42 protein-coding genes (2 of these 42 only partly in view) are annotated in these 57,671 nt (G+C 67.9%); 18 read left to right on the top strand and 24 right to left on the bottom strand.

All coding sequences use genetic code 11. The features are described from left to right. Positions 1-467, bottom strand: the 5' portion of a protein-coding gene (locus tag EDC02_RS39975; RefSeq protein WP_148083800.1) for a hypothetical protein. 40 nt of this gene lie to the left of the window's left edge; only the first 467 of its 507 coding nucleotides appear in the window; the start codon lies at positions 465-467; its stop codon lies beyond the left edge, outside the window. A 362-nt stretch (positions 468-829) separates the two neighbouring features. Between EDC02_RS39975 and EDC02_RS37610 the strand changes: the two genes are divergently transcribed. The 5 genes from EDC02_RS37610 to EDC02_RS37590 all read left to right on the top strand — a co-directional run bounded on the left by EDC02_RS37610 (position 830) and on the right by EDC02_RS37590 (position 4,718). After that, positions 830-1,300 carry a hypothetical protein gene (locus EDC02_RS37610; protein ID WP_123606834.1) on the top strand — a complete coding sequence of 157 codons (471 nt, stop codon included), beginning with the start codon at positions 830-832 and terminating at the stop codon, positions 1,298-1,300. A gap of 205 nt (positions 1,301-1,505) precedes the next feature. Further along, entirely contained in the window at positions 1,506-2,225 is a 720-nt protein-coding gene (locus EDC02_RS37605) for a hypothetical protein (protein WP_123606833.1), read from the top strand. An 85-nt stretch (positions 2,226-2,310) separates the two neighbouring features. Continuing rightward, entirely contained in the window at positions 2,311-2,586 is a 276-nt protein-coding gene (locus EDC02_RS37600) for a hypothetical protein (RefSeq protein ID WP_123606832.1), read from the top strand. Between the two features lie 266 nt (positions 2,587-2,852). Beyond that, positions 2,853-3,461 (top strand): hypothetical protein, encoded by a 609-nt coding sequence (locus EDC02_RS37595; protein WP_148083799.1) that lies wholly within the window; start codon positions 2,853-2,855, stop codon positions 3,459-3,461. 171 nt (positions 3,462-3,632) lie between these two features. After that, positions 3,633-4,718: an ArdC family protein gene (locus EDC02_RS37590; protein WP_123606830.1), complete on the top strand. Its 1,086-nt coding sequence runs from the start codon at positions 3,633-3,635 to the stop codon at positions 4,716-4,718. 599 nt (positions 4,719-5,317) lie between these two features. On the opposite strand, the gene lexA is transcribed toward EDC02_RS37590, so the two are convergent. The 17 genes from lexA to EDC02_RS40620 form a co-directional block, all read right to left on the bottom strand. Next, positions 5,318-5,968: a transcriptional repressor LexA gene (gene lexA / locus EDC02_RS37585; protein WP_123606829.1), complete on the bottom strand. Its 651-nt coding sequence runs from the start codon at positions 5,966-5,968 to the stop codon at positions 5,318-5,320. Positions 5,969-6,195: 227 nt separating this feature from the next. Then, positions 6,196-8,862, bottom strand: a complete 2,667-nt coding sequence (locus EDC02_RS37580; RefSeq protein ID WP_158632446.1) for a pPIWI_RE module domain-containing protein — start codon at positions 8,860-8,862, stop codon at positions 6,196-6,198. After that, positions 8,852-12,157: a hypothetical protein gene (locus tag EDC02_RS37575; RefSeq protein ID WP_123606828.1), complete on the bottom strand. Its 3,306-nt coding sequence runs from the start codon at positions 12,155-12,157 to the stop codon at positions 8,852-8,854. Before EDC02_RS37575 ends, EDC02_RS37580 begins: the two co-directional genes overlap by 11 nt. After that, complete coding sequence (locus EDC02_RS37570; protein WP_148083798.1) at positions 12,147-13,283, bottom strand: HU-CCDC81 and SPOR domain-containing protein; 1,137 nt, start codon at positions 13,281-13,283, stop codon at positions 12,147-12,149. The genes EDC02_RS37575 and EDC02_RS37570 overlap by 11 nt, the downstream gene beginning before the upstream one ends. Before the next feature lie 230 nt (positions 13,284-13,513). Continuing rightward, positions 13,514-14,257 carry a prepilin peptidase gene (locus EDC02_RS37565; protein WP_123606826.1) on the bottom strand — a complete coding sequence of 248 codons (744 nt, stop codon included), beginning with the start codon at positions 14,255-14,257 and terminating at the stop codon, positions 13,514-13,516. Positions 14,258-14,299: 42 nt separating this feature from the next. Next, positions 14,300-17,143: a BTAD domain-containing putative transcriptional regulator gene (locus tag EDC02_RS37560; RefSeq protein ID WP_123606825.1), complete on the bottom strand. Its 2,844-nt coding sequence runs from the start codon at positions 17,141-17,143 to the stop codon at positions 14,300-14,302. Between the two features lie 16 nt (positions 17,144-17,159). Continuing rightward, positions 17,160-17,516 carry a hypothetical protein gene (locus EDC02_RS37555; protein WP_123606824.1) on the bottom strand — a complete coding sequence of 119 codons (357 nt, stop codon included), beginning with the start codon at positions 17,514-17,516 and terminating at the stop codon, positions 17,160-17,162. Between the two features lie 62 nt (positions 17,517-17,578). Next, positions 17,579-17,968: a pilus assembly protein TadE gene (locus EDC02_RS37550; protein WP_158632445.1), complete on the bottom strand. Its 390-nt coding sequence runs from the start codon at positions 17,966-17,968 to the stop codon at positions 17,579-17,581. A gap of 96 nt (positions 17,969-18,064) precedes the next feature. Continuing rightward, the gene (locus tag EDC02_RS37545; protein ID WP_123606822.1) at positions 18,065-18,412 is read right to left on the bottom strand and encodes a hypothetical protein; all 348 of its coding nucleotides are present in this window, start codon (positions 18,410-18,412) and stop codon (positions 18,065-18,067) included. A gap of 59 nt (positions 18,413-18,471) precedes the next feature. Beyond that, positions 18,472-18,669 (bottom strand): hypothetical protein, encoded by a 198-nt coding sequence (locus tag EDC02_RS37540; RefSeq protein WP_123606821.1) that lies wholly within the window; start codon positions 18,667-18,669, stop codon positions 18,472-18,474. A gap of 11 nt (positions 18,670-18,680) precedes the next feature. Continuing rightward, complete coding sequence (locus EDC02_RS37535) at positions 18,681-19,565, bottom strand: type II secretion protein F (RefSeq protein WP_123606820.1); 885 nt, start codon at positions 19,563-19,565, stop codon at positions 18,681-18,683. Further along, positions 19,562-20,413 (bottom strand): type II secretion system F family protein, encoded by an 852-nt coding sequence (locus EDC02_RS37530; protein ID WP_123606819.1) that lies wholly within the window; start codon positions 20,411-20,413, stop codon positions 19,562-19,564. Before EDC02_RS37530 ends, EDC02_RS37535 begins: the two co-directional genes overlap by 4 nt. After that, entirely contained in the window at positions 20,410-21,705 is a 1,296-nt protein-coding gene (locus EDC02_RS37525; RefSeq protein WP_123606818.1) for a CpaF family protein, read from the bottom strand. Before EDC02_RS37525 ends, EDC02_RS37530 begins: the two co-directional genes overlap by 4 nt. Beyond that, entirely contained in the window at positions 21,702-22,433 is a 732-nt protein-coding gene (locus EDC02_RS37520) for a hypothetical protein (protein WP_123606817.1), read from the bottom strand. Before EDC02_RS37520 ends, EDC02_RS37525 begins: the two co-directional genes overlap by 4 nt. 45 nt (positions 22,434-22,478) lie before the next feature. After that, positions 22,479-23,138, bottom strand: coding sequence for an SAF domain-containing protein (locus tag EDC02_RS37515; RefSeq protein WP_123606816.1), 660 nt, complete (start codon positions 23,136-23,138; stop codon positions 22,479-22,481). A gap of 13 nt (positions 23,139-23,151) precedes the next feature. Beyond that, on the bottom strand, positions 23,152-24,051 hold the full coding sequence (locus EDC02_RS37510; protein ID WP_123606815.1) for a hypothetical protein: 900 nt from the start codon (positions 24,049-24,051) through the stop codon (positions 23,152-23,154). Between the two features lie 16 nt (positions 24,052-24,067). Continuing rightward, entirely contained in the window at positions 24,068-24,430 is a 363-nt protein-coding gene (locus tag EDC02_RS40620) for a hypothetical protein (RefSeq protein ID WP_158632444.1), read from the bottom strand. 940 nt (positions 24,431-25,370) lie between these two features. Between EDC02_RS40620 and EDC02_RS37495 the strand changes: the two genes are divergently transcribed. The 4 genes from EDC02_RS37495 (at position 25,371) to EDC02_RS40615 (ending at position 28,018) form a co-directional block, all read left to right on the top strand. Further along, positions 25,371-25,706, top strand: a complete 336-nt coding sequence (locus EDC02_RS37495) for a hypothetical protein (RefSeq protein WP_123606812.1) — start codon at positions 25,371-25,373, stop codon at positions 25,704-25,706. A gap of 379 nt (positions 25,707-26,085) precedes the next feature. Beyond that, a complete protein-coding gene (locus EDC02_RS37490; RefSeq protein WP_123606811.1) occupies positions 26,086-26,739 on the top strand; it encodes a 2'-5' RNA ligase family protein in 654 nt (217 codons plus the stop codon). After that, positions 26,736-27,641, top strand: coding sequence for a hypothetical protein (locus EDC02_RS37485; RefSeq protein ID WP_123606810.1), 906 nt, complete (start codon positions 26,736-26,738; stop codon positions 27,639-27,641). The genes EDC02_RS37490 and EDC02_RS37485 overlap by 4 nt, the downstream gene beginning before the upstream one ends. A 146-nt stretch (positions 27,642-27,787) precedes the next feature. Next, positions 27,788-28,018, top strand: a complete 231-nt coding sequence (locus EDC02_RS40615) for a transposase family protein (protein WP_370461605.1) — start codon at positions 27,788-27,790, stop codon at positions 28,016-28,018. Positions 28,019-28,356: 338 nt separating this feature from the next. Here the strand turns inward: EDC02_RS40615 and EDC02_RS37475 are convergent, their stop codons facing one another. The 4 genes from EDC02_RS37475 to EDC02_RS37460 all read right to left on the bottom strand — a co-directional run bounded on the left by EDC02_RS37475 (position 28,357) and on the right by EDC02_RS37460 (position 36,219). Further along, a complete protein-coding gene (locus EDC02_RS37475; protein WP_148083795.1) occupies positions 28,357-29,409 on the bottom strand; it encodes a hypothetical protein in 1,053 nt (350 codons plus the stop codon). Continuing rightward, a complete protein-coding gene (locus EDC02_RS37470) occupies positions 29,406-33,731 on the bottom strand; it encodes a hypothetical protein (protein WP_148083794.1) in 4,326 nt (1,441 codons plus the stop codon). Before EDC02_RS37470 ends, EDC02_RS37475 begins: the two co-directional genes overlap by 4 nt. A 119-nt stretch (positions 33,732-33,850) precedes the next feature. Next, positions 33,851-34,624 (bottom strand): hypothetical protein, encoded by a 774-nt coding sequence (locus EDC02_RS37465; protein ID WP_123606806.1) that lies wholly within the window; start codon positions 34,622-34,624, stop codon positions 33,851-33,853. Continuing rightward, positions 34,621-36,219, bottom strand: a complete 1,599-nt coding sequence (locus tag EDC02_RS37460) for a hypothetical protein (RefSeq protein ID WP_148083793.1) — start codon at positions 36,217-36,219, stop codon at positions 34,621-34,623. Before EDC02_RS37460 ends, EDC02_RS37465 begins: the two co-directional genes overlap by 4 nt. A 229-nt stretch (positions 36,220-36,448) precedes the next feature. Between EDC02_RS37460 and EDC02_RS37455 the strand changes: the two genes are divergently transcribed. From EDC02_RS37455 to EDC02_RS37430, 6 genes are read left to right on the top strand one after another with little or no spacing between them, the layout of a single operon-like run. Then, positions 36,449-37,555 carry a serine/threonine-protein kinase gene (locus EDC02_RS37455; protein WP_123606804.1) on the top strand — a complete coding sequence of 369 codons (1,107 nt, stop codon included), beginning with the start codon at positions 36,449-36,451 and terminating at the stop codon, positions 37,553-37,555. Positions 37,556-37,587: 32 nt separating this feature from the next. After that, complete coding sequence (locus EDC02_RS37450) at positions 37,588-40,593, top strand: helicase-related protein (protein ID WP_233606636.1); 3,006 nt, start codon at positions 37,588-37,590, stop codon at positions 40,591-40,593. An 8-nt stretch (positions 40,594-40,601) separates the two neighbouring features. After that, positions 40,602-45,548 carry a type II restriction endonuclease subunit M gene (locus EDC02_RS37445; RefSeq protein WP_123607458.1) on the top strand — a complete coding sequence of 1,649 codons (4,947 nt, stop codon included), beginning with the start codon at positions 40,602-40,604 and terminating at the stop codon, positions 45,546-45,548. Continuing rightward, complete coding sequence (locus EDC02_RS37440) at positions 45,545-52,108, top strand: DEAD/DEAH box helicase (protein WP_123606803.1); 6,564 nt, start codon at positions 45,545-45,547, stop codon at positions 52,106-52,108. The genes EDC02_RS37445 and EDC02_RS37440 overlap by 4 nt, the downstream gene beginning before the upstream one ends. Beyond that, a complete protein-coding gene (locus EDC02_RS37435; protein ID WP_123606802.1) occupies positions 52,101-54,296 on the top strand; it encodes a UvrD-helicase domain-containing protein in 2,196 nt (731 codons plus the stop codon). Before EDC02_RS37440 ends, EDC02_RS37435 begins: the two co-directional genes overlap by 8 nt. After that, entirely contained in the window at positions 54,293-54,553 is a 261-nt protein-coding gene (locus tag EDC02_RS37430) for a hypothetical protein (RefSeq protein ID WP_199758059.1), read from the top strand. The genes EDC02_RS37435 and EDC02_RS37430 overlap by 4 nt, the downstream gene beginning before the upstream one ends. Positions 54,554-54,583: 30 nt before the next feature. On the opposite strand, the gene EDC02_RS37425 is transcribed toward EDC02_RS37430, so the two are convergent. Then, positions 54,584-55,213 (bottom strand): 2'-5' RNA ligase family protein, encoded by a 630-nt coding sequence (locus EDC02_RS37425; RefSeq protein WP_158632442.1) that lies wholly within the window; start codon positions 55,211-55,213, stop codon positions 54,584-54,586. Positions 55,214-55,287: 74 nt separating this feature from the next. On the opposite strand from EDC02_RS37425, the gene EDC02_RS40610 reads away from it, so the two are divergent. Both EDC02_RS40610 and EDC02_RS37420 read left to right on the top strand, forming a co-directional pair. Further along, positions 55,288-55,464, top strand: a complete 177-nt coding sequence (locus EDC02_RS40610; protein ID WP_158632441.1) for a hypothetical protein — start codon at positions 55,288-55,290, stop codon at positions 55,462-55,464. 331 nt (positions 55,465-55,795) lie between these two features. Beyond that, positions 55,796-56,530, top strand: coding sequence for a hypothetical protein (locus EDC02_RS37420; RefSeq protein ID WP_233606635.1), 735 nt, complete (start codon positions 55,796-55,798; stop codon positions 56,528-56,530). A gap of 172 nt (positions 56,531-56,702) precedes the next feature. On the opposite strand, the gene EDC02_RS37415 is transcribed toward EDC02_RS37420, so the two are convergent. After that, positions 56,703-57,179 (bottom strand): hypothetical protein, encoded by a 477-nt coding sequence (locus EDC02_RS37415; RefSeq protein WP_148083792.1) that lies wholly within the window; start codon positions 57,177-57,179, stop codon positions 56,703-56,705. Between the two features lie 477 nt (positions 57,180-57,656). Here EDC02_RS37415 and EDC02_RS37410 point away from each other — a divergent pair, with 477 nt between their 5' ends. Then, on the top strand, positions 57,657-57,671 hold the beginning of the coding sequence (locus tag EDC02_RS37410) for a DUF6244 family protein (RefSeq protein WP_123606798.1). Its footprint extends 519 nt past the window's final position; 15 of the gene's 534 nt are visible here — the first part of the coding sequence; it begins with the start codon at positions 57,657-57,659; its stop codon lies off the right edge, out of view.

The raw sequence follows: 57,671 nt of genomic DNA, 5'->3' as shown, positions 1-57,671 counted from the left end.
ACGGCGTCCTTGAGGTTGGGCTCAGGCCACGTCGGCGGCCAGTCGCCGGTCTGATCTCCGGCACCGCCCCGAGAGATCACCGCCAAGATCTTCGACCACTTGATCTCGAACTGACGACCATGAGCCGACCTCAGCCGGGCTCCGCCGACCCGCTTGATGACCAGCGAATAGTGCGCGGTTCGAATATCGGTACTCCACCAGTTTCCTGACGGACGGGACGGGACGGGACGGGTGGATTTCACAACATCGGTCGGCACCATCTTGCGACCACGGCCGATGCCGGCCACGAGTGGAAGCGGAGCAGGTGACGGTGTCCCGGCCGACCGTCCTCGATTGGACCATCCCAGGGGTTGCTGAGCATCGGTTTCGATGGCATCGCGGCCCAGCTGCGGCGCGGGTTCGGTGGCCATCTCCTGGACGGCCGCCGCGTGCCGCTGCCGAGCCTCGGGCAGGTCGTTGTGCCCCACGCTGTCACTCCTTCACCCGCCGCCGTGCCTGACCCGCCACACCCAACGGCACCCTCATCAATGTCGCGCGGCTGCCATCGTCCCACGCTCTCGCGCTGCCGGTGGCACACGACGCGTGCGCCGAGACGGGTTGCGAGCTGTCATGCCGACGAGTTGCCGCGCGGTACCCCGTCCGGAGAGCTGTAGCCGGTTCACCCGCGCGACGGCGACCTGCCGCGTCCGATCCGCGTCGGCTGACGCGCCCCGACCTTTCCAGCTACATCAATCCAACCATTCGGTCACGACCGCATTGCCGGCCGGTCCTTGATCCCTCGTCGAGCTTGGGCCGGCCGTTCACGTCCAGTCCAGAAGGAGAGATAGCGATGTCCAGAGGCCATGTCCGGCCTGCACAACAGCAACCGGAATGCCGGCCGCGTGGCGACCTGACGCCCCTGCCCGAGCAGCGGTATGTCTGCCGCTGCGGCGAGGAACTACGGCTGGTCCGAGCGAGTGCCGAGATCAACGACTGGGCCCACGAAACCCTGTCGGGGCAGCGCTACCGCGACGACCGGTCCGCGTTGCTGCGTGAGGATCCCGCCCGCTGGTGGGCACAACTGCGCCAGCGCATGGCAGCCGGTGACATGCGCGCGGCCCAGCTCTACAGCACGCTCACGGCCGCCGAGGACCTCGGTTGGGGCCCGGGGTGGCACTACCACCGCCCGGAGAAGACGCTGACCGGTCCACCCGAGCAGCCGCCGCCGGTCTGCTGCGGACGGCCGATGTGGGCCAGCCCGGACGGGTGGGCCTGCCGCGTCACCCTCCGCGTCTTCCCCTACACGCCCACCACCGGCTGACCCGCCGTGGCGCCCACCCGTGCCGTACCCCGCGCGGGTCGTTGCTCGCCGCAACCCTGTTTCCGCCCCCTGGCCCGGTGCTCTCCAGGTCCGGCTCATCCGAACCTCGGAACCTGATCGGCCGCCTGCCGCCTCGCGGGTCGATCCCGCGCGGGTTCCGCAGGTCGACAACGGGATCCCGAGATCAGATCACAGGAGGAATCCCGTGCACAACACCCCAGCGTTGACCTTCGACTCTGCCGCGGCGCGGGCCTGGTTGCACCAGCCCGTCAACGACGGTCTGACCCGCGCCGAAGCCCTCGGCGTGCAGGACGAACTGTTCGTCCGGGTCCAGGAGCAGTTCCTGTCGACCGTGAGCGATGTCCTGGCCGCCGGCCCGGACGGACTGCAGCGCCGCCCGGACGTCACCGACATCCTGCTCTGGCTCATCCCCGACGACGAGATCTTGGACCAGGGGGCGATCATCACCGTCGACCTGGCCAACGGTGTCCGGCTGGCCAGCCCGCACCAGGACCTCAAAGACTTCGCCGACCGCGACCAGCACGGCATCAACGCCGTGCTGGCCGCGCTGACCCACATCACCCACCAGGTACAACACCTGGTGGATACCTACGCCCGTTCCGAAACTCGGCAATCCGCGCACGCGGCGGGCGTCACGACGACCACCGCTGGTACGCCACCACCACCGCCGCAGGTGCCCGTGTTCAGCGAGCGGCAGGTATCCGAGGCTCTGATCGCGGCGGCCGACGACATCCTCGCCGCCGTCGAGGCCGGCCCGGAGGGCTTGCGCGACAGCATCAACCTGACCGTGAACGCCGCGATGTCCTACCTGACCGGCCAGGCCACCGACCTTCACGACGTTGTCGCAGCCAACTACAGCGAGGACTACCCGACAGTGTTGGGTTGGGTCGAGGCGGCAGCATGATGCGCCGGTGCAACGAGCCGGGCGACCAGCATCGCCCGGTAGTGACGCCTGGCGAGAGCGTCGCGGCGCTGCGGGGAGGTGCCTGATGGCCCGCCGCCCGGCCCGCCACGTTGTCGAGGTCAACGAAGCCGCAGTGTTTGCCACCGGCCGCGGCGCCGACTGGTGGGCATGGTTCCTCATCGCACACCACGGCACCGGCCGAATCCGCGAGGTAGCGGTGAGCATCGGCGGCGCCATCTGTCACGTCGCCTGCGACAGCCGCGAACACGCCACCCAGCTGGCCGAATCCATGATCACCCAGCACGGCCTTCCCCGAGCGGCGGTCAAGGCCAAGACGGTGCCGCACCGTCACGACCGCTGACACCGGCCACGAAACGACGCGGCGAGGACTGAACCCCACGCCGCAGACGCCAACCTGACCCCCCCTTCATGGGCGCTGGCACCGCTGCCGACCGGTGAGGGCCGCGCAGCCGCCGCGACGCCCATCCACAGAGGATGGAGAAACCAGTGGCCACCGCATCACAGCGGCCCCAACCCACGACCACCCAACCACCTGTACCTACGCGGCACGCCGACACCGACGCGCTGGTCGCCTCGGTCACCGCAGAGGTCGCGGAGATCTTCGACATGATGGACTGGGCCGAGGACGAAATCGCGAAGGCAACGCACCGTCACCCTGACCAGGCCGACGCCATCTATCACGCGTTCAGCCTTATCCGTCGCGGTCATTTCGGGCTGGAGATGCCCAGCGACTTCGTGTACCGGTCGCACGCCGCCGAGCTACTGGAGCGCATTGCCGCCGGCGCCGACACGACAGTCGCGACGGCGGCCGAATTGTGCCTGGTCTGCGCGGAGACGAGCCAGCTGGCACCCATGCACGGCGCCGCAGCCGGGCTCTACTTCCGCCTGTGGCGCACCGCGTTCCCCGACCATCCGTGCACCCCAGAGCTGGTCGACCAACAGGTGCCCTACGAGATGCTGCACGGCTCCCGCATCGACGAACTCGAACAGGTCCTGCGCCATAAGTTTACGGACCCGCACCGGCGGCTGATCGACATCGACTGCTCCGGCACGCACCACGGCCGGCCCGTCACCTGCCGCTTCGCCACAGCACCGGCCGAGGCTGACCGACGCCCTGCCAGGCGATCGCGCCGCCGAACCAGCACCGCGCCGTCTGCGGCAGCGGCCAGCCCGCCGGCAACACAGGACAACGTCGTGCCGGACGCCGCAGCGTAGCCGCCTGCCGTCCTGACCAGGTCGGCGTGAGCCGACCACCACTGAACCGCTTCTCACCGGTCCAAGGCCATCCGTGGCCCCGGACCGCGGTCCCACCTCGTGCCTACGGGCCGGCTGGGACTGCGGTCCCAGCCTGTCCGCCGCCACGTGGCGGAGACAGGGAGGGCCACCATGGCCATGACAGCCGAGGAACGCGAGGCGTTCCTCGAACGGACCAAGTCCGAGTTCGACGCCCGGCTGGCGCGCCTCGCTGCTGACCCCAGCGAGTGGGTCACCTTCATCGAGGAAGCGGCCGTCTTCGGCGCCCACTACAGCCTGCACAACCAGTTCCTGCTCATGCTCCAAGCCGCCGAGCGGAACATGACGCCGCGCTACTTCCTGCCCTACGGAAACAAGCAGGGCACCTCCGGATGGAAGGCCGTCAACCGGCACGTCCGCGAGGGCGAGACCGGCTTCCTCATCTGGGCACCCGTGAAACGCCGCCCTACCGAGGAGCAGGCCCGCGAGTGGGAGGCCGCCGGCCGCACAGTCCGACGCGACCTGGACGGCCGCCCCTCGATCCAGATCGTCGGATTTCGGCCCACGACCACCTTCGACATCAGCCAGACCGACGGTGAACCGTTCGAGGTGCCCACCGTGCAGCGCCGCCGCCAGATGAGAGTCGCCGGTGGGCGAACCGCGCAATTGCTCACCGGCGACGACCCTACCGGCGCCTACGACGACGTCGTCGGGCTGATCAAGCAGGCTGGGTACGACTTCGCGCTCGCACCCCCGGGCAGCCCGCACCTGGGCCGCGCGAACGGCGTCACCGTCAAGGGACCCGGCATCCAGGAGGTTCGGGTACGCGACGACGTCAGCGGCGCGCAGCGGCTCAAAACCACGGTTCATGAGCTGGCCCACATCCGGTGCGGACACCTCGACAACCTCGACCAGCAGGAACACCTACACCGCGGCCGGCGCGAGACCGAAGCTGAGAGCGTCGCTCACTTGGTGTGCCGCGCGCTCGGCCTCGATACCCAGGCGTACTCCGACACCTACGTCCTCGGCTGGGCCGACGGAGACCTCGTGCTCATCGAGAAGTGCGCCGAGACCGTGCTGCGGATCGCCAAGCAGATCCTCAGTGACCTCACCGCCGTCCCGGACGCCGCCGAACCGGCACCGGATCCGCACGCCGGTGCCACGCCGGCGCGCAGTACCCGCCGCGGGCAGAGGAGAAGGGCGACGACGGCCCGCCCCGCAGCCCGCCGCGCCTCCTGAAACAAAGGTGTTGCCGGCACCCGGCGCCGGTCTGACATCCCCGCTCATCACGCCTCCTGACCGCACCCGTGCGGGTCCGGAAGACCGCAACCACGCCCACCTACCCCCAAGACGGGGCACGCACCCACCAGGGTCTGCTGCCCGCGTCGAGGGCGGTGGACCCTGGCGTTGGGCGGCGCGTCCTTGCGTACGTGCAAGGAGACGCGGCCGAATGCCAACGGCTTTCTCACATCCATGCCCTCACGAGCGACCCAGCGAACCGTCACCAGTCTTGCAACCGCCGTCGTCGCTGACGGCGGCGGCTGGCCGCATTGGCAAACCACATGCTGCCCCGGACATGATCCATGTGGGCGGCGCCAGCCGGCGCCGGATGACAACGTCATGGACGTGCACACGGCGCGACAAGGTATCTACTTTTGTATCCACTGCAACTACTCACCGTCGCCGTCTGGTAACCCTGGCGTGGTCGGGTGGGGTCGTTGGTTTGATTCGCGAAATGCGGCAACTCGTTCCTCTTCGAGCTGTACGACATCCGGGTATCGCCACAGCTTGTCCAGCCGGCTGATGGCTCCCGGAAAGCGTTGCGTGGACTGGCGGATTCACCAGCGGTGGAGCGCACACACGACTTTGCCGAGGATGACCGCCTGATCTGCGGGAATCACTGGATAGTGCGGGTTGTGGGGGACGAGTTCGGTCCTGCCATCATGGGTTCGATACTGCTTGACAGTCGCTTCGCCGTCGATCATGGCGGCGACGATGTCGCCGTTGTCGGCTACCGCTTGCTGGCGAACCACGATGACGTCTCCATCAGCGATTCCTGCGCCGACCATCGAGTCGCCTTGCACTCGCAATGCGAATAGCGTGCCTCGGCCGACGAGGTCGACCGGCAGGGACAGAACCTCCTCGACACACTCCTCGGCATGGATCGGCGCGCCAGCGGCAATGGCTCCCAGTAGCGGAATCCTCGTTCCGTGTCGTGCCTCAAACTCGCGCGACGGATCGCGGCCAGTCATCGAGCGGGCGTCGACCGCCCGCGGTCCGCCTGGAGTCCGACGGATCAGGCGGTGCCGTTCGAGTGCCTTCAGGTGGTGGGCCACCGATGACGGTGAACCGAGACCGACGGCCGCGCCGATCTCCCGTACAGTCGGCGGATAGCCATGCTGTACGACCCATTGACGAATCATTGTGAGGATCTGTCGCTGCCGCGGCGTCAACCAGGGTGGGTCGGGTGAGGCGTCGGGGGCGGTCACACACGTACGGTAGCCTAAAGTTGGATCATATGTTCGAACCGGCGGTGTGTGGCTCTTCTGCGTTGGCCGGTGGGGGCGACGGTGGGGGCCAAGATCGCGTTGGAGCTCAGCGGCGCCGGCAGAGCTGCCGGATGTGTGGCGGTCGAAGCGAGGCCAGCCGGAGGAACGGCCGGGGTTCCGCCCGCCCCGCGTCGGCAGAAGGGTGACTGGTGTGCCTCCGGGCTGGTTCACGTCTGTTCGCTGATCGCGTCGTCGAGCATGTGGCCGGGTAGGAGGTATTCGCCCGCACGGTGACCGTGGTGCATTGGGAGTGGGAGCAGGGTTGGGTCGTCGTAGTGGGCTGCGACGTAGCGGTACTGGTGTGCGGCAGCGGCCCACGCGGCGGGCTTGTCATCCTGTTGTAGGGCGCCGACGAAGAACTCGACGAGCTGAGGGTTCCATACGTCTGAGGCGATATCGAGGACGTCGTGCTCGGTGCCGTCTTTGCGGCGGGCGCGACGCAGTTCGATCCGTGAGCCTTTCGGAGAGCTACCGGAGGCGGTGGCGGGCTTGTCGGGGGTACTGAAGAAGATGCGGCCGTGGCTGGTTGCTGGCTGCCAGAGGCCGGCGCTGAGTCCAATGATCTTGACGGTGGAGATGGTGCCGTCGTCTTCTTCGACCTTGTGTTCGGCGTAGGCGTAGTGCTGGGTCGTTTCCTGGCTGAGGTTGGTGCGGGCCCGCACGTAGCGTATGTTCGGATGCTGCGCTGCCGGGACATGCGCTTCTGTGGTGGTCGCGAGGCTGTCGATACGGATGTTGGTGTTGGCGGTTGTTTTCCACACGCCGCGGGTGTTCTGAGCGAGGTTGGTCAGGAGCGTGGGTCCGTCGAGGTGGCCGAGTTGGTCGATGACGTCGGCGATGAATTCGGCAGCGGCCTTGGCTGGGACGAGGGCGTGCTCGTTCTGTAGGGCGCTCAGCGCAAGGAGCGCCTCGCGCATTGGCAGCCAGGTACGTTCGCCGTAGAGACGCGCCTTGATGACGGGCTGGCGGGGATCGCAGCACACAGCGATCGGGAATGAACTGGTCTGTAGGCCGTTCTTGCGGATGAGCCAGATGGCGACCATGCGGGTAGTGTCGGGTAGCGGGTGGTCGTCGAGGCCGAGCCGGGTCGCGCGGGCGGGAACGCCGGCTTGACGGACGAGTAGTTCGCGGAGGGACTGTTCGATGCGGGTCGTGCGGTTGGCATCGGTTTCGCCGTCTTTGGTCGGCGTAAGGAACTGGGTGTTGCGGCCGTTGCGGCCGGCGGCGGTCCGGAGCACGAACTTGGGGTCGGTGTCGGTAGTGAATGCCTTGTCGTCATCGAGTTCTACGAGCACGAAGGTCGGCTGGCTGGTGGGGTGGGGTGCGAGCCAGTCGTTGACCTGCCGGATGCGGCGTGAGGCGGCGTCGCGGTATCGGTCCGCCTTCTTCGTGATCTCCTTGTTGATGTCAAGGTCCGTGGCGAGGGCACCGATCTCCCGGGTGTGAACGGTGACGGTCAGGTGGTCGTTGGCGGTACGCCAGGAGCCGTTTGTGCCGGTCGGTTCGAGCGCGGGCATTTGGAGGATGCGGCCGATCGCGGCGAGGGTTTCGTCGCGGATGATGCTTGTCTGCCACCACACCTCGATGGTTATCTTTCGGCCGACGGCGGCGGCAACCGCAGTGGTGGGGATACGGATACCGTCCTTCTTCGCTGGTGGGCGAGGCGACACGGTGACCCCGTGGGTACGTTTCGTGAGGCCCATTGGGGTGAGGTGCGCGCGGAGGGAGTCAGTGAGGCTTCCAAAAATCCGCCAGCGGTCTTTGGCGGATACGCCGTCACCGACAGGATGCTTGTGGGCGAAGCCGGTGCGGTAGAAGACGCCGGCCTCGAAGTCGCCGGCAACGGGAGTGGCTGGTCGGGGCAGGTGTTCGAGCGGGTCGGCGCAGAGCTTTGCTGGATCGGGCAGGGCGACGCCATGGAGCCGGGACAGGACCTCGACGATGTCGTCGGTCCAGTCCATCCGGCCTTCCTTCTTGTCCTTCGGCCCAGGGCGCCATTGCATCCGCGCGCGGGCGATCAGCGGCGGTATCGGGCCGTCGCCCCAGGAGGTAGGGGCCTTGACGGCGACAGACAGGGCGCGGTCGTTGTTGTTCAAAAACACTTTGCGGCTGGCCCAACGTCGCAGCCCGATGTGGACAAAAAGGTGCGGAGTCGGATCGGCGGGCATGGTCTGCACGCTGAGCCGGACCACGTAGGAGAACGACCAGCGGCGGGTACGGCGGGGATGATCGCGCGGGGGCCAGGACATGAGTTCAGCACCGTCGGCGGTGGCGATGCGTTGAAATTGTGAGCTGGACACGCCACCGTGGTCAACGGTCCATGCCTGCTCCGCGAGATGGGCGACGATGAGGTCGGGCAGGAGGCGGAAGGTGTGTTCGGTGAACTGTCCGTCGTCAGCGAGAAGGGGCACTTCTCGCCAGTCCAGGTCGGTGGCGGGGTTGATCCCGGCGAGTAGGTCGGGTAGTCCGTCAACCCTGATACCGCGACGTGGATAACGGCGGGCTTGGGCGTGGACGACGCTGGTGATGCCGCTGTGGATCAGCGCGGTGAGGACGTCGTCGGAGGGCCGGTGAGCTCCGCCGAGCCAGAATCGCTGACCCCCGCCGTTGCCATCGACGATGATGTCCGGCTGAAACGCGGCGAACGCGGTGGTCAAGGACCACAGCGGCACACCGCGTCGGATGTCGTCGTCGCTGCGGTCCGGGTAGAGCGTGCGAGCCAGGGCGGCCTTCCACGTGTTGGGGAAGGTGCACGCCTGGTAGGGGTGCAGGATGTCGCCCAGCTTCGCTGGGTCGATGGGGAAGGCGAGCTGCTGGATCAGGTCATAGCGCACGGTAAGGCTCCAGAAGACCCCGAAGGGCCTGATGTAGGGGGCGGTACAGGGTGGTGGCGAGGTAGGCGTCACGGGCATGCACCCCCGTGCCGGACATTGCTCGATCCAGTACCCGATACATGCCGGTGAGTAGGCTGGTGTCGCTGGCTGGGTCGAACGCGGCGTCGCAGAAGTGGACGACGGCGGATTGGCCGCCTCGGACGAGTCGGCCGATGACCTGCCAGATAGTCACGAGCTGGGTCCACATGAACGCGTCTTGCTCGGCGTCGTCCATCTGCGACACCATCAGCGGATGAGCGAGCGCGTCGCGCCATCGGTCGCTGGCGACGCCACGGAAGATCTGGGCGCGTTCGTGGATCGGACGCCCCGGTGCGCCGGCTTCGGGCAGGCCGGCGGCGATCTGGTCGACACCCCACCGGTTGATGTCCTGCACATGGTAGGAGATGTCATCCGGCCGGGGGTGCGGGCGTACCAAGAAGTAGGCCGCGCCGAGAGCGGCGACACGGTCGCTGTTGAGAATGTTGTGCCCACGTTCGACCGCGAGTAGCGGGGCGATCAGCAGCCAAGCGTTGGTGTGTCGCAGGTCGGCGACGCTGCCGCGGGCCAGCGTACGGCCAGTCCACTGATGAGTGTAGCTGGCGTCGTCGGGGACGAGCCGGATCACTTGGCCTATCCAGTCAGGTCGGGTGCGCAGCAGTTCGGCCTCGACCTGTTCGCACTCGTCGTAGCTGCCGACGAGCAGCATGATCCGTTGCCGGTTCGGCGCGAGGGCCTCGCGCTGCTGCTCCAGGCGGCTGGGCTGCGGGCCCAGACCGTCGTCACGGATACGAGCGAGTTGGTGTACGAGTGCGGCGAGCGCGGCAGCGCGTCGGTCTTGCGGTGCACCGGAAATCCGGATTCTGGTGGTGTCACCGTCGCCGTACCGCTGCGGGCTGAAGTGGAACTCGCTGTCGGCGATACCACTGGTTTCGCTGGGCGGGGCGATTAGCACGCCGGTGACGGGCACCTGTACGTCGTAGCGCGGCGACGAGCCAGCCCAACTGGTGGCTGACATCATCAGCACTCCGACAGGCGGGTTGTCGCTGTCGGCATACAGCTGGGACAGGTTGAGTAGCAGCCACCGGCCAATGCCGTTGCAGCGGAAGAACCTCAGCGATCCCATCCGGTCCGGATGCGCCTCGTCGTCGTGCTGGTACTGGAAGCCGATCAGGTTACCCATCGGCGAGTCCGGCACCATCGCGACGTATTCGACCGGTGGCCGGTGGACGAGGCTGGAACTGTGCCCCCGCATGCGTAGTGGCCCTTCCACCTCGGTCCACTGACCGGTAATGCTGCTGACCCGGTTGGCGAGCATCCCGACGAGCAGGGTGAACTGCAGCCGCATGGCCAGCACAGCGAGTTCTTCGCGGTCGTGCAGACCGTGGATGTCGTCGCGGCCGGCCAGCCACTCCCGGATCGCGTCGGTCATGTCCTTGTCGCTGTCGTAGGCGCTCTCGTTGCACAGCTGCCGCAATTCGTCCGCGCGGCCATCGTCGATCCGCTTTCTACCCGCCGGCCGCAGCGACCACTTGGCGAAGCTGGCCCGCCACGACGCCGCCAGCGTCTCATCGATCCGGTACGACGGTTCCCCCTCGACCCGGTCCGCGTCGGCGACCGGCACCCGGGAGAATCGCGCCGCCAGCCGCACCCCGAGGGTCCATTCGTTGAAGTAGCCGTCGCCGACCCAGCTGCGCAGATGTGAAGAGATGCCGAGCAGGTGGTAGATCCGGGTGCCGAGGGTGTCGGCGGTGTCGACCAGGTTGCTCCATCGGGCGACCTTCGGATCCCTGACGGGTCCGCGGCCCTTGCCGCGGATCTCGCGGTTCTTGGCCGTGTCGACGACGTCCAGCCAGGCGTCGCTGCCCTCACCGGTCAGCGTCTGGCTTGGGCTGAACATCCCGTCCAACTGGGTCTGGACCTGGTCGGCCTCGTCCACGATGATCAGGTCGCTGCGTAGCCATGCCAGTTCCAGGTAGCGCAGCTCAACATCGGTAACCGGCGCGGGCACGCGACTGTAGACGAGCCCGGCTGGGGTGCTCACCCACACCTGCGCCTGCACCAGGGCTCGCGACGCCTCGTGCCGCTGGCACCCTGCCCATAGCGGGCATACATGCTGCACGACCTTGCTTCCGCCACGCGGCCCGACCTGTTCCTGGCCCAGCCGGAAGCACGGTGCCTGGTCCAGGTGCCAGGGTCGCGGTTCGGACCGGTGCACGTTCAACGCGCACGCCGACGACGCCCAGACCAGCATCGGGTTGACCATCGAGGCCAGCCCGTCGAGGCGACGTACTCCTGGCCGGTGTAGCTGCTGGATGTGTCGGCCACGGCCGGAAGCGCCGAGGATCGGCGCCGCGGTGACCTGGTAGCTGCGATACAGTTCGACCCGGGTCAGGACGGCCACCACGTCGGCAACGATGATGGTGACCCGGTGACCCTTGCGCCCGGCCCAGATGGCCAGCAGGTCCATCAAGGTGCTCTTGCGGGCACCGACCATGCCAGCGATATGGTGCATCTGAGCGAGGTCGATCTCATCGGCCGGATGGAAACTGTTGTCCGCAGCGCGCAGGGCCAGGGTCACATCGACGATCCGGGCATGCCAGTGCTGCGGGTCCCGTCCCGCATCGGCGTCTTCGGCATCGAGGACGGCGGCGAAGTCCACCAGCTGGCGCCAGGTCAGTCGCACTGGACGGCGGCGGTGTCGGCGCGGCATGTTATGGGCCGGCACCGGCGCGAACGGCGGCAGGCTCAACGGGATGGTGATCTTTTCCTCGCCGCCGTCGGAGGTGACGATGTACTGCTGGCCGGCCTCGGCGACCGGCATGACGGTCGTTCGGTGGGCAGGCAGGGTGCGCAGCGCACCGGTGTAGTCCGCTTCGCGGTCGGCCACGAGAGGCGGCGTGCGCTGCTTCGGGACGTCCTCGGCGTTGTCGAGCAGGAAGGCGCGTAGCTGTTCCGGCATGAGTAGGTACTCATCGAGAGCTTCTCGCCAGGCTGGCTCCGACTTGAGGTCGCCGACCAGCCAACCAGCGATGCGCAGCGCCTGCTCGCTGGCCTCGTCGACGGGCAGGTAACGGTAGCCGCGGAGCAGCGCGGATCCGGCGACCGCGGGCTGTCCGGGCGCCACCATCTCCAGCAACGTCAGGACCAACTCCACAGTCACCAGTTGCTGCACGTTCACGTTCCAGCCCCGCGCCCGGACGGCCTGCTTCAGCCGCTGGGTCAGGTCGTCGCGCCACTCGCTGCGGTTACGCGCCACGACAACCCTCCGGGATCCGGTCCTTCAGCTGCTTGACGCTCACCGCTTCCAACTCCGGGTGGGTGCGCAGCGCCTCGCTATGCCGACGCAGGATGGTCAGGTAGCCGCGGCGCTGGTTGACCCGGTCGGTCGGAATCACGATGAATCCCTCATCCCAGGCGTACTCGTGCCCGCACCGGTATGTCGGCAGCGGGCGCAGTTTCCGGGCCAGTGGGTACGGGCTACGCCAGTCTTTGACGTCAATGGCCCACCGTCGGCCGTCCGGCCAAACCACCAGCAGGTCGTAGGCGTCGACATCGGGCCACCAGTACACCTTCGCCCCGGCCAATTCCAGCGTCTTCACCAGATCGGACTCCGCCCGACCTGGGAGACTCACGTAGGTCACCAGGTCACCGCGCAGCCTCACCACGCCCTTCCCCTCGCGCACGGTGACGGTGGGCGGACGGGCCAGCCGACGACACCGTGGCGTCACGCAGCGCCAGCCGCCGCTCGCCGGCCTCGTCAGCTGCCGGCATCGGCGGCACACACCCACCGACGACCCATCCAGCTCGTTGGCGGTCACCGGCACGTACGCCTCACCGAGCCACTGCGACCACGCCGGTATGTCAGAGAACTGGTTTCGGCGCTTCAACAACTCGACCCCGGACAACACCGGCTCATCGACCATCAGCCGCCGCAGCCCGACGTACACCTCCTGGCCCCGGCGCCCCATCCCCTGACAGGTGCCACGAACATCGGACATGAACCGGCTTTCCATCACCTCGCTGATCACATCCGGGTTGGTCACCGCCCAATCCCGGCAGGTCTCGCTCGCCTCCCCATCAACCACCAGCCGATCGCCGGGCCCGACCGCGCCGTCCGGCAGGTCCAACGGCCAGTTCGCCAGTGGCTCGCTGCACCATTCGCTCACCAGGTCAGCGACACCGCCCGGGGGTTCAATCCGCTCGTTCCAGCACGCCCACGTCAACCGGTCCAGCGCCAGCTGAAGTGCCGTCGGATACGGATTGCGTGGGTCCTCCGGCCCCGGCCACGCCATCAACCGCATCACCCCAGACGCAGCCAACGACAAGGTCAGCTCGCCATCCGTGACGACGCCACGCCGCGCCACGGCGGACCGACTACCCATGCCCTACCTCCACCGGACGAGCGCTCGAACGCGCAGACACTAGTGCCGACCCACGACACTCCAACCGCCGCGCTGAAGCCGATTCGCCGCATCTCCCGCATGATGACAAAGCCAGCCGATTGCCGTCACCCATGGGCCGCGTGCGCCGTTAATGGCGCACTCGAAGCCATCGAAAGGATGGGACTGGACTGCGTGTCAGGTCTCGCCAGGCGGGCGTATCAGCAGACGCCTCATTGGGGCAGCGACGCGAGCGTGAAGGCGAGGAGGGCGCCGAGCATCATGGCGGGGCCGTGCGCGAAGCCTTGGCGCAGGTGGATTCGTCGGGTGGCGAGCAGGACCAGACCGGTGGCGGTGCCGATGAGGGTGGCGGCGATCAGGCCGGCGAACGCGGTGGAGAGGCTGAACGAGCCGAGTAGGAGACCGGTCAGTGCGGCCAGTTTCGCGTCGCCGAGGCCGATCGCGGTGGGTCTGGCGAGCACCATGGCGAGGTAGGTTCCGCCGAGCAGCGCCGCGCTGGCGAGCGCGGTGAGGAGGTGGTGGTAGGTGGTCGTCGCGGCGGCGGTGACGGCCAGGATGGTGACCGTGCCGGTTATGGCGGGCAGGGTGATGCGGTCCGGCAGGCGACGCACGGTGGCGTCCACGAAGGACAGAACGATGCCGAAGGCGGCGACCCACGTGGCCACGGTGAACGTGGCGAGGTCGTGGCTGCGCCAGGCGATGAGCGCGGCCACGAGCGCGGCGGTTGCCTCGACGGCGGCGGTTGCGGGCCCGATGCGGCGGGCGCATCTGGGGCATCGGCCGGTGACGGGCATCATCGCCCATACCGATGTGGCCAGGGGCTGTCGGCATCGTGGGCAGCGACGGCGCAGGGGCCGCCGGTACGCGACGCTGTTGCTGAAGATTCGGGCCCGTAGCCATGGCCCGGCTGCGGCACCGGCTACCGCCGCGGCCGTCACCAGCGCGGTGGCGGTCACGGTTGTGGGGCCTTGCTGGGTTGGCGGGGTGGCATGGCGGGACTACTGGTCGTCTCGGCGGGGCGGGGTGGCGAGGGCGCGGAGCAGGTTGTGGGCGAGTTGTTCGGTCTCCTCGTCCATGTCCAGGCCGTTGTCCTCGACCGCTTGGCGCAGCGCGGTCAGCCGGGTGCGGATCGCGTTGGTGTCGTCGAGGGCGGCGCTGGCTTGCATGGCGCGGCGGGCCAGATCCTCGTTGAGGGGGTCGAGGTCGCATGCGGTCTCGTACAGGTGGCGGACCCGCTGCGGTTCGGCGGTGTGCAGGTGGGCGGCGTGGGCGTAGAGCTTGATGAGGCGGCGGCGTACGTGTTCGCGGTCGGTGTCGATCCAGTCGTAGTCCCGGCTGGCGGCCAGCGGGCCGCTGATCGCGGCGATCGCGGTGTCGAGGTGCCGCAGCCGTCGGGCGTCGGTGTCGGCGGTGGCGACCTGCGTGTACTCGTCTAGCACGGTCCACAGGTCGACGTGCACGAGGGCGGGGTCGAGATGGTAGTGGCTTCCGGTGTTGGGGATCGGATCGGGGCCTTTGCGGTCTGCAGCGCCGTTGTCCCGGGCGCTGTCGTCGCCGGTGCTGCCAGGGTGGGCGGTACGCAGGACGGTGCGCAGGTTGCCGACGCAGGTCGACAGCCGCTCGCCCGCTCGGCGCATCGTCGCGTCGGGCCAGAGCGCCTCCATGATCGCGGACAGCGAGGCGCCCTCGCGGTGGACCGCCAGGTATACGAGTAGCTCGACCGACTTCGCGCGCAGGCCCTTCATGGGTGCGCCGTCGGGGCCGAGAATGGCGGGTTCGCCGAGGACGCGCACCTGCACCCGTTGGTCGTTCGCGCTGGGCGATTGCGGTGCGGCCGGGGCGGTAGGCGGTGCCGGAGTCGCTGCGATTTGTTCAGTGGTGGGCGGGTCTGCCGGTGGTGCTGGCGGTGTCGGCTGCTCGGCGGTCGGGGTGGTGGGGGTGTCGGCATGGGCTTCGGCGAGCATGGTCAGCGCGGTTGTCGCGGCGTCGGTGTCCAGGACGGCGACCTGGCCGATGTCCGTTTCTCCGGTGGCGGAGCCGTCGGCGGCGACGGTCAGTGTGACGCCGAGGTCCCAGGCGCCGATCAGGGCGGCACCGATGTCGACCTTCTCGCCGAGGTGGATGGCGTTGGCCAGACGCTGCTGTTGGCGTTGTTCAGGGACGTCGGCGATGAGCAGCAGTTGGGGCACCGGCTCGGCCAGCGGATGCGCCTCGCGCAGCTCGGGGATGGCGTCAACGTCGTGGTCGGCCATGATCCGCGTTCGGCGGATGATCTCCTCTTCGACGTGGGTAATCGCGTCGCTGGCGGTGGCGGTCACCGTGAGGCGGCGCATGCGGGGGAGGTCGATGACGGACACCCCGAGGAGGGTCGCCAGTGTCGAGGCGGGGACGACGACGTGGCCCTGCGCGTCTGGGTCGTCAGGGCTTCCGGCGGTCAGGCAGGCCACGAGGAGCCCGCGTGCGGCGTCGAGGGCTCCGTGCCCGTCCAGGCCCAGTCCGGCGGATACCGGCAGGTCGGCGAGTCCGGCCAGTTCGGCGCCGGTGGGCCCCACAGGCGGCGTCGGTGCCGTATCGGAGTCGGCGGCTGCCGCGGTGTATTCGCGGACGGTCGGGCCGGGCTTCGGGTCCTCCAGAAGTTCGGGCCGTTGTCGGCGCAGCGCCTGGCGCAGGTGGGTGAGACCGGACAGCGGCGGCGTGAGATCCGGGTCGTCCAGGTTCACGGTGTCGATGAGGGTCGGCCGGTAGCGGTGGCGGCGGCGTTGCCACACCATCGCCGCGGCGAGCAGCAGCCCGGCGGCGAGTCCGGCGGTGATGAATCCGCCCACCACCGCGACGAAGCTGGACCCCTCGGTCGGGTCTTGTCGGGAATCGGCCGGGGCCGCGCGGCCCGGGGTGGGCTCCTGCGGTGGCGGGCTGGCGGTGACGGTGGTCTGGCTGGGGGCTGCCGTGGCGGCACCGGTGGTCGTCGCGGCGGTCGAGGGCGTCACCGACGGTGCGACGCTGACCGGCGCCAGGGGCGGGGGCGGCGTGGTGGTGGACGGGGTTGGAGTGACCGGTGCCGGGTCGGCGGTTGCGGGAGGCGGGTCGACGGGTGTGGCATCGGGCGGCGCGACGGCGTCGCCGGGTAGGTGGAGCACCCAGCCCGGGAAGATCAGGTGCGGGCTGGTCAGCTTCGTGGTGCCACTGACCTTTGGCCAGTACCGTCCCTTGTTCAGCTCGTAGATTTCCGGCCATCGATCCGGGTCGCCCAGGCAGGTGGCGGCGATGCGGGACAGATTGTCCCGCTTGGCCACCGTGTGTTCATAGCCGCAGTCGGAGATGACGAGCGTGACCTTGCCAGCGGCCTGGACCGGGATCGTTAGCGGCCGTGCGTACGCCACCGCGGTCAGCTCGACCGGGGGCGTGGTAGTGGTCGCGGTGAGCAGCGTGACGGCCGGGGCTGGTGCGGGTGCGCTCACCGCCGGACTCAGGGGCGCGACCATGACGGGGGCGAAGATCCCGGCGGTGAGCCCGGCTACCAGGGTCGCGGCCAGTCCTTGGGTCGGGCGCAGGAGTCGGGGCCGGGGTGCGGTCACGCCGCGGATGGCGGCGACCGCCTCGATGAGCACCGAGCCGAGGAGCATGAGCCACAGCAGCCAGACGAGGGCGGCCATGCTCTGGACGAGCAGGTGGTCCGACAGTGGGCTGGTGACCACGTCGATGATGTCGCCGGGGCCGGGCAGCCGGGACGGCAGGGGGTTGCCGACGAAGTGCAGCAGACCGGCGGGGAGTCCGAGGGTCAACGCGAGCAGGGCGACAGCGCTGGCGGTGCGGGTCACGGCTCGCCCGAGCAGGGTCAACATCGGTCCTCCCGGGGCCTTAAACCAGTAGCGGCACGGCGTTGGCCGTGGACGTGACGGTGAGCGTGCGGATACCGACCAGGGGCAGCAGCACACGCTCGCGGGTGATGGTGACGGTGACGGTGACGTCTGTCGGTGTCGCCTGCACGGTGCCGGCCTCGCCGACCTGCGCCAGGTATGCCTGGGCGGCGGTCTGGGCGGCCGTCGGGTCGACGCGTACCGTCGCGTCAGCGCGGAGGGCGGCGAGGTCGAGCTGGTCGGCGCCGGCGCGGGCGGCCTGCTGCGCGACGGCCGTCGCGTGGGCGCTGGCCCGCATGCTGTTGCCGGCCTCCAGCAGGGTCGCGGCGAGCACCAGGACGACGATGATGATGCCCATGCCGAGTAAGGTGCCCGACCCGCGGTCGCGAGCGTGGCCTGGGTGAGTGGGAGCGCGGCGCATCAGGTGTCCACTGATCGGTAGGTTTCCAGCGGCGCTGTCGCGCGGGCGCTGGTGGCCAGCGAGCCGGGGATGAAGTCGAGGCCGGACATGCTGCGCAGCAGGACGGTGCAGCGGATGGTGACGGTGACCGTGCCACCGCGGCCCCATCGGCTGGTGTCGGTGACGACGTCGAGATGTGCGCACGTCGCTGATCCGAGTGTCAGGGTGTCGGCGGCGGCTTTCTGCGCGGCGGCGGCAGCGGCTGGGGCGCTGCGTTGCAGCGAGGCCGCGCGGGCGGCGGCGGCAGCAGCGGTCGTGACGTCGAGGCTGGACAGTCCGAGGTTGAACGCCGAGTAGGCCAGCACGATGGCCATCACCGTGCCCGGGATGGCGAATCCCACCATCTCCACCGATGTGGAACCTCGGTCACGTCGCGCCGGCAACACGTGGCGCAGCCGGCACGACCACCTACGCATGATGCTCACCTCCGGTCGGCATGGGGACGATCAGGTTGCGGGTTCGACGGGGACGGTGACGGTGACGCCGACGACCGGTTCGAAGCCGGGGATGACGGGTTGGGCGTGGCCGACGATTTGCACGGTCACGGTGGTCGTCGTACGGGCCACGGTGACCTGCGGGTCGCGGAGTTTGCGGCCGACGGTGCCGGCGAGGATCAGGTTCGCCTCGGCGTGGCCGGACGCCGCGGTGGCGCCGTGGACCCGCGCGGCCTGCGCGGCGTGGTCCGCGGCCAGCCGGCTCCCGTATGCGGCGATGCCCCACACGACCAGTTGCACGCCCAAGGTCAGCAGGACAAACATCATCACGAGGCCCCCGGTGGCCTCGATGGTGGTCATGCCCCGGTCGCGGTGCCGCCGCCGGCGGACGGCCCGATGGGGTGTCGTCGGAGGGCGCATTAGGGCAGGACGCTGACGAAATCGATGCTGTTCCAGAAGGTCTCCAACGAGTTACGCACGAGGAAGAGCAGCCCGCCGACGACGACGATGATCCCGGCGGCCCAGGCCACGTACTCCAGGGTTTCCAGGCCGCGGTCTGGCCGCCGGGTCGCCTCCCGCATCCGCGCGAGCAGCACGGCCTGCACCTTGTAGATCATTGGTCCTCCTTCTACTGGTTGAGTCCGTTACCGATGGCGGTCAGCGCCCCGTACAGCAGCAGGATCAGATAGCCGAAGCCGAAGATCATGATGGGTAGCGCCATCTGCGCGCTGCGGGATCGGCCGCTTCGTTCCATGGCCGCGACGGCACGCGATCGCATGGTGCGTGAGATCTGTGCCATGGTTTCGGCGACCGGGGCGCCGCCGGAGGCTTGTTCGATGCCGGTGGCGAGTTCGCCGAGTTCGTCGACGCCGATGCCGCGGCCCAGCTCCCGCAGCGCGGTCCAGCTGCGCACGCGGGCGTGGCCGCGGGTGTGGGCTGCGGAGTTGAGTTCCCGGCGGATGCGCAGCGCGGACCAGCCGGTGAGTTCGTCGAGGGTTTCGTCCAGGGCCTGTTCGATCCCGGCGCCGCCAGCGAGGCTGCCGCTGACCAGGTCGAGCATCGCCGCGATGGTGGCGCGCATCTGCGCGCGCCGGTGCTCGGCTTCGGTGTGGAGCCGGGACTGGGCGACCCGCACAGCCAGGAACGCCCCGACCAGCCCCGCCCACAGCGGTAGCTGCCCGCCCAGCCCGAGCAGCACGGGAAGCATGCCGGAGCCGGCCAGGGCGACGACGGCGAGGACGAACGTCTGCGCCAGGTACTGCGCCGGGTCCCGCTCGCAGATGGCGAGGTCCCCGATGGTGCTGCGGCGGGGCAGCCCGAGCCGCATTATCGGCGTGGCCAGGGCCAGGTCGAGGCGGCGGCTGCGTGTGCGGGCGGGCGGCGCCGGCCGGGACAGGGCGTCGATGACGAGCGCCAGCGCGGGCTGGCGCGGGGACAGTCCGGAGGCGACCAGGGTGGCACCGGCGCCGATGACGCCGCCGCTGAGCATCATCCAGGTGAGGCTGGAACTCACGGCGCCACCTCGTCCTGGGTCCTGAACACCCGGGGTGCGGGGGGCGTGGTCGCCAGGCGGTGCAGCCACAGTCCGGCGGCGGCCCACATGCCGCTGACCACCGCCAGGACTAGTTGCCCGGTGACCGTGCCGAGCGGGAGCATGCTGCGGTTGAACATGTACAGGCCGACGCCGACCGCGGCGACGATGAGGATGACCAGCCGGGCGGAGGTGCGGGCCTCGGTCTGTGAGATCTGGATCCGTTCCCGGGCGGCGACGTCGTCGCGGACGGAGTGAACGAGGTCGCCGAGCTGGTCGGCGAGGTTACCGGTGTGGGTGGTCGCGGCTTTCACCAGCGAGATCCCGACAAGGTCGGCGGCCGGGTGGTCGACGTCGCGGCGGAACGCGGTGATCGCGACCCGCAGCCGTACGCCGCGCTCCAGTGCGTCGGCCAGGTCGCGTACCTCGGCGGCGATGGGCGCCCTGGCCATGCCCGCGGTGCCCCGGATGGCCTGCTCGACGCCGGCGTAGCTGCGGATCTCGCCGCGCATCACCTCCACCCAGCTCGCGATGGCCTCCAACTTCGCCTGCGCGCGCATCTCGGCGCGGCCCATTGTCAGTAGCGCCGGCGCCGCGTAGCCGGCCAGGCCGGCCAGCAGAGCTGCGACCGGCCAGCGGGTCAGTATCCCCACGACCACCGCGATCCCGGCCGCGACCGCGATACGCCGCCGGCTGGCTGCCGCCCACCGGTCTCGCCGGGCCTGGGCGGCGGCTCCCGGTATCGGCCGTTCGGCCCGGCGGGCGCCGCCGGCCGCCAGCCACACGCCGAAGGCGATCAGCATCCCCGCGATGCCGCCGAGCGTGGTCATGCCGATCCCCGGGCACCGAGGGACTGCGGGTCGTAGCCGACCTCGATCAGCCGGTCCACCATCGTGTCGGAGAAACGGCCGGTGAGCATCGCGTGCCGGTGCGGGCCGGGCCGGTAGATCTCGTTGCTACGCACCTGGGTCGCGTCGGCGTCGACGACCTCACGAATACCGGTGACGAACCGTTGCCCGTCGGTGTTCTTACCCAGCTGCACGACGATGTCGACGCCGCCGCCGATCAACTGGAACGTCACGTCGAAGGGCAACTGCTCCCGGGTCTGCCGCGCGTAGCTGGCGATCTTCATGAACGCCTCCCGGGTGCTGGAGGCGTGAATGGTCGTCAGCGAGCCGTCGGTGCCCTGGTTGAATGCGTTGAGCAACGGAATGACCTCGCCGCCGCGCACCTCGCCGACCACCACGTGGTCCGGGCGCATCCGGGTCGCCCACCGGACCAGGGCAGTCATGTCGACGCCGCCCTGACCCTCGATGTTCGGCTCCCGGGGCTGCATCGCGACCACGTTCGGGTGTGCCGGGTCGAGGTCCAGGCCCAGTTCGTACGGGTCCTCGATCGTGATGATGCGCTCCCACGGCTCGATCGCCCGGCACAACGCCCGCGCCATGGTCGTCTTGCCGGTGTCCATCCCGCCGGAGATGACGATGTTGCAGCGCGCGGCGACCAGCGCGCCGAACAGGCCGACCATTCCGGGGCTGATGGTGCCCATGTCGGCCAGATCCGACAGGCCCAGCTGCGGAAACCGGTGCCGGCGGATCGACACGCACACCCGCTGCGTGACCGCCATGGTGGCGAACAGCCGAGCACCACCGGGAAGCCGCAGATCCAGGCGAGGCATCCCGGGGTCGAAGCGGCGTTCCTGCGCGCCGCTGTGCCGGGCCAGGGTCTGCAACATGTCGATCAACTCGTCGTCGGAGGACGCGATCGGTCCGACCTGGACCGGACGCTTGCCGGCGTAGCTGACGAACACCGTGTCAGCGCCGTTGACGTCGATGTTCTCCACGTCGGGGTCGTCGATGTAGGGCTGCAGATCGCCCAGGCCGAGGAAGCTGTCGCGCAGCGACTGGCGCAGCGACTGCTCGGACTGCGTCGACAGCGGCGGGCGGCGCTCCGCCAAGGCCACGAGGTTGTGCTCCCGCAGCACCTCCGCGATCAGCCCATCGAGGACCGCGTCCCGCCCGGCGTCGCCGCCCTCATCGATCGCGTCCTGCTGCAGACGCCTCGACACCTCGGCGCGCAGGGCATCACGATCGGTGTGCCCGACAGGGAACGCGCTGGTCACGCCTCCACCACCTCCGCCGGTTCAGTGGTGCGGGTATCCCGCCTCGGGTCGACGTCGATGTCGGGGGCGTTGGCCGCCAGGGTGAGGGCCAAGGTGCGGGCCGCGGTGAGCAGCCTCCGCCTCGTCCAGCCCATCGCCGGCCGGCGGCGCCCGGCCACGACATCCGCGCCGGCGGGATCGTGGCTGATCGTGGCGGCGACCTCCGTCTCCAGGTAACCGGCGATCTCAACCGGGTCGTACGGGCCGGCGCCGCTGACAGTCAGCTGCACGCTCGGGCAGCGCTCGGACAGCGCCGGGAGGACGTTCTTGAGGTGACGCGCATCCTCCAGCCGTGGACGGGCGACCATCAGCAGCAGATCGGCCTTGTCCAGGAACGCCAGCGCTGGGGAGCCCGGATCGAGCCGGCCCACATCGGCCAGAACCGGTCGGGTCGCGGCCAGGTCCCGCACTGCGGCCGGTCCGGTGTCACCGAACGCGGCCACGGTGTAGGCCGCCGTCTGGCCAGCCGGGGCCACGACGACATCGACCCCGATGGGCAGACGCTGCGACCACTCGGCCGGCTCCGTCAGCGGCCCGTACCGGGCGGTGGCCACCATGTTGCGCAGCCCCGGCTCGTCGTGCAGGTGCCAGCGGCTGCCCAGATCACCACCAGCCGGATCGAGCTCGACCACCAGCGGTATGCCCGGTACCGGCCAGCGGGCCGCCAACGCAACAGACAGGGTGGTCACACCAGGTGATCCCTTGACGCTACCCAGAACGATCAGCATTAGCCGCTACCGCCCCTGCACGATGATCGTGACGTCACCGGCGGCCGCCGCGACCCGAAGCGCGGACTCCGAGACGAGTTGCACGGTGACAACGGTCAGGCCAGCGGCGTCGGGCGGCTCCACGGCCCGCACGAGAGCCGGCGCCTGCACGACCTCGGCGGCACTGCCCGATCCCGCGCTGGCCGGCGCGACGAGCACGACAACCGTGGCGCCCGCGGACAGGCCCGCAGGAACGTGGCCGGTCTTGACCCCAACGGCCAGAATCGACTGCCCAGGTGCCGGATCGGTGATCGCGCCGATCTGGTCCATCACCAGCAGGGACCCGGCGGTCAACGGCACCGCCGCTGTCTGGCCGACGATCTGGGCACGGTGACCGGCGGGAATGACCTGCAGCGTGTCGGCGGGCACGATGCTCACCATCGTCACGTCGGCGTCGGTCAACACCGCGCCGGCCGGGACCGGCCGCGCCACGGCGAGCACGTCGACGGCCTTGTTGACGTTTGCCAGGACGACCGCGCCGACGACGAACCCGAGCGCGATCACGAGCAGCCCGGCGATGATCCTCAGCGGTGACCGGCGGCGTGAGGTGACGACGGTGGCGGGCAGGGCCGTGGTCGTGGCGTTGTCGAAGCGCCGCCGGGAATCCGTCGGGGTGGCGGTGGGCATGTCCTGCGTCTCCTTACTGCGTGTTCACCACGGACGATTCCGCCACCCGCACCTGCACGATGCTGGTGGACGTCAGCGCGGGCTCGGTGCCGGTCTGGCCACCACCGGACCAGCTGATGTCCCAGGTGACAGTGGCGCGCACGGTGAAGATTCCGCCCGCCTGCGAGTGCGACGTGGTGGTGTAGGTGTGCCCGCAGTCAGGAGATTCGGCGGCCGGATCGCCGCCCGGAGTCCACGGTGTTCCCCTGCCGCACATCACGCTGGTCCCGTCACCGGTGGTCCAGGTGACCCTGGCCGGCGTGGCCACGGCCGTGACGGACAGGCCGCCGAGGCTCGCCGTCGCCGACCGGGACGTGAACGTGGCCGGCTCGACCCACAGCCAGGTTGGCACGAACACCATCTGCGCCCCGGCGTCGGGGTTGACGCCGATCTGCGGAGCCGGCAGCGTCAGGCGCTTGACCGCCTCGGCGGCGAGTAGTTCGATTCCGATGTTGGGTCCGAACACTGAGAAACGGGTGTATCCGGACGGCCACCAGTCGTCGATCGGGTCACCGCAGGTGCCGAGATACCAGTACGCGGGCGGTGGCACCGGACCGCCGAGCGCCTCGGCGAATGCGAGATCATCGCCGGTGGCATGCTGGTAGTAGCAGCCGTCGCCGCCCCACCACCCCTTGCCCTCAACGAAGCAGGGAACCAGCCGTCCGCTCGAATCATGGCATCCCGATGTGCCGCTACCTCCCCCGCTGCTGCTGCCACCCGGATCGGTGATCGTGATAACACACGCCGGGTTGGTGGGATCAGTGACGCAGTTCACCGGGTCGCCCCAACTTGCCTGCGCCGCCGCTGCGCTGCCGAAGACAACCGCCGCGGCCGCGATACCGGCGGCGATCAGACGCCGTCCCCAACCCAGCATGGTCCACCTCCCAGACCTAGCAGCTTCCAACCGCGAACAACGCGAAAGAGCTGACCTTCCACGAACCGTCCGACAGACGTGACACCGTCGCGGTGGCCCTGGTCGGCCCGCCAGGCGTGTCCTGGTAGCCCGAGCCGTCCTTCTTCACCAGGTGCGACTTCGCGGTGTCGACACAGTCCTCAAGGGTCACCGTCGGTGGCGTCGAGCTCGGATCCGCACCCGTCACCGACGGCGCGATCGTGACTTCGCCCTGGCCGACGAGCCCGTTGTCTTGAACGCTGGCCAAGCCCTTGACCAGCACATCGAGCGCGTCGTCCTGGGCATAGCGGGCGAGATCCGGATAGCTCGGGTCGGGGATGCGGATGGCGTCCGAGTACACCGTCCACATCCCCCGGTACGCGTCGAGAGCGGTGGCCGCCCCAGCGGACGGCGGTGGCGTGACCAACGACGGGGACATTGCGCTCCCCGCCGGTTCCGCTGACAGTTCGCTTGGCACCGGAGCGGGGCTGTCCTTTCCACAGGCCGTCAGCGCCGCAGCCGCAGCGCAGATCAACACGGCCAGCCGGATCGACGTCCCCACGTTGCGTCCCCTACCGGATTGAATGCGAAGAGTGGTCTCAAGATTCATGCATTCATTCAGCCGTGCGCCACTCAGAACTGCCAAGTAGGCCAGGTGCGCGTGGCGGGTACGTGGGATGGGTACTCGTGCCGGGTACTTGTGCGAGACAAGTGTCGGCCACGAGCACCGGGACGGTACTTGTTCCTCCGCGCGCCGCCCATCACACTTGTCCTCAAACACCCTTGCGCCATACACCTGCCGGTTTTGGAGAGCGACTATGCCCCGCGATCTACTCAGCGGCCTGGACAAGGTGCGTGACCTACTCTGCACACCGCTCGCGCTGGAGGTGCTCGACGACCTCGCCGAAGGGCGCTCCCCGTCCGACCGGCCGGCACTGCCGGAGGTCGTCGCCGAAGCGATTCGATGCTTGGAGTCCCTCGGTGTCGTCCGCGCTACATGGCCGAAGGTGTCGGAGCGGATGCCGACAGTCGAGATTACGGTTCGGGGTCGAACTGTGCACGAACGGTTAGTGGAGATTGAGAAGTGGGCCAGATGTCAGGAACTTGATGACGGGACTGTGGCCAGCGGCTCCGCTTAGCGGCCAGCCCCATCCGATCGCGCGGAAGTTTGTCACCCAAGATCCGAGTTTCGGTGAGTCGTTCGACATCATCGCTGGCGCGGCCTTGACACCCACCGTCATCGACTATTGAGTGGGTCGTGCCTGCGGAGCGCCCATGAAGAACCACGAGGGGGTGATGACGTGGATTTCGTCCGGCTTCGTCAGGTTCGCGCCCTTTTTTCCTACCAGTGGGACTCCTTCGTCATCGCCAGCCTCGCGGTCAGCGGTCCGCTGCGGTTCGGCCAGCTGGCGTTCGAGGTCACCCGCAACAGCGGTGCGCGCGTCGCGGATTCGACCATCACCGAAATCAAGGACCGCCTCATCCGTCTCGGTCTCGTCGAGGCCAGCGACGACGGCAAGGGACACCCGCTATACCACCTCACCAAGGCGGGCAAAGCGAAAGCCGCCATGCTTCAAGCCATCGCCGACGCCGTACCTGACATCGACGACGACCGCCAGTGGACGCCGACGAGTTGACGCCGGAACCGGTAGGTGATCGATGCCCGTCGAGACGATGCTGCCGCCGAACCTCAGCAGGTCAACAATGACAGCGCAGCGCCGGAGTCGGCGAAGCTCTTGGCTCAGCCGGAGAACGCCTCGTCGCTCACCTGCTCGGGCCGACGCGGCTCACCGAAGGGTGCCGTACGATCCGACTCCTCCTCCCGCCCGCCAACGTAGTGGCCCGCACCGTCGACACATTGGAGACCCGTGAAGCCCTTCATCTTCAAGCATGCCGAGGGCATACGATGCCGTACACCTCGCCGGTCGTCCTTGATGTCACCCATTCCAAGCGCCCGCGCTTCACGAGCAGCGGCGAGGTGCTGTGAACCGGCTTGCATGAGCAGAGGACCAACCGATGAAGTCGTTCTTCACCCGCAGCCCCAAGGCACGGTGGCCGAAGTCCGGACGCCTGCACATCTACGCCCTGCCACCCGACGATGATGTCGCCACGATGGCAGCCGCCTACCAGGACCTCCTCGCCGCGCATGCACTGACCAACCTGTCCCGCCAGCCCGGCCGTTGGCTACACCTGAGCGTGGAACGCTTCAACCGCTACCTCGACGAGCTGACCGATGCGCAACTGGCAGCCGTGACCGCAGCCCTCCGCCAACACATCGCCACGGTTCCCGCGTTCACCCTCCAGATCGGGCCCGCACTCGTGGCCGCCCACACAATCACCCTCGACGCCGTGCCGGACCAGCCATGGCGAGATCTCCGCTCGGCCGTCCGCCAGGCCGCCGCCGAGGCGCTCGGCCCCGACTCCATCGACCCGATGGCTGGGCACGGCAGACCACACGTGACCGTGTCGTACGCCACCGGCCACGTCGATATCGAGCCCCACCTGGGCGCTCTCAACCACGTCCGCGCCGGCCGCGCCACATTTCCGGTGACCCAAGCGCACCTGCTCGCCGTCCACCAGCACGCCGACACCGGAAGCTACACATGGGAACCGGTCGACACGTTTCCCCTCGGATACACGGGCCAGCAAGTCGGTATCGTTCCGTCATGACCACGCGCCCGGTACCCAGGCCCGGACCGGCCGATCTCCCGGTCCTCGCCATGGCCGCACTCGTGCACCAGTTGGCCCGCGCCTACGTGGATCGGCGCCCGGAGGCGGTTGCGGCAGCCGACGAAGACATCTGCGCCATCAGGTTCACCGACCCTGACCCGAACGTCGACCGACCTAACCCTGTTGACCCTGACATGATGCGTGACCATCACGCGGTGCAGAGCGCCGGGTTGATGATGGAGGAGTGGCTGGCGAAGGACGCGGCCAGGGCACAGATTCCCGACGTGCTGACGGCCGCCCGCCGCCTCGCTGCCGACAACGCGCCGCCGACCATGCGCGGACCGCTGCGGGACGCCTTCGACCAGATCATCGCGGGTGACGCCGACTTGTACGCGGATGTCCCCGCCGGGTTAACCGGCCGTACCGGCGCTCACCTGTACGCGGCGGCGACCGCCGCGATCATCGATCTGATGCATCCGATGGTCCACAACCACGCCAGGCTTGTGCTGGAGGAACGCATTCGGGGCAGCCAAGCGTTGTCGCAGGGCATACCCGGTGCCGAGGCCCTCGCCTACGTCTCCGAGCACGAGGCAGCGCAACTGCTGACCGAACTCCTGCCCTGGGTGGCCGACACGACCGGCGACGCGCATGAGGCCACCAAGCGGGACCTGCGCGCCCTCATCCAGCTCTACCTGCTCGACCACCCAGTCCCCACCGTCGAACAGAAAGCCGAGCTGAAGACCCGACTCGGTGACCGGATAGAGGAGCTGGCTACCGGGCGGCTCAAGCCACGGGTGCGGGGTCCGGCTGCCCCCGCCCCACGGCTCACGCCAGAGCAGCAGGCCGCCCGCCGCCGCGCCGAAAGCGACCGCCGTCGAGCGAAGAAGAAGCGCGGTCGATAGGTCCGGGCAGAGGCCACACAGCCGCTTGAGTTCTTGGCTCTGGCACGGTCTCGGTGATCGCGGACGGATCGATGGTGGATCATGTGCTATGTCTATAGTGGATCTTACTGCTGTCATGTCCGCACCTGCCCGGGCTGTGCACGAATGTGCTGGCCGCGGGGTTGACGGTGCGGGTGTACGCCGGGCCCAGTAGCGTCGCCGCGCGGTGCCCGGACTGTTCGACCGTGTCCCGGCGGGTGCACAGCCGGTACGAACGACAGCTACTCGACGCGCCTGTCGCCGGGCGGGAGACCGTGCTGCACCTACGGGTACGGCGGTTCTTCTGCACCCCGACCGACTGGTACGCCGGATCTTCGCCGAGCAACTCGACGGTGTGACAGTACGCCACGGCCGGTTCAGCACACTGGCGCGCCACGGAATGGAAGCAGTCGCGTTGGCGTTGGGCGGGCGTGCCGGTGCCCGGCTGGCTGGACGGCTCGGGCCCCACGCGGGCCGGATGACGATGTTGCGGCTGATCCGCGCCGTGCCCGAGCCGCCTGTTCCCGCGCTGACCGTGTTGGGAGTGGACGACTTCGCCTGGCGGCGCGGCCAACACCTACGGCACGGTGTTGGTCGACATGGTCCGCGCCGGCCCGGGCCGCACATGACCGTGCAGCTCCGGCCTCCACCCCAGGACCATTGCCGACGAGGGCCTGTCATGCCCGGTAGCCGGATGTCAACCGACCGCGTGCGAGAGCAGCGCCGGGTCGGCGCGTAGCGCGCGAAGGCCCAGAGTTTCCTGGGGGATTCGTTCCCGCGAGTGGAGCAGTTGGGCGGTTGGCTCGCGCAGGTCTTCCGGCATCCACGCGTGCAGTACGGTGAGATCGCTGATGCCGGTGTTGGACCTGTCGGGACGAGGAACGCCGTGAGTGAGCAGCCAGCGGTACAGAGCGACCGCCGGGCGAAGTGGCGGTAGGTGGCGGTTGGACGCGGTGGCGGCGGCGTTGATGGCGATCCGCAGGCCCGCGACGTCAAGATCGCCAATGTAGTACAGGGCGGTCGGGGGTGGGTCGAGCAGTGTGGCGGCGGCGATGGAGACCGGGAACTGGTTGCCGCAGCCCCATCCGATATGTAGGTCTGGGCGGGCATCTGGGTCCAGTTCTCGGGCTGCGGTAAGCAGTGAGTGAAACGTCGCGTTGTTCTCTGCTACCAGGAGCCGGGTCTCGCCTGTGCCGGGAACGTGTTGGGAAGGGAAGGGGATCGGTGTCGGGTAGCAGGCGAGCAGGTCGAGGCTGAGAGCGCCGGTGGTGAACAGTCGTTTGGTTGTTTCGACAGCGAGGGCTTTTTCGTCGTCGAGGATCTCCAGCGAGCGTTCTTCGATGGGGACGGGGTCGGCGTCGGGGTTGTTCCGCAGCCAGGTGGCGATCCGGTCGAGCAGGGTGTGTTCGTCTGGGCGTGTGGCGATCGCGGCGGCGGCTTCGAGCGGTTGTGGCCAGACTCGCATCGCTGGTGCGGAGCGGGCGGGGCGGGGGTTCGCCGGCTTGGCAAGCCAGAGTGGCAGTGCCGGTTGGGTGCGGTAGTCCCAACCGGCACGGGTCTTGGGCAACACCACGAGACCGGCATCGGCGAGGTCGGTCAGCGCGGCGGCTAGCCGGGCTCGCCCTGTCGGGTCTCCCAGCAGCGTAGGGTCGGCGGCGGTCGCGTACCGCAGCAGGCCCTCCACGTCAATCTTGCTGCTCGAATGACTTGCGACGTAGCCGGAGATGACATCGGCGAGCCTGCTTGTCACTCGGACACCTCCGCTTCGACGCTGTCTACCCCGTTGTCGGCGGGTTCGTTGTGCGCGACGCGAACGCCGGTGATGAGTCGCAGGTCTGGCTGGCCGGCCGAGGTATCGTCCGGAACGATGTAGCGGCGGTTTCGGGTGCGGCCGGGTCGGTTGTCCAGTCGGATGACGTTGGGGAAGCGGGAGACGGCGTCCGGGTCCTTCACACCGGTGGTGTACACCAGTTGGACTTTGTGTGCGGTGGCGACCGCCCGCTGGAGGCGGACCAGGCTGCCGTGCGATGCCCGGCCGATGGGGTTGTCGAGCAGCAGGACGCCGCCGGAGCGGTCTCTGCGTCCTGCGTTCGCGGCGCGTAGCGCCGCGATTGTGCAGTAGAGCGCGACGCATACGGTCAGCTTCTCCCCGCCGGACCATTTGCCGAGCCTGCTGATGTCCTCGGTGGTGGCGACGAGGTCTAGGGTCGGCTTGAGCACTTTGACGGTGAATCCGCGGGCGCCGACCGCCTCGTGCACGGCGTTCTTGAGCAGCGGTAGCCCTTCCGGTTTGACTCCGTCGGCGATTCGCCGTTCGACCACGCGGTTGACGTACGTGCGCAGATCCGCGTCGCTGGCCGGTGCGTCGAAGGATATCCGCAGCATCTGTTTGCCGGACCAGCCGCCGGTTTGCGTGTCCACCCGCGAGTACCGTTCGGCTTTGCGCAGCGTGTCGAGTGTGTTCGACACAAGGCGGGCGAGGGAGTCGGTGACGATGGCCTGGTCTTTGGCGATTCCGGCCAGTTCCCCGTCGATCATGTTCGCGCGGAGTCTCAGTTGGTTGGCGAGCGTCTTCGCGTGCTGCGCCAGGGTCTCCTCGCCGTCGTGCAGGACGCGGTCTTTCGCCGGAGTGGTCACGCTCGGGTACCTTCCACCGATTGTCCGTAGGTTCCCGACCGCGTTGGCGCGGGCCACCGCCGCGTCGTGTGCACGTTGTTCGGCGGATCGGAGGCTCGCAACGACTGCCTGCTTTCGGGTCTTCGCGTCGCTGTCGCTGCCGGCGAATGGCGCTGCGGTCCAGCCGGTTGGGTCAGGGAGGCCGTCGGCAAGCAGCCCGAACGCAGTCACCTGATTGCGAAACTCGGTCTGCTTGTTGTGCAGGTCGGTGAGTTCTCGCTCCGCTTTTGTCCGTCGGTCAATGCAGGCTTGACCGATCTGGTCGTGTTCGTGGGCCAGCGCGTCGGCGTGGTCGGGCGTGGCCGGCTCGACTGGCAATGGGCGCCGAGGCGGGTCGGCACGCCGTGCCCGAATTTTTGTCAGCGCCGCGGAGTGTCGCTCGATGTCACCGGCTGCCCGGCCTTTGCGGCCGATCGCGTCCTTCTCCGTCTGCCGGGCGGCGGCCAGCGCGGCGACCCGGGTCGGCTTCGCCTGTCCATCGGCGGTGGCGAGCAGGGCAGCGGCGCGCTGCTGGACCTCGTCGGAGACCGCGGCAAGCGCCTGGGTCTCGTGGGCGAGCGCCTCAGTGAGGGTGCGTTCCCGTTCGGCGAGTACCGACTGTGAGGCTTGGATTTGCCAGGCGCGGGCGGCGTTTTGATGGCGGGCTCGCAGCGTGTCGAGGGAGACCGCCGAATCGTCGGCCAGGTCGGGTTCGGAGTCAAGGAACGTCAGGCCTGCGGTCTCGGTCCGGTAGCCGGTGGCGGTGTTGTGCTCAGCCTCGGCGAGCGCGCCCTGCTCGGTGGCGGTGTCGAGCGCGTCGTTCGCCTCCTCTGTGTGGCGCTCGGCCAGTCCGTGCGCGTCTGTCGACCGCGATTTGGCCACGGCGAGGTCTTCCCGCCATGTGGCGGCGGCCTGGACCTTTTTGATCAGTCCGGTCAAGCGGCTGCGGGCCTTGTCGATGTCGGAGATCTGGCCCTGCGTCCGTTGTTCGGTCGACGCGTCTGCCGCGTCGGCTTCGTCGAGTTCAGCAAGCTCGGTCTTGATCTTGCCGAGGGCAGTTTCGATATCGCCGAGGGTCTGGTCGAGGTCGTCGATGCGGTGGGTGAGACTGTCGAGGTGCCCGGTGGAGCAGTCGGCCAGGAACGTCGTGAAGTCACCGAGTAGCGTCCGGTCTGCCTCCCGGGCTGCGGTCAACCGAGACTGTTTTGCGTCGTATGTCTCGGCGCGGGATGTGACCAGCCTTACGGCGCTTTCGGCCGAGGAAGGATCAACCAATCCGCGCTGTAACCCGGTCCACACCGGATCGGTGCCGTCGATGCCCGTCTGGCTGGAATTGACGATCGCGGAGGCGGTGTGCGCCGTGTAGACACCGACGAGCGCGGTGGTCGCCGTGTCAACCCCGGCCAGCGCGGCCACGGCGGCGTCGGCCATGTCTGTGGGGATGACAAGGCCAACGCCGAGGCGCGCGAGGTTCGGATCCGTCACCGTGTCGACCAGGCGTGCGCCTGGTATCAAGGTGCGCAGATGTGCCCATCCTGTCTCGGCGGTGATCCCGTGTTCGCCCAACACGGTGTGAACGCGCTCGGCATCGAGCGTGGTGGGCAGCAGCCCGGTGCGGGCGTGGACGTCGAGGGTACGTTGATCGTCAACGCGTTCGGCTTCCAACCGGACCAGTGCCAGGTCAGTGCTGAGGATCGCATCGGATAGCCGGCGGGTAAGTGTGTCCGACTCGGCCCATAGATCGACAGGTGCGTCGTTGGTTGCCTCCGTCAGGTCGCGGAGGCGCTCGTGAGTGGCCAGCTTGTCGGCGCGCTCGCCGAGCGCGGCGCGTTCCTCGGCGAGCCGGGTGCGATCCCCGTCCAGCCGGACCTGCTCCGCGGTCAGCGCCGTGAGTCTGCCTGTCAGCTCGGTTCGAGCCGTAGGACGCTGCTCATCACGACGGCGTCGTATCTCGTCGAGAGTTTCAGTGAGCGTGCTGTGCTGCTCGGCGAGCATGACGTCGTGTGTGGCCGGGTCCGTGTGTTCGGTCGGCAGTACGCCATCTCGGGCGGCGTCGCGTAGGTCTGTGGTGAGCGACTCCAGCCGCGCGGTCGCTGTTGCCGCATCCTTGTCCGCGTCCGTAGCCGCCCGCCGGGCGTCGTTTGCCGCCTTGCGGTGCGCCTCTACCTCTGCCCTCGCGGTGTTGGCCGCTACGCTGGCCGCGTCGGCCTTGCTGTCGTGGACGTCAGCGAGCGCCAGCAGACGGGTGCGCAGGCGTGCGGCGTGCTCGTCGTGCTCGCGGCGTAGGGGCGCGGTACGCTCGCGTTCCGCGCTGGCCTCCTGCCGGTTGATGTCCAGCGCGTCTTTCAGGTCGGCTGTCGCCGCCAGGTGTTCGGCCGCCTCCCAGGCCGCGACGAGGCCGGCCGCGTCGCCTATGTCGGCCTCGGATGTGGTCAGCTGCGACTCGGCGATACCGACCCGCATCTGCGAGGCGCGTTCCTCGTACAGGTAGACGAACTCGTACGCCGTGCCGCTCTCGGTTATCGCCGCGGCGCGGCGTCTGTCGATGTCGTCGCGGTGGCCGGCGAGGATCTCAATCTGGTTGTGGGCTTGTGCGACGGTCGCGGCGAATGCGGCTGACAGCTTGGTCGCCTCGTCGGTCGCCTGCTGATGCGCGACCGCTGACGCACCGACTTCCTGTTGGCTCACGTTGATGCGGTCCAGTCCGGTTGCCGCGTCCAGGCAGAAGTCACGCTCGGCTGTCTTGGCCGGTTTGGTCGCGAGGAGGGAGGCGATCGAGGCCAGGCGATCGGCGACGCTGATCGCGTCGTCCGGGGCAACAGTGAGGTCGATGAGCAGGTCGATGAACTCGCGGGCCGAGGAGAACCTGAACAGGTCCTCCACGCCGCCTTCGACGTGGTTCATCTGCTTCTGGGTGCGAAACAGCGCCGGATCAAGGCCCCGGCTGGTCAGCGCGGCGGTCCACTCGTGTTGCCGATCCGTGTTGACGAAGTCCATGGCCTGCGGATAGGTCGCGGCGACCTCCTTCAGTGCGGCGAGGTAGGCGGCGCGGCGTCGTGGCGCGGCGGTCTCGTCGAGGATCGGCAGCCGGTCCAGGTCGAGCACACCCGGCACTGCGTAGAACGCGTAGAAGGTCGTGTCGAGCCGGTCTCGTGCCCGGTCCGCGTCGGCTGGGCGGCGCAAGTCGGTCCATTCGTAGACGACGCCGGTGATGAGGACGCGGTCCGGGGTGCCGTCCAGGGTCCGCGACGTGGCCGGATGCCACACGGCGATGGTGTGGGCGGTGTCGCCGCTGTCGACGTAGTCGGTCAGGCTGCGTTTGACGGCACGCCCCATGAAGTCGACCGCCCGCGGCAGCAACAGCGTGTAGAACAGCGACAGCAACGAGGACTTGCCGCCGCCGTTGCGCAGCCACACGACCGTGTCCGCCGGACCCTTGGTGACCCCACGCGGAGCGGTGAGGTCGAGGGTGACGTCGGTGAACCGGGCGGATCGTTCACCGATCGAGTGCAGCCGGAACGCGGCCAGGTGGTAGGTCACGACTCCTCCACGCTGTTCTCGGAAGATTGCTGGGCAGAGGTAGCTGGGCGGGTAGGCCTGCGGCGGGCGAGGTCGGCAAGGAATGTGTATGCCGGTTCGCTGGCCATGTCCTTGACCTGGATGCGGAACCGCTCGGTGAGCATCCAGGTTCCGCCGGTGCTGTCGGCGCGGGCCATGCCCTGCTCGACGAGCCAGCCAAGGATGTTGCGGACCCAGTACAGCGTGCACTTGGGTGACAGTCGTCCGGATGCGCGGCCTTTGTCGCCGACGAGGGTGGAGGGCATCTCGTGGTAGACCCGCCATGCCTCGTCCAGACCGTCGTCCGGGACGGGTTCGCCGGCGGCATCCCGGACCTGCATCTGCTCGCACGCCGAGCGCAGCCACTGTTCGAACTCGACGTCTGGGATACGTCGAATTCGTTCATCCTCAAGGTCGGGCGGGGTGGGATACGCGTAGGCGGCGGCGCCGACCAGGACGAGCCCGGCCATCAGACGGCCGGTGCGGGTTGCCGCGTTCGGCATGTCCGAGACGCGGAACGCGAACGGCGACTCGGGGCTGACGCCGAGGACCAATCCGAAGTCCGCGTCGGACAGGACGCGGGCGTGCAGTCCGTGCAGGACCGCGTCGGTAGCGATACGGAAGTCGGATTCTGTGCGGTACCGGGCGAGCACCCGGCGGTACTCCTGACTGCGTCCGGGCCGCTGGGTGGGCTGCAGGGCGTACGCGAGCAGGGTCCCGATGTCGGTGTGATCGTTCTGCGTCAGCGTCATGCCGTCCCCTGCACGGATGAGTGATGGTCAGTGACTGCTGGTGGATTGGCGGTCGCCAAGGCGTCGGGGTGCGGGGCGATGATCAGGTCATCGCCATCCCACCCGGACAGATCGAGCCTCAGCTCATCGGCGTCGGCCACCGCCCGCGGCCCCAGGATCCGAGCGGTGAGATCGACCGACGCTGTATGCCCTGCGTCGGAATCCTCTGGAGCGAAGCACAACAGCGCGGCAAGGGCGAGGATCTCCGCTGTCCGCCGCCGATCGGAGCCGCTGCTCAGGTCGGGCGCGGTAAGAGCATCGGCGAGCAACGCCGATAGCCGGGCGGGCAGCCCGGTCCTGGCCACGACCCGGCGTGCGGCGTCCACGATGTCCGGCCCGATCGTCGGTGGATCTGGATCTCCCGCCTCATCGTCGTCGTCAAGATCGTGGTCGTCGTCTGACACTTCTCGGACCGCCCACAGGTCGTAGACAAGCCGGTACATCCGCGGCAGCTTCGGAGGCCGCGGACCAGTGATGTCGGACAACCACCGCCCGGTCACCACCAGCGTCGTCTCAGTATCCAGACCGAGCAGCGGCGTGAAGATCTCCCGACCGATGTCGGGCAAGTGACCATCCGCCGGCGGCCGGAACGCCTGCCTGTCCTGTTCCTCCAGGAAGACGCTGCGCGCGGTAATGACCTGCCGGTGCAAGGCATCGTGACGCCGCGAGCATTCCGTGAGCAGTCCGGCGATCCGGGCCGCTGCCGCCGTCACCTGCTGGTCCTCGGAGTCCAGCGATTCACGGACCTTGGTAATCAGCCGGTGCTCGGACTCCATCCTCGCCGCGATGTGTTGGCGGGCCGCCTCTAGCCGTTCCGGGACGACGGTTGCCCACTTTTGCAGGACGGTGCGCAGGTCGCGGCGGGTGTTCTTGATCAACTCGTTGAGGTCCTCAGCGAGCGAGACAGACAGCAGTCGTGCCCGGACCGCAGCCCTCTCCGCGGCGTCAAACGCGCCCTTCGCCAGCTGCCGCTCCAGCAGGATCTCGTTGGCGACCTGCTCGTCTTCGACATCGAACTCAAGGCCGCCCACCAGCGCGTTGATCGCGTCCCGGGTGGCATTGAGCACCACGTCACCACGGACGGGGTCTTCTCGCTCGATCAGCAGCCGGAACTGCACCTGCCGCTGCTGGTGCGTTCCGGCTTCGCCGGTGAAGTCGCTGATGCGGTAGGTGAACGGCGCTTCCCGCTCACCTCTGTTCAGCAGCGCATCCAGCGTGAACTCAGCGACCCGACGGTGCTCGAACGCGGGCTGGCCCGGCGCGGCGCGCCGGGCCAGCATAGTCAGTCCACCTACGACATCTTCATAGGTCGCTTCCTCGTCGAAGCCCTGCTGCGCGATGACCAGGTCGATCGCCGTAAGCGCCAACGTGGAGACGTCGTACGTAGCCTCCGGCCAGCCTTGCCGAGACGCAGCGACAATGGCGTCGCTGATAGGTCGAGACCGCATCAGCACCGCGACCCGCGCCGGGAAAGTACGGTCGAATACCGACAGATCGCTCATCCCGGCCGGCGCGGGCGCCGTCGAGGCACCCGGCGGGTCGAACAGCATGTCCACCACGCCCCTCTCAAACACGCTTCCTGCCGTTCGTACGGTAACCGCACGTGCCGACGAATCCACTGCTTGTCGTCGGTAGCTTCGACGACCGAGTGACGTACGACCGCGTCTCTATGTCGTTGGACTGACCCACGCGCTGTGCGCTGTGACGTATGGGTGCTTGAGCGCCGTAGGATAGCGCCGGATCGAAGGACTGGCGGGCGACTTCGAGACGGATAGGGGAGCATGGATGGTGCCGTGGCAGCCCCTGCGGGCCGATGACCCGACGGAGTGCGGGGGTTTTCGGCTGACTCATCGCCTCGGTCAGGGCGGGTTCGGCACCGTCTTTCTCGGCTTTCGGTCCGACATCGACGAACCGGCCGCCGTGAAGATCTTCAGCTCGCAGTATGCGAGTTCGCACCTGTGGCGGCAGCGGTTCCGTCGTGAGATTGAGCTGATCAAGACCATGGCGGGCCTGCATACGGCCGCGTTGTTGGACTCTGGTGGCGGGGACGAACCGCCCTGGTTGGCCACGCGGTACGTCCACGCTCCGTCGTTGGACCGATTGGTGCACCAGTATGGGGCATTTGAGGTGTTGCCTGCGTGGTGGCTGGCGACGGGGTTGGGCGAGGCGCTGGCTGAGATCCACGCGAAGGGGATCCTGCACCGTGATCTGAAGCCGCAGAACATCCTGGTGGAGCAGTCCGGGATCAAGGTCATCGACTTTGGGATCTCCCGGTTCACCACGGGGGCTGGGATCACCGTTGAGCCGAGATTTTTCGGGTCCGATCAGTACTGCGCGAATGAGCACCTGCTGGATCCGCGGGCGGCGACCGAGAAGTCGGACGTCTTCGCCCTGGGTGCGGTGCTGGTCTGGGTGATGACCGGGCGGACGCCGTTCCAGGACGTCATGCACCACGAGCGGTTGGCGGGGGCCCCGCCGAACCTGGACCGGGTGCCGGACCAGCTGTATGAGCTGGTCGAGTCTTGCCTGGCGGTTCATCCGGACCATCGCCCGACGGCGTTGACGGTGTTCCGGACCGCGCTGGACCACCTGACGGACTTCGCCGTGCCGTTGGCGAGCGAGGCTGGGTTGCCGTTGCCGGTGGAGATCCGCGACTTCGTGGAGCAGTGGGCGGCCGAGCCGGTGCCTGTACCGGAACATGTGTTGGCGACGACCGGAGGAGGTGGAGCCACGAGTGACTCCGGCGGCGCGGATGTCGGGGCAGGCGGCGGCGAGTCGAAGGCCGATCCTGGGCCGGAGCGGCGACGGTCGGCGAAGGGGATCTTCGGCAGCGACTGGGTCGCCCGGTGGCACGACGCGGCAGATCGCCGTCGGGATAGCTACGGAAGGTAGCGTGACCGGATGTTCATGTACGGGATGAGTGAATGAGCGAGCCGATCGTGGGTGCGGATCAGGGCGACAGGCGTCAGTTCGCCTCGGGGATGACGGTGCTGGTCCGCGATGAGGAGTGGCTGGTCACCGAGGTTAGCCACACCCAGGATGGTGTGCGGCTGGTGGTGACCGGGACCTCTCCGCTGGTGCGTGATCAGACGGCGGTCTTCTTCCACCGTCCCGGCAGCCTGGACGCGGTGGAGCCGCTGCTCGCGGAGGACACCCAGCTCATCCATGACACGTCGCCCGGGTTCCGCCGCTCCCGGTTGTTCATCGAGGCACTGTTGCGTAAGACGCCACTGCCGCAGGGAGAACGGCGGTTGGCGACCGCCGGCACGCACCTGGCCGACGATCTGCTGTATCAGCGGGAGCCGGCGAAGCGGGCGTTCGCGAACCTGCGACCTCGGCTGCTGATCGCCGACGCGGTGGGGCTCGGCAAGACTCTGGAGATCGGGCTGCTGCTCTCGGAGCTGATCCGGCGGGGGCGTGGGGATCGGATCCTGGTGGTAACGCCACGGCACATCCTGGAGCAGTTCCAGCACGAGCTGTGGACCCGCTTCGCGATCGGGCTGGTCCGCTTGGACTCCACCGGGGTTGCCCGGATGCAGCGGCAACTGCCCGCGGGGCGGAACCCGTTCGACTACTACCAGCGGGTGATCGCCTCGATCGACACGTTGAAAAGTGCCCGATACCGGGAGCAGTTGCGTCGGGTGCAGTGGGACGCCGTTGTCATGGACGAGTCGCACAAGCTGATCAGCAAGACGGCGTTGAACAACCAGCTTGCCCGGGTGCTCGCGCCGACGACTCATGCGTTCATCTTGGCCTCGGCCACCCCGCACAACGGCGACGACGAGTCGTTCAACGAGCTGATCAGCCTGATCGACCCGACGTCCATCGTCGATGTCAAGAAGCGCGCCACCCGGGATCAGCTGGCGCACCTGTATGTGCGCCGCCACAAGATGAGTCCGGACGTGGCCGCCCAGTTGGGTACCGAGTGGGCCGAGCGCGCCAAGCCCCAGTTCGTCGACTGCTGGGCAACCCCGCCGGAGGAGGCGGTCCTCGATGAGCTGTACTCGACCTGGATCACCCCGCCGCCGGGCCAGTCGGCTCCGGTCACGGGCAAGGGCAGCCGGCTGTTCCCCGTGACGCTACTCAAGGCATTTCTCTCCTCCCACGAAGCGTTGCTGGAGACCGTCGCCGGTCGCCTCGACCGGCATAAGTCCAACCCGGAACGTTCCGCCGAGGCTGTAGCCCTGCGGCGCCTCGGCGAGCTGGCCAGGCAGGTGACCGACGGCGACTCCGCTAAGCTCGCCGCGCTGGTCCGGGTCCTCACGCAGCTCGGTGTTGGGCCGAAGTCGCCGACTCGGGTGGTGGTCTTCTCCGAGCGGCGTAAGACGATCGACTGGCTCTACCGGCAGCTTCCGGCCCGGCTGGGGTTCATCCAGCATGACGCGGCAGGGCAGGGCGAGAAGGGTGTCACCGGCCCGGTGCGGATTCTGCACGGCAGTCAGTCCGACGAGGCCCAGCAGCGCATCGTCAAGGACTTCGCGCTGGAAGGCAGCGATGTGCGGATCCTGCTGACCAGCGACGTCGCCGCGGAGGGAGTCAACCTGCATCGCCAGTGCCACGAGCTGATCCACTACGACATCCCGTGGTCGCTGATTACCATCGAACAGCGCAACGGCCGGATCGACCGCTACGGGCAGCGCGTTTCCCCCCAGATCAGGGTGCTGCTACACCGGTCGGCGAACCCGGCCCATGAGGCCGACGAATCGGTGTCGAGGAAGCTGACGGACAAGGAGGACACCGCGCACCGCACCCTGGGAGAGGCCGCCGCGCTGATGGGTCTGCGTGACGAGCAGTCCGAGGAGACCAGCGTCGAGGAGGCGTTCCTCGCCGGCCGCGACATCGACGAGATCGTGCCTGACGAGCCGACAGACGCCGACGACATCTTCATGGCCGGCGGCGGGTTCGACCAGGACGGGCAAGACGCCGGGTTCGCCGCCGGCGTCCAACCCGATGACACGGTACGTCAGCCCAGGCTGTTCGGATCCACCCGTGAGTTCGTCGAAGACGCCTTCGCCGAGGCGTACCAGAACCCGGCGGAGGCCATCGGTCTGACCTGGCTGGACGCCACCGACTACCCGGACACCTTCGAGTTCGAGCTCAACCGCGACGGAAACCGCCTGGCGGACCTGCAGCGACGCCTCAAGGTCCTACCGCAGTCCTACCTGGACGAACGGCGGATCCTGGAACGGATGACGCTCACCTTCTCCCCAGACGTCGCCAAGGCCCGCCTGGAGTTGGCGCGCAGGCACAGCGGCGAGCGCCCCAAACGCCGCGGTGCGGCGACCCGTGAGCAGAAATTCGCCGAGTCCGGTTGGCCAGACATGTCCTACCTCACCGACCAGCACCCCGTCACCGAATGGCTGGTCGACAAGGTCCTCGCCCGCAAGTCCGCGGACACCACCCAAGCCAGGCGCCTGACCGCGCCGGTCATCGCCGCCAAAGTCACCGCGCCCGTGTTCCTCGTCAACGCCCGATACTCGAACAAACAGGGCAAACCGACGGTGCTGGCTTGGCTGGCCCTGCACTGCGGGGAGAACGGAATGCACGTCGACGAGCGGGAGTTCATCCAGGTGCTCCACGACGCGAAGGTCAACCGAGAGATGCGGATGAGCGCGGTCGGCGACCTCACCGGATTACGGTCACTCGTGCCGCAGGCCGTCGAGACCGCCCGCGCCGAAATGCGCCGCCGGCTGGCCGCCGAAGAGGACAACCTGATGGCCCCGCTCACCGAGTACGCCGACCAACTGCACCGTTGGGAGGCCGCGACCGGCGCCCGCTATGAGCAGCTCACCCTCACCGTCGTCCGAAACCGCGCCGAGCAACGGGTACGGCACACGGTGACCAAGGTCAAGGAACTGATCGACGAACTCTCCACCGACGGCGAACCGATGATCCGCATCGTCGGAGTACTCGTCCCCGAGAGCGTGTGAGGCAGGCCATGGCGTTCAACTCGATCACCAACTATGGCGAGTACATCTCCGACCACTACCTGACCTCGCTGCTGAAGAATGACCTCGAAGGGCTGCGGAAACGCTGGAGGGACGCGCAGAAGACCAGTGCGGCCAGCGGGGCACCGGTCGCCGAGGTGCCGGCCAGCTCCGCGCAGGGCATCAAGGCCCTGGGCCAGCACTTCTTCACCCGACGCAACCAGATCACCGAACAGCTCGGGGAGACCCCCACCGTCGAAGCGCTCACCGACCCGCGGATCGTCGAACAGGTCCGCGACCTCAACGACGCGGTGCTACGGGCACTCGCGTTCAACGCCCCCGCCACCGACGAATCACCGTCGACAGCGTGGCTGCGCCACACCACCCTGGATGTGGTCCAACTCGACCAACACCGCCAGGTTCCCGTCGCGCTCGCTGTCACAGGAGCGGGGGGCCTGGAACTCGTCGCTCTGGACGCCACCTGGGCCGACGACGCCGAAGGCATCGTCGACGCAATTGGCGGCTGCCGTCTGCTGTCCCCGATCAAACTCGATGGCGACGACGGGATGGAGCACGCCGGCAAGGCCATCGAGTTCCTGTTCGCCTGCGAAGATCCACCCCGGTACGTGCTGCTGCTGGCCGGCAACGTCGTGCTCCTCGCCGACCGCGGAGCCTGGCCCCGGGGATATCTCGCGGTCAACCTGACCCAGGCGCTACACACCAAGGACGACACGCCGGGTGGTGAGCTGGAGACCATCGCCGCCCTCTTCGGCGCCGAATCGCTGCTCACCTTCGACGGCCAGAGCGCCCTGGCCGCCCTGGTCGACCAGAGCTACAAACACTCGGTCAAGGTCTCCAAGGAGCTACGGGAGGCGCTGCGCCAGTCCGTCGAACTGATCGCCCAGGAGATCCTCAACCGGATCCGCGAGCAGGGCGCCGACCCCGACGACCTGGGCGACACCCTCGCCCGCCGCCTGACCGAGCAGTCGCTGCGCTACCTCTACCGCATCCTGTTCCTGCTCTACGCCGAGGCCCGGCCAGAGCTGGGCATCCTGCCCAGCAGAAACGAGGCATACAAACAAGGCTACGGGCTGGCGAGGCTCGCCGACACCGTCAGCTACGACCTGCCGGAGGAGGCAGAGGAGGGCCTGTACTTCCACCACTGCCTGAGCCTGCTGTTCACGCTCGTCGACGAGGGGCACCGCCGGCACCGCCCGGACGAGGTCCCCGTCTACGACGAGGACGGCAACGAAGTCGCCGTCGACACTGACGGCATCCGGTTCGAGGCGCTGAAGTCGGACCTGTTCCATCCCGAGCGCACCGAGCTGATCGGGCAGCGAGTACGGGTCGGGCAGCACACCGTCGACACACGGCTGCGCAACAAGTGTCTCTGGCAGGTTCTCAACCTGCTCATGCTTACCCCAGAGCAGACCGGGCGCGGTCGGGGGCAGGGACGCTCCTCGGGTCAGCGGGGCTTCATCTCCTACGCCCAGCTCGGCATCAACCAGCTCGGCGCCGTGTACGAGGGGCTGATGTCCTACACCGGGTTCTTCGCCCCCGAGGACGTCTACGAGGTCGCCAAGACCATCAAAGCCACCGGGAAGACCGCCGACGGGGAGGACAAAGAGAAGGCAGACCCGTCCAAGGGCACCTGGATCGTCCCGGTCCGCCAGGCCAGCGACTACCACCCGAAGTACTTCGTGTTGCGAACCAACCCGATCACCGGCGACCTGGAGCGGGTCGTCCACCGTAAGGGTTCGTTCGTCTACCGGCTCTCCGGGCGGGAACGGCAACGCTCCGCCTCCTACTACACCCCCGAAGTCCTCACCCAGTGCACCGTCAAACACGCCCTCGCCGAACTACTCACCGACGAGACGACCGCCCGGGACATCCTCGACCTCACCATCTGCGAGCCGGCGCTTGGCTCCGGGGCGTTCCTCAACGAGGCCATCAACCAACTCGCCGACGCCTACCTCGACCGAGCCCAGCACGAACGCGGCGAGAAGCTCCTGCCAGACCAGCGGGAAATCGAACGGCAGAAGGTCAAGGCATACCTTGCCCTGCACAACTGCTACGGCGTCGACCTCAACGCCACCGCCGTCGAGCTGGCCGAGGTTTCGATCTGGCTCAACGTCATGCACGAGAAGCTCGAAGCCCCCTGGTTCGGCCTGCACCTGAGACGAGGAAACTCCCTCATCGGTGCCCGCCGCGCCGTCTACCGCACCGAACTGTTGAAGCGCGGTGCCTGGCGAACCACCCCACCGACCGACCGGCCGATGGCCTGCGACGCCGATGGCCAGGTCATCGACCGCCTCACCGACGACGAGATCCACCACTTTTTGCTGCCCGCCGAGGGCTGGGGCGCTGTGGTCGACGCCCTCCAGGCCAGGGAACTCGTACCGGACGAGCGCGAAGCACTGAGGAAGTGGCGCCAGGCGATCCGCACCCTGCCCAGCGACAAGAAGACCAAGGACCGACTCCTAGCGCTAGCCCGGCGGGTCGAACGCCTGTGGGAGCTGACCCGAAAGCGGATCGCCATCTCCGAGCAGGAGATCCGCCGCACCATCGACGTCTGGGGCCTCGACCCCACCCGGCCGCTGCCGCAGCCAGCGTCCGGCGTGGTCAGCCGAGACGAGATCACCAAGGCGTTGTACGAGGACCGCGAATCCCCTTACAACCGCCTGAAGACCGTCATGGATGCCTGGTGCGCCCTATGGTTCTGGCCCGTCGGCCAGGGCACCGACATCGCCCCACCGACACTCGACGAATGGCTCTCCTTCTGCGAAGCCGTTCTCGGCATCCAGCCGCCAAAGGCCGACCGAAGCAACCCGAGAAAGCGAGATTCCCATGCGGGGCTAGACGATCCACTCGGTCTCTTTGGTGCAGATAAGGAATTTCATCAGCTCGCCGTCGAGGACAACCTTGATCGGTCTTTTGCTCATTGTATGGCGATGAAGGAAATTGCGGTCGACCGACGCTTTGGCTGGTGGGCAGTTCTCGATGAGATCGCTAACCGGGAGGGCTTCTTCCATTGGGAGCTCGGTTTTGCTCAAATCTTCGCCAGAGGCGGCTTCGACCTCCAAGTTGGTAACCCTCCTTGGGTGCGGCCAGTCTGGGACGATAAACTCGCCCTCTCCGAGTTCGAGCCTTGGTTCTCCCTTCAAGACAAGATTCCTGAGGCTGCGTTCAACCGCCGTCGTGGGGAAGTCCTTGCTGATGTAGCGACGACTCGCGGATACCTAGCCGACCTGAACTCTTGGGCGGGCTTGAATGAACAACTGGGATCCTCGGTCGAGCATCGGATTCTCTCGGGCATACAAACTAATCTCTATACGAACTTCATCGAGAGAACGTGGCGCAGCATGCGGGCGGATGGAATCTGCGCTCTCATTCACGAGGAACAGCATTTTGCTGATCCTGCCGGCGGCGAATTTCGTGCAGAGATTTACCCTCGGCTACGTCGTCATTTTCAATTCGGTAACAATGTCCTCCTCTTTGAGGAGGTCAATAATAATCGAAAGTTTGGCATCAACGTCTACGGCTCGCCGCGCAGTATCAAATTCGTTCAGATGGCTAGACTTATCCACCCGAGTATGATCGATGGCTCGATCGACTATAAAGGTGACATAGACGCACCCGTTCCTGGGATCCAGAACCCCTCTGGCGGGTGGGACACGAGACCACATTGGTCTCGTGTTATTAGCGTTACAGCTTCGACTCTCCGGGACTGGGCCGCATTCGCCGACCCCGAAGGAACCCCTGCGGGTCAGGCCCGAGGATTGCGCCCCTTGACTGTGGATGACAACGAGGCAATACGAACAATAAGTCAATTTCCTCGCAGACTTGGCTTTAGTCCGTACTGGTGGACGCGTGGAATCGAGGAAGGTGTCGCGCGCAAGCGAAACGCGATTGCGGAAAAGTCCTCCTTTCCTGATGGTTGGGATGACGCGATCCTTCAGGGGCCACACTTCACGGTTGGTACGCCATTTGCAAAGCAGCCAAACGAGGGCTGCCGTAGCAATAAGGACTACGCCGAGTGGGATCTCGTCTCGTTGCCGGAGACTGTTATCCCTAGGACAAATCATATGCGCATCTGCGATCCTGCCGAATTTACTTCAATGCAGCGAATGTGGGGCGATAGGCCGGCCTCCCATTACTGGCGCGTGGCGTGGCGCAAGCGGGTTGATCCGGGAACTGAGCGGACTCACCATGCGGCGTTACTGCTTCCCGGCCCAACGCATGTCCATACGGTTTGTACTCTAGCAATGGAGAGCACTCGCAAGACTGCAACCACCGCCGGACTCTGGGCGTCACTTCCGTTCGACTTCATTTGTAAGGTATCAGGTAAAGAGGACATCCAGATGGATGTGGCTCTGCAGTTTCCGGCGCCACTGGCGCATGTGTTGACGCGGCCATTGTTGTTGCGGACGTTGCGGTTGAACTGTTTGACACGGGACTACGCGCCGTTGTGGGAGGGATTGTTCGACGAGGCGTGGTTGGCTGACCGATGGGCGGATCCGGCGTTGGGCCGCACACTGTTGGGTGGGATCGGGCCGGGATGGGCGACGTCCACACCGTTGCGGACCGACTATGATCGTCGCCTCGCTTTGGTGGAGCTTGACGCCCTTGTTGCGCTGATGCTGGGGTTGACCGCCGAGCAGCTCTGCGCGATGTATCGGTCGCAGTTCGCGGTGTTGCGCAAGTACGAGTGGGAGATGTTCTTCGCGCCTGATGGGCACAAGATCGGTGCGGAGACCCACAATCGTGGGGTTCGGCAGACGGAGGCTGAGGCGGCGATCGTGAAGGCGTGGAAGAAGGCGGAGCTGACAGGTGCGCCGGGGCCGGAGATCCCGGCCGGTTGGGTGAAGCCTGATCGGGAGGCGGAGATGACCCGCGCCTATGAGGAGTTTCAGCGTCGGTTGGATGCCGGGGAGTATCCGGATGTGGTAGAGCCGTGATCCCGTCGTTGGCGGTTGAGGATCTTAAGGGCAGCCTGGTTCAGTATCTGACGACGGCGTTCGCCCTGGCTGACGATGATGTCCACGATGTGTTGGAGTCGTTTCTCAACGACGAGCGCACGGGTGTGTTTCGCGGGCCGTATCTGCGGGTGCGGCCGGGGTTCAAGCCGGCGACCGGCATCTATCGTCGTGTTCTGGACTGGTTTCCTGCTGGGTTTGAGCCGTTCCTGCATCAGGAGAGGGCGTGGCTGCGGTTGTCGTCGAAGGGGCAGCTGCCCAAGCCCACGATCGTTACCACTGGGACTGGTTCGGGCAAGACGGAGTCGTTTCTGATTCCGGTGCTTGACCATTGCCGCCGGGCTCGGGCGCAGGGTCAGCGTGGGGTGAAGGCGCTGCTGCTGTATCCGATGAACGCGCTCGCCGATGACCAGGCTCGGCGGATCGACGAGCTGCTGAGCGGCGATCCGGCGTTGCGGGACGTGACGGCGGGGATCTATATCGGTGGCGGCCGTATGGGCGGCGACGAGGATGGCAGCCCCAGCTCGTACGCGCGGGATTTCGGCTCGTCGAGTCTGGATGATGACCTGTCGGTTAGCCGGGTGCTGCGGGATCGGGAGGAGATTCGGGAGAACCCGCCGGACATCTTGTTGACCAACTACAAGATGCTGGACCTGTTGTTGCAGCGAGGCCCGGATCTGCCGCTGTGGCAGGAGCGGTCGCTGCGGTATGTCGTTCTTGATGAGTTCCACACCTACGACGGCGCGCAGGGCACGGACGTGGCGATGCTGCTGCGCCGGTTGGGGGCGGCAACGAGGTTGGCCGAGCGGGGCAGGCCACTGGGGCAGATCACGCCCGTCGCGACCTCGGCGACCCTCGCCAGCGACGGGGCCGCGGACCCAGGGCTAGGTGAGCACTCGGCCGAGGCCGATCGAGACAAGCTGCTGACCTTCGCCAAACAGGTGTTCGGGGTGAAGTTCGACCTAGACGCCCTGATCGGTGAGGACCGGCTGACATCGGAGGAGTTCTGCGGGGAGATCGACTTCGAGCTGCCGTTTCCGACCCCGGAGCGGCTGGCGGCCATCGCTGATCCGCTGGGGAACCCGGCCGACCTCGACGAGGTGGCGCGGATGACGGTCGGGATCGACGCGCGGGACCCGGTGGCGTTGGGTGAGCGGCTGCGCCATCACATCCTGGTGAAGGCGCTGCTGGAGTCGGCGGCCCACGCGCCGTTGACGATCGGGCAGATCGCGAAGCCGTTCGCGGTGCACGGCGGTGGGCGGGCGTGGGCGCCGTCGCGGACGGACGCGCCGAAGCCGGAGTTCGCTGCGGCGTTGATGCGGCTGCTGGCTCTGGTCTCGGTCGCGCGCACCGCGGATCGGGAGGGCAGGCTGCGTCCGCTGATGAAGGTGGAGGCGCAACTGTGGGTGCGGGAGATTCGGCGGGTGATCCGAGCGGCCACCTACGAGCCGCACTTTCGTTGGTTCGATGATGATGGGCCGACCGGGGACAGCCGACCCAACTGGTTGAACCTGGCCGTGTACCGGTCGAACGACCGCGACGCTGCGGCCGAGGACCCGGACACCGACACGTCGGCGCCGCCCCCGGCGGCACTGCGCTGCCACCTGCCCGCGGTGTACTGCCGGCACTGTGGCCAGTCCGGGTGGGCGGCGCTGTCGAAGGACGCCGCGTTGGACTGGCGGGACCTGAGGACCCGCCCGCTGGAGATCTACCGGGCGGCCGGCCGCCGCGAGAGCCGGATCCGGTGGATGATGCGGGCCAGCGAGCACGATCCGCATGTGCTGCACCTGGACGGGGAAGGCCGCCAGTTGCTGGCGAACCCGACCGACCGGACGGTGCCGGTCATCACGGTGGTGGGGGCGGTCCCGCAGGGCGACGACGACACCTGCCCGTCCTGCGGTCTGGACGACGGGATGCGGTTCCTCGGTGCGGGGACCGCGACCCTGGCGTCGGTGACCACGACGCAGTTGTTCTCGGAGCGACACCTCGCCGATGGCGAGCGCAAGCTGTTGGCGTTCACCGACGCGGTCCAGGACGCCACCCACCGGGCCGGGTTCATCGCCCACCGTTCGTTCGGTTTCACGTTTCGCGGCCTGCTGACGGCCAACCTGCGCGCTGACGTACCGGTGGCGGTACATGACCTGGCTATGGACGCGGCCGAGTCGGCGGTGGCCGAACATGAGAAGACCTCCGACCGGGATCGGTTGGCGTCGTTGATCCCACCGGACCTGCGGGAGAACCCTGAGGTACTGCGCCTGCTCGACGGGGAGCTGGTGACCAGCGCGATGGAGATGCTGCAGGATCGGCTGGTGTTTCAGACCCAGCTGGAGTTCGGGCTGCGGTCGCGCATTGGTCGCACCCTGGAGCTCACCCGCACCGCCGCCGTCGACATCCACATCCCGGATCCGGATGAACTGGTCACTGAGTTGAAGAACGCGCACCGGCGAATCCCGGGAACGGTGACGCTCCCAGCCGACGAACGGGCCTACCTCGGGTATGCCCGAGGACTGTTGGAGCGGATGCGGCTACGCGGCGCGATCTTCCATCCGTGGCTTGACCTGTATGTGGGGCAGGCCGGTGCACGCCGGTGGCCGATCTGGGGTGGGCGCCCCACCGGCATGCCAGCCTTTCCCCGAGGGCTGGCCGCCCCGATTTTCATGATCAATGGAGGGCATGGGGACACCGGGTTCGACAACCTGGCCCGGGGGCGTACGGCGACCTGGCTGACCGACTGGGCGCAGCGCACCGTCACCGGTAGTCCGGATGAGGCCGCGCGGTTGAACACCCTGGCGTTCGCGGTCTTCGCCCAGCAGGGTCTGGTCGACACGCGGTACGCGGGCAACGGCGCCACCGTGTACGCGTTGACGCCTAGGCGGATTCAGGTGCATTCGCTGGTCCACGGTGAGGCGGCCGAGGAGGTGGCCGCGTACGGGGTGCGGTGCTCGGAGTGCACCTGGCGGCAGACCGTCGCTCCGGGGTCGTTGCAGGCGTGGGTGGGGATGCCGTGCCTGCGGTTCCGGTGCCCTGGCCGGTTCGTCCAGGACGTCCGTACCCGGTCAGGTGACGACTTCTACCGGCGGCTGTATCACCGAGACCGCCCCGGCGACGTGCTCACCGCCGAGCACACCGGGGCGCTGAGCAAACCCAAGCGGCAGCAGGTCGAACGATCCTTCAAACACCGCACCCACCCCTTTGATCCGAACGTGCTCACCTGCACGCCCACCTTGGAGCTGGGCATCGACATCGGCGACTTGTCGGCGGTGCTGCTGACCTCGATGCCCCCGGGGCCGGCGCACTACGCCCAGCGCATCGGCCGGGCTGGGCGGGCAACAGGCAACGCTCTGGTGATGGCGTTCGTGCCGCGGCGGGCCCGTAACCAGTACTACCTGCACCGGCCGGCGGCGATGCTGGCCGGGCGGATCGTGCCACCGGCCTGCTACCTGGACGCGGTGGAGATCCTGCGTCGGCACTATCTGGCGTACCTGTTCGACCGGGCGGCAGACCGCTCGCTCTGGGACGGCACCGCCGCGCCGGGCGCGCCGATGCCGAGGTGGATCGGGGAGCTGTTCCAGTCGGGCCTGGACGATGCGGGAGGATGGCTCCGCCGGCTGCTCGATGTGTCCGCCGCTCGACACGGTGTGCTGTCGGCCGCGTTCATCGCGTTGTTCCCGGACATTGGCGATGATGCCCGCCGCGCGGTTGAGAAGTTCGCGGAAGAGGGGATCGAGGTCGAGGTCGGTAAGGCGGTCAGTGCGTGGCGGCGGCGGCGTGAGGAGTTGCAGCAGCGGCTGGCTGGTATCAACGCCGCGTTCGATGCGATTCCCATCGACACCACTGACTCCGACCGCCGCGACGACCGGCGGGCTCTGTTCGCCGAGCTGAAGGCGGTCCGGCGCAGACTGGACAGTCTGGTCAAGGAGAACTCGGTCAACGCGTTGGTGCGGCTCGGGTTGCTGCCCAACTACACCCTGCATGATGACCCGACGTGGTTGGACGCGGCACTGTGGTGGAAGGATCCCGACGGGGAGTTCCAGGAGACCGAGACCGAGTACGGCCGGGGCGCGGGTTTGGCCCTGACCGAGCTGGCGCCAGGTAACACTTTCCACGCCGACGGGTCGAAGTACATCATCGACGGCCTGGACGTCGGCACCCCACAACGGGCCGCCTACACGACGTGGCGGTTCTGCCGGGCCTGTGGGTATGTGCTGACCGAAGGCGCCGAGGTGGTGCTGCAACGCTGCCCCCGGTGCAAGGACGGGGGAATCGCCGACCGGGCCGCCTCCGCCCGGCAGGTGCTGGTGCCCGAACGCACCCGGGCCCGTGAACGCCGCGAGGACGCGCGGATCACCGACGACCGCGACGAGCGCGACCGGCGGCGGTACGTGACAGTGACGCTCGTGGATATCGACCCGCTGCAGCCCCAAGGGCTGCGGGCGTGGCGCAACGCCAACCGGTTCTTCGGGGTGGAGTTCGCCCGGGAAGCGGTGATCCGGGAGGTGAACTTCGGCCCAGACGGGGTGCCCGGCTCGGACTTCGACATCGCAGGCCACACGGTAAAGACCCCAGGCTTCCATGCCTGCCGATACTGCGGCGCGGTGCAGGGAGTGCATCCGCAGGCGTACGACCGGCAGGCCCGCCGGATCGGCACCCGTCACGCCCGGTGGTGCCCGCAGCGTGAGCTGGGTGTGCACCGGGAGGACACCGTCACCCTGGCCACCGGACACGAGCTGCGCACCCACGCGTTACGGCTGCTGCTGCCGTTCTCCACGACGCTGGTACCCAAACGAGCGGTATCGTTCCAGGCCGCGCTGATGGTGGGGATCACCAAATACTTCGGTGGCGAACCCGACCACCTGCGGGCGGTCATGGCCACCATGCCCGGCGACGACCGGGACACACCCCGACAGTTCCTCGTCTTGCATGACACCATGCCTGGCGGCACCGGCTACCTGGAGAACCTCGCCAACGCCGACGCGATGGAGCAGGTCCTGCGACTGGCGCTCACGCACATCCAGAGCTGCCCATGCGGCAAGGAGGACCGCCAGCCCTGCCACCGCTGCCTGCTGCCATTCGTCGCCTCCAGCCAGCACGAACTGGTCTCCAAGGAGACCGCGGCCGAACTACTCACCGGGATCCTGGAGGGTTGGCAGCCTGAGGAGATTCGGACCCTCGCCGACATCCAGATCGACGCCCTAGCCGACAGCGAGTTGGAGCGGCTGTTCGTGGAGACGCTACGGGCCAAAGCCGACAAGTCCCAGGACGATCCGGCGGCGCGCGACCGGTTCTCGCTGGTATCCCGCGCCGGCTCCCGAGGGGTGGAGTTCGAGCTGAAGCTCAAACCCGAGCACGGTCCAGCGGTGCGGTGGCGGATGCGCGACCATGTGGTGCAGGGCGGCGCGGTGCGGAGCGAACCCGACTACCTGCTGACCGCCGACAACGGGACGAAAATCGCGATCTTCCTCGACGGCTACACCTTCCACGCCAGCGCCGACAACAACGAAATCGCCGCCGACGCCGCCAAACGCGCGTCGCTACGCGACGACGGCACCTTGGTGTGGCAGCTGACCTGGGACGACGTCCGATCCTGGGCTGCCTGCGTCGAGAAGAGCCTCGACGCCCAAGCCCCCCGTCCGGTACTGCTGACCGATCGTGCCCTAACCAAGGCCCGCGACCACTACTTCACCCACACGCTGAAGGAGAACCACGCCGCCGGGCCACTGGACATCGCCCTGGCCAACCCGGTCGAGGCACTGCTGTCGTTCCTGGAAAGCCCCGACCCGCACACATGGGCCCGGCGCGCGGTCTCACTGCTGGCCGGACTAACCACGATGGGTGCGGCCGGGCCGGTCGACCGGACGGCCATCGCCGACCGGCTCCCCGGCCTCGTCACCGGCGACGCCACGATGCCCGGGGCACCCGCGGGTCAGGCCGAAGCGGTGGGGCTGGTCGCGGCTACCCCAGCTGGCTGCCGCATCGTGGGCATCCGCGACAACCGCCGAACCAGGCTGGGCAGACAGGACCCGATGGCCTGGTCGGTGTTCGCGTGCCTCGACGACCGGCCCACCGCCCTGGCCGACCAGGAGCACCGGGACCGGTGGGCGCAGTGGCTGGCCTGGTCAAACCTGCTGCAGTTCATCGCCGGCCCCGGCAGCTACTTCGAACAGACCGCCTGGTCGCAGTCCGCGCTTGTCGACCCCCACCGGGTGCCGGTACTCGCCGCCAACCTGCCAGCGGCAGCCGAACCCACGCTGCCCGCACCCTGGGCCGACGCGATCGACCTGTCCTCGCCGCTGGTGGAACACCTCCTGACCGCGCTGGCCCACGCACGCGCACCCCTGCCCCAAATCGGCTACGAACTCGGCGACGAGGCATGGATGGTCGAGTTGGCCTGGCCCGACGCACGGATCGGCGTCGCCGTCGACGACAACGTCGAACGGGACGACGCCTACGCCCACGCCGGCTGGCGCATCCACCACGCCGGCCCCGACGCCGAACCAGAGATCACGGAACTGATCAGAGAGTTGGAGTCAGCGCGTGGCTAAGGTCAACGTCCTGTTCGCGGACACCTTCGACAAGGCGTACCAGAACCTCGACGCCACCATCCAACGCCGCGTCGTCGACTTCATGCTCAAGCTCCGCAAGGACCCCGACGCCGCCGGCCTGAACCTCAAGCAGCCACACGGCGCCCACGACAAGCGGGTCTGGACCGCGCGAGTCAACGACAACTTCCGGGCCGTGCTGTGGCGACCCGACCACACCACCTTCTACCTGGCCAGCATCAAACCCCACGACGACGCCTACACCTACGCCGCCCAGACCGTGTGGAACGTCAACAAGGTCACCGGTGGGGTGGAGTTCTACGATCACGGTGCCATCCAGGAGGTCCTGCTCCGTACCGGAGACAGCCTGCCCGCCGCCCGCGATCGCCCAGGCTTCTTCGATCAGGTCTCCGACGCCGACTTTGCCCGGCTCGGCATCGCATCGACACTCACGCCGACCCTGCGGGAGATCCGCACCGAGGACGCGCTGCTCGGCATCGCCGAGCAGGTACCCAAACTCGCCAGCCAGGTCATCCTCGCCCTAGCCGACGGCAGAACCACCGACGAGGTCTGGGCGGACATCGTCACCCAATCCGAGGCCGACGACACGGTCGACCCCGACGACGTGGCCGCGGCCACCGAGCGACCCGCCACCCGCGAATCCTTCGCCGTCGTCACCGACGACTCCGAGGAACTGGAGCGGATGCTCCTCAAACCCATGTCCGAATGGCGGATCTTCCTGCACCCCCAGCAACGCCGGCTGGCCTACCGCGCCAAGCCCTACAACGGTCCGGCCCGCGTCTCCGGCGGACCAGGTACCGGCAAGACCGTCGTCGCCCTGCACCGGGTCAAGGCCCTAGCCGCCGACATCCCCTCAGGGGCCGGCCGGAAGATCCTCCTGACGACCTACACGAACGCGCTTTCCGACCTGCTGCACCGGCTTCTCGACGACCTCGGCGGACCAGACCTGACCGCCAAGGTCGACGTACTCAACATCGACAAATTGGTCCGCGACGTCCTCCGCAACGACGCCGAATCCCAGTGGGTCAACGTGGAAATCCTCGGCGACGCGGCCATCGCCGCCCGATGGAACGACGTCATCACAGGGCTGTCCACGAACGGCTCTTTTGACAGGCCCTTTCTGATCAGCGAATGGGAACAGGTCGTGCTCGCCCAGAACATCCGAACCCGCGAGGAGTACTTCTCCGCGCGCCGCTCCGGACGAGGACGCCGCCTCACCCGATCCGACCGCGCCACCGTCTGGTCACTGATCCAGGAGTTCGAACGTCGCCTCGACCGCGACCAGGCCCTCGGATTCAAGCAGGCCGCCGTCCGCGCAGGAGACGCTACCGCGAACTGGACTGACGCCGACCGCCCCTACCAGCACGTGATCGTCGACGAGGCCCAAGACCTGCACGCCGCCCACTGGACCCTGCTACGCGCCATGGTTCCCGCCGGCCCCGACGACCTGTTCATCGTCGGAGACGCCTTCCAACGCATCTACGACAACCGGATCACCCTCGGCAAACTCGGCATCGACATCCGAGGCCGGTCCCACCGCCTGACGCTGAACTACCGCACCACCCGACAAATCCTCAGCGCCGCGATCAACGTCATCGACCCCGACGGCTACGACGACCTCGACGGTGGCTCCGACAGCCTGCGAGGCTACCGATCCATCCTCCGCGGCGGAACACCCGAAGTCGCCGGATACACCTCACCAACAGCGGAGATGGCGGCGCTGGCCGACCGAATCCGACGCTGGCACAGCGGCGGCATCCCGCTCGACGAAATCGCCGTCATCGCCCGCACCAACGCCACGGCAACCACGGCTGTCACCGCACTACAGGCAGCCGGCCTGGACGCGACACTCGCCAGATCGGGGCAGACAACCGCGCCGGAGAAAGGCATCCAGGCGATGACCATGCACCGGGCAAAGGGCCTGGAATTCCGAGCCGTCGCGATCATCGGCGCCAGTACCCGGAACCTGCCCCTCCCCGCCGCCGTCACCCCAGCCGAAACCGACTACCTCGACCACCAACGAGACATCCAACGTGAACGATCCCTGCTGTTCGTCTCGGCCACCCGCGCTCGCGAAGCACTCTCCATCACCTGGTCGGGCCAACCCAGCCACTTCCTTACCGGACTTGTCCGGACTGTCACGGGCGGATCTGCAGGACTCGGCGGGTGACATCCGCACCGGAACAGTCGATCAGCACCCCCCCCCGGCTGACCGAACGCCTGCGCGAGGTCGGCGTCCAGGCGCGCCAGGACCGCAACACCGCACTGTTCGCTCTCGCCGGAGAGGTCCCCGCCGTGCTCCTGGCCCGGATGCTCGCCATCCACGTCACCATCGCGGTGCAATCAACGCGCCGCTGCCGGCGACTGGACCACCTACACACCGACATCGCCCACCGCCAGCACATCACGCCGCCGCCAACAGAGTGATCCATCCGGTCGCGGTCCGGGGGACCTGCGCTACTGGTTCTTGCCTAGCGCGATGGGCGCCACGGTTTCCCAGGTGATCGTCTGGGCCTCGGCGTCGGCCGTGACGTCGACCAGGTGCACCTTGTCGACCGTCAGCGTGGCGTGACTCGGTCGTACGCGCCGCAACCGACGCTGCACCTCATCAGAGTCCGCCTCCGCCCGCGCGTACCCGATCGTCAGGTGCGGCAAACTGTGCGGATACCGCACCGCCGCGTCGCCGCGCACCGCCCGGATGCCCTCATGCACCGTCTCGTAGAGCGCCCCGAGGTCACCGTCGGGACTGACATCGGCGATAACCCCCGAGTGGTACGACAACATCGACCCGACCGTCACCGTGAACGGAGCCAGCTTGGCCGCCCGGATGCGCAGCTCGGCGGCCAGGGAATCTCGTTCGTCCTGCGAGATCTCGGCGGCTGGCCGATCGGTGATCTGGTCGATCGTCAGGTGAAGCCACTCATGCGGTACCGGGCTGACGGGGAAACCTTCCAGAACCGCGTGTCCACCGTCGACCAACCGTGTCAGGTCACGGTCACGCTCGGGCTGTACCAGCACGTAGACGTGTAGCAGGGTCGTTCCCGGTGGCCACGGCGAGTCGGCCCGTCTGAACTGGAAAGGTTTCACGTTGGGTAGGCTACTCACCGCCATCAGCCAGTGTGAGCGTCGCGGCGTTCGGACAGAGAGAGCGAGGATGCGCGATGGAGACCAGCAGGCACGGAGAAATGGCCGAGGAGACGGCCAGGCAAGCTCTCGGCTCTACCGGAACCGGCAGCGATCCGGTCGCCGCCGGTCTGGCCGCCGTGGCACACGCGCTGCTGGACGTCGCATCCGCCATCCGAGAGGCCAGCAAGCAGCAGACAGACTTTCAGCAGTGAGTGATCCCGTACCTGATCGTGGGGCATTCGGAGACTTCCACGATCCGGCCCCATCGTTAAGCGGCGACGCCGACGAGATCCAGCGCGAACTCCGCCGCGTGCGACCCAACCACGCCACGATGGCCATCGGCTCGATTCATCTGCTTGACGTCGCCGCAAAGCCCCATCGCGCGGACGACACCGCACCCCACCACCCGCTGTCTCGCGGAGCCGCTGCAACGTGACGAACCGGAAGCGAAACTCGCGACGGCACCGCCGGGACCCGATCCGGCGGCCGATCCCACCACCACGAGAACCTCATCTCAGGCCGATCCGCGACGACGAAGGGCTGATGCCCGTCTACCAGCACAGCCCGATGTGGAACCGGCTGTTCGAGGTGCCGGCCGAACTGACCCCGCTGTACGCCGTTCTCACTGTCCTGCACCAGGCGATGAGCGGGAAACCGGCCGGCAGCTGCGCGCTCGCCTGTCACCAAATCAGCGGAGCCCTGCACCACCTCGGATTCCCGGCCGAACCGATCGCCGCCTGCGCCACCCTGTACCGCACAGCCGGCACCTTCCGCGAGGAATCCGACCTGGGCGTGTGGCAGCGACCGCCGACCATACGCCCGGATGGCACCACCACCGGACACATGATCGTGTGGGCGCCATCCTTCGCGCAGGTCATCGACCCGACACTGGTGCAACACCAGATCCTGCTGTCCCGCGCCGCCACCAACCCGGTCTACTCGATCCCGGTGTGCGCGCCAGCACCTGCTGAGGCCGACGCGCTACTGCGGGCGCGTCTCGTCGCTCGGATCGACGAGGATCTGTACGTCTCGTGGCTGCTGCAGCCAGACTGGACCGACCTCGTCAACGCGGTCCTCGACGAACCCTTGACCATCGCCGCGGAACTCGGCGGCCTGAGCCTGGCAACCGACGCCCTCGACGTCCTGTACAGGCTCGTCGCGGAACGCGACCTCGACCCAGTCACCACGCTCTCTCCGCGCCTCAACGCCCTGCTTGCCGGCACCGCGCACCTTCCCCCGATGCCAGACGAGGTGCCGCCAGAACTCCGGGATCCCTGACCGAGCGATGCCACGACAGCACGTCGACCACTATGGAAAATGCGGCTGGAGACGCAGACCGCGTGACCGTGATCGTACCGAGGCAGGTAACCAAATGAGACACGAGCGTGAGAGTCGCGGTTGAAAGCAGTCGATCCGTCTGCTCCCAAAGAGGCGCGCTACCCGGCCTCGTTCACACTCGGTCCCCAAACACCCAGATGATCCCGGAGAACGCCTCCGGTAGGGCGGGGCTGGTCCGGATATCGGTGAGAACGTCGGCGGCCGGGATCCATCTAGGATCGTCGACCAGGCCATGCCAGGCGGCAATGACAGGGTCACGGTCCCTGCCGCGAACGGGGCCAGGCTCCGGCACGTCATGCCCGGCAGCGCTCAGCAGATCAGCCAAATCGTTCCGACCTTGGACGATCGACCGGGACGCTACCCAGACCGCAAACTCACTGCCGTCGATCATGGTAGGGGCAGCACCCCGATCGGCCGCGATACCGTAGACCAGCAGGGCCGTGGCCCGAAACTGGCACTCGCGGGGTGGCAACGTGCCGAAACGTTCGTCCCAGTTGGTCCGGCGGGCCAACAACTCCGCAGCGTGGAGCACCGCTTCCCGCCATGCCTGCGTTCCACCCTGCGCCAGGTGTTCGGCATATTCCCACATAGTCGTCACCGTGCCATCACACCACCCGACGCGCTGACGCTGAGCCATGCGGCATCCGTGCCCGCATCATCGACCAACCGCACGCGATTCGAGTGATCCCCTTCACACGGAGCCGGGTACCCCCCAGACCGGCGAACCGGGCCACCTGACGGACACTGCGGCTCGACGACCTGGCCGCTGGCGGCGGCGCGCGGGTTGAGGCGGCGGCTCTCCAACCGGTGTGTGAGTAACCGCAACCGCCGCCAGGGTAGCGGCGCAGGAAGTACTGGTTGGCCGAACGTGGGCGAAGGATCACCTGACACTGGAGAACCCGGACACGTGGCTGCCCGCGGCGGGGATCGACAATGAGGCGTCCACTGGCTCACCCGTCCACGGGCGTTCCTCGACACACCAACCGCCAACCTGTACACACCACAACGATCCGATATGGTATGCCCGGCTATCCCCGCCGGGCCGATGAGAGGACTCCACACCGGAATGCCGTCCACCGAG

The sequence above is a fragment of the Micromonospora sp. Llam0 genome, assembly GCF_003751085.1.
In the GTDB taxonomy this organism is placed as follows: domain Bacteria; phylum Actinomycetota; class Actinomycetes; order Mycobacteriales; family Micromonosporaceae; genus Micromonospora_E.
Note: the sequence above shows the minus strand (reverse complement) of the source record. Positions and strands in the feature narration are given on the sequence as shown.

Excerpts from the sequence above, each read along its gene's own strand:
- EDC02_RS37450 (WP_233606636.1), top strand. The coding sequence starts at position 37,588 with ATGAGCGAGCCGATCGTGGGTGCGGATCAGGGCGACAGGCGTCAGTTC.
- EDC02_RS37600 (WP_123606832.1), top strand. The coding sequence starts at position 2,311 with ATGGCCCGCCGCCCGGCCCGCCACGTTGTCGAGGTCAACGAAGCCGCA.
- EDC02_RS37420 (WP_233606635.1), top strand. The coding sequence starts at position 55,796 with ATGCCCGTCTACCAGCACAGCCCGATGTGGAACCGGCTGTTCGAGGTG.
- EDC02_RS37485 (WP_123606810.1), top strand. The coding sequence starts at position 26,736 with ATGACCACGCGCCCGGTACCCAGGCCCGGACCGGCCGATCTCCCGGTC.
- EDC02_RS37545 (WP_123606822.1), bottom strand. The coding sequence starts at position 18,412 with ATGACCACCATCGAGGCCACCGGGGGCCTCGTGATGATGTTTGTCCTG.
- EDC02_RS37555 (WP_123606824.1), bottom strand. The coding sequence starts at position 17,516 with ATGGGCATCATCATCGTCGTCCTGGTGCTCGCCGCGACCCTGCTGGAG.
- EDC02_RS40610 (WP_158632441.1), top strand. The coding sequence starts at position 55,288 with ATGGAGACCAGCAGGCACGGAGAAATGGCCGAGGAGACGGCCAGGCAA.
- EDC02_RS37595 (WP_148083799.1), top strand. The coding sequence starts at position 2,853 with ATGATGGACTGGGCCGAGGACGAAATCGCGAAGGCAACGCACCGTCAC.
- EDC02_RS37510 (WP_123606815.1), bottom strand. The coding sequence starts at position 24,051 with ATGCTGGGTTGGGGACGGCGTCTGATCGCCGCCGGTATCGCGGCCGCG.
- EDC02_RS37570 (WP_148083798.1), bottom strand. The coding sequence starts at position 13,283 with ATGGGTAGTCGGTCCGCCGTGGCGCGGCGTGGCGTCGTCACGGATGGC.
- EDC02_RS37515 (WP_123606816.1), bottom strand. The coding sequence starts at position 23,138 with ATGCCCACCGCCACCCCGACGGATTCCCGGCGGCGCTTCGACAACGCC.
- EDC02_RS37530 (WP_123606819.1), bottom strand. The coding sequence starts at position 20,413 with ATGACCACGCTCGGCGGCATCGCGGGGATGCTGATCGCCTTCGGCGTG.
- EDC02_RS37465 (WP_123606806.1), bottom strand. The coding sequence starts at position 34,624 with ATGACGCTGACGCAGAACGATCACACCGACATCGGGACCCTGCTCGCG.
- EDC02_RS37415 (WP_148083792.1), bottom strand. The coding sequence starts at position 57,179 with ATGTGGGAATATGCCGAACACCTGGCGCAGGGTGGAACGCAGGCATGG.
- EDC02_RS37540 (WP_123606821.1), bottom strand. The coding sequence starts at position 18,669 with ATGATCTACAAGGTGCAGGCCGTGCTGCTCGCGCGGATGCGGGAGGCG.
- EDC02_RS37490 (WP_123606811.1), top strand. The coding sequence starts at position 26,086 with ATGAAGTCGTTCTTCACCCGCAGCCCCAAGGCACGGTGGCCGAAGTCC.
- EDC02_RS37445 (WP_123607458.1), top strand. The coding sequence starts at position 40,602 with ATGGCGTTCAACTCGATCACCAACTATGGCGAGTACATCTCCGACCAC.
- EDC02_RS37455 (WP_123606804.1), top strand. The coding sequence starts at position 36,449 with ATGGTGCCGTGGCAGCCCCTGCGGGCCGATGACCCGACGGAGTGCGGG.
- EDC02_RS37610 (WP_123606834.1), top strand. The coding sequence starts at position 830 with ATGTCCAGAGGCCATGTCCGGCCTGCACAACAGCAACCGGAATGCCGG.
- EDC02_RS37560 (WP_123606825.1), bottom strand. The coding sequence starts at position 17,143 with ATGTTGACCCTGCTCGGGCGAGCCGTGACCCGCACCGCCAGCGCTGTC.
- EDC02_RS37590 (WP_123606830.1), top strand. The coding sequence starts at position 3,633 with ATGGCCATGACAGCCGAGGAACGCGAGGCGTTCCTCGAACGGACCAAG.